The organism is Mesorhizobium sp. B2-3-5 (assembly GCF_006442395.1).
Taxonomy (GTDB): Bacteria; Pseudomonadota; Alphaproteobacteria; order Rhizobiales; family Rhizobiaceae; genus Mesorhizobium.
On record NZ_VFVX01000016.1, the window covers coordinates 1 to 56,268 of the forward strand.

Sequence of the window (56,268 nt, forward strand, 5' to 3'; positions counted from 1 at the left end):
AAGCCGTTTCACCGTATCGGGCGAGGCCGCGACACGCGGCTCGTTCGCATCGAGCTCACGAGGGATGAAAACCGTCTCGATCACGTTATCCCGTGGCTCCACTGATCAGATCATTTCCGGGTCATCAGGTTGACCGGGACGTCGCGCTATCTAGCCGAAAGAGGACCGCTCTTCAAGCAGTAAGTTATCGGTCGATAACTAAACTTTCGACCATCCTAGGGGCATGTCTGGACGGAGTCGGATCCGGTTCTCGGCGATTGACAAGCGGCACAATATAAGTTATCAATCGATAACTACGCTTTGATTGGCTGGGAGGAGCCATGTCTGGAGCGACCTGCCGCCACGATGACGTTGTACGTTGGCCATGAGCCTGCCAGCGAAATCTCAGCGACCAGGGGCCAATGACAGACACTCTCCAGGACGCGGTTCTACGCGACCCGGAAAGACTCTCTTCGGGGCCGCTTCGAACTTCCTCGCCGCCATCAGCGCAAAGAGGGCAGACCCCTCGAATGAGCGCGGGATTCAAAGAAAACCCCGATGGATGTTTCCGGTTGGGATTGGCAGGGACAGCGTAGCCATGAACTACATCAACCTCAGCGAGCATGTGATGAGCAAAGCCAGTCCCGGTTCCTTGGTTGAGATCGCGGGGATCCGCAAGGCCTTTGGTGCCACGGTCGCATTGGAGAATGCAAATGTCACCCTCGAGGCTGGCGAGGTCCATGCCCTGCTTGGTGAGAATGGCGCTGGCAAGTCAACCCTAGTTAAAATGCTGAGCGGTTTGGTGCGTCCAGACGCTGGGCAGATAACCATCGGGGGCACCCAGGTGCAGTTGCGGTCGCCCGTTGAAGCTCACCGTCACGGCATTCAGACGGCATTCCAGGAACTTACATTGGTGCCCGACCTGACTGTCGTGCAAAACATGTTGCTCCCTTATCAGCCAACTGGGCTGCTCGGTCAAATCCGCGAACGGCAAGGTTCTAAACTCGTTGCGGAACACATGAAGCGTGTGCTGCTCGATTCTATCGATATTCACCAAGAGGTTCGTGGGCTGCCCTTGGCGGTGCGTCAAAAGATCGAGATCGCCCGCGCAATCTTCCGCAAGCCACGCATTCTGCTTTTGGACGAACCGACGGCTTCGCTGTCCGGGCCAGACATTGATTGGCTTGGCGATCTGATCGAGAGCCTTCGCCGCGACGGCATCACCACGGTCCTGATCACCCATCGCCTGCCGGAGGTTAGACGCTTTTGCGACCGACTCACGGTCCTGCGCAACGGAAAGGATGTTGGCACTTTCACGCCGGCCGACGTTAGCGACGAACAAGTGATCGAAATGATCATTGGCCGTTCATTGTCGGCGACATTTCCAAAGAAACAGCCGGTCACACAACGTGGCACCCCAATGCTTTCAGCTCACGGTCTCGCCACAAGCAACGGCCTTACCGATGCATCGCTTAGACTGTACGAGGGCGAAATCATTGGCGTTGGTGGCCTGCAGGGTATGGGGCAGCAGGAGCTGTTTCGTGCCTTGTTCGGAGCATCGCCTCTAACCGCTGGTCGTATCGAGGTCAGCGGCAAACGAGTCACGTTGACGTCGCCTCGCGACGCCATCAATCCCAATGTCGGCATCAGCCTGGTGCCAGAGGAACGTAAGACGGAGGGCCTCTTCCTGCGCCTGGATGGCAAACGCAACGTGTCGGCCCCGGTCCTTGATCGGTTTGCCGGGCTCGGCCTCATTCAAGGTGGTGAAGAAGCCGCTGCCGTTAGTGAAATGCTGTCACGGGTCCAAGTGGCTCAACGCGCTCTTTATACGCCGCTAAGCGCATTTAGTGGGGGTAATCAGCAGAAAGTGGCGATCGCCAAGTGGCTTATGACATCTGGCAAAATCCTGCTGATGGTTGATCCCACGCGCGGCGTGGACGTCGGCACTAAGCACGAGATCTACCTGATCATGCAGGGTTTCGCTGCCGCAGGCGGGACAATCCTGTTCTTCTCAACGGAGATCGAAGAACTGGTGAACCTCAGCCACCGCGTTCTTGTGATGTATCGAGGTCGCATAGCCGCGCACCTTGAGGGAACCGATGTTTCCGAGAACTCCATCATGCGAGCCGCGCTCGGCGGCGAGGCCAAGGGCGGGCATGAGATGGGAGATGCCGAGAAAATCGAGGAGGAACGAGCGTGAGTGCTATTGCTGGACATGGGCGAGAGATTGCATACGGCAGCATGGGACGGTGGTTAAACCGTGCCAAGCCGACGCTGATTCCGATCGCTGTTTTTGCCTTCTTCTTTTCGGTGCAGTTGGCGATATCGCCTTACGCATTCGGCTACTTCGACTTCAACTACATGTCGAGCGGCGGCGCTACCCTTGCCCTGGCCGCGATGGGTGAGACGGTTATTGTTTTGGCTGGAGGCTTCGACCTCAGCGCCGGCGCGGTGATCTCTCTGGTCAATGTGATGATGGCAACGACGATGCAGGATTCCATTGCGTCGCAAGTCGGTTGGGGTTTGGCTGGTATCGCACTCGGCGGATTGGTCGGCGCCTTCAACGGCTTCTTCGTCGCCTTCTTCCGCTTGCAGTCGATCGTGGTGACATTGGCCAGCATGTTTATCGTCTCTGGCTGCGCCCTGCTGATCCGGGAAACCCCCGGCGGCCAGATAGCATCTGGGTTTTCCGCCATCATAGCAGGCGATGCCATACCCAATCTTTTGCCCTCCGCCGTTGTCGTTCTTCTGCTCGCCTTTCTGGTCTGGCACCTGATCAAGAAGTCGCGGCTTGGGGTGGCCATCTTCGCGGTCGGCAGCGACGAGGCCGCTGCCGGCTATTCAGGCATCGACGTACGTTGGACAAAGTTCCTCTCATTTGTGATCGGCGGCTCCTTCTACGGGGCCGCTGGTGCTTTCCTCAGTGCGCAGACCGGATCCTCCGATCCGCTGGTCGGACAACCCTTGCTGCTGCCGATCTTCGCAGCGGTTGTGGTCGGCGGAACGCTCTTGGGCGGTGGAAGGGGTGGCTGCTTTGGCTCCATTGTTGGCGCCTATGTGCTGATGATCATCGTCAACGTGCTTCTCGCTTTCAACGTACCATCTTATTACAGTCCGATGGCGCAGGGCATTATTCTGATTATTGCGGCACTGGCTCAGTCCCTCGGCCGGAAATCGCGGCTCAGCCTCTCAGTGGCGTTTCTGACGACCCGATTCCGCGCCTGGCGTGACGGCACGCTCCCAGCCCGGGCGCGTTCGGTACGAGTGCCCACGGCTTCCGTCTCCAGAAGAGACCCCCTCACGATCAAAAGGCCGTCCTGGTTTGCACGGCACAAGGATACGCTGCGCTTCGCGCTTCCCTCATATATCGCCTTCGTTGCTGTCGTTGCAGCAACGGCGATCTGGCTCGGTCCACACAGGCTCGACGCGCACTACTTCAACTCCCTGACGGTGCTGTGCGGCTTTCTGGCGATACTGGCGCTGGGCCAAGGCTCAGTCATCATCACCGGTGGCCTCGACCTGTCGGTGCCTTGGACGATCGGCCTTTGCGCCATCGTTCTGACGACGCTGGCACCCGGCGACAACATAGCCGCGATCTGGGCCATACCGCTGGTGCTCGTTCTTGGCGGCCTAATCGGATTGATCAACGGGCTCGGCGTTAGCTTCTTTGGACTGCCGCCGATCGTATGCACACTTGGCACCAGCGCGATCTTACAGAGTGCGGCCCTTGTCTATTCAAACGGCACCCCCTCCGGATTCTCACCGCCTGCCGTGCGCTGGTTCATGAACAGCAGCCTGCTCGGCGTAACCCCGGTGGTGTGGTTCCTGATCCTGTTCGTCATCGCCGGCACGCTCCTACTTGAGTACTCCACCGTCGGTCGGCGATTCTACGCCACCGGCAATTCCCCCGTCGCCGCCTACCTATCCGGTATCAACGTTCCAGCCGCAACGACCGTCGCCTATATCCTCAGCGGTGTTTGTTCCGCACTCACGGGCGTTCTCCTCACAGGCTTCAATGGCCAGGCAACGCTGGGGATGGGGGACGAATACCTCCTGCCTTCGATCGCTGTCGTGGTAGTGGGTGGAACGTTGATCACCGGCGGACGGGGTCACTATCTTGGCATGGTTGGCGGCGTGCTCGTCCTGGTTACCATGCAGACGCTCTTGGCGGGTACGAATTTGCCATTCGCCGTGCGGAGCATCTTGTTTGGGCTTGTGATCCTGGGTGCCGTTGTGTCGCTGCGTGAGCGTTCGGCCTGAGGCAGGGCAGGTGAGTGGGTTAGCCCGCTAACAGCTCGACTACATGCTCGGCGATAGCAAGGGATGAGGTCAGGCCGGGAGACTCGATGCCGAAGAGGTTGACCAAGCCTTCAACGCCGTGCGTCTCGGATCCCTCGATCCGAAAATCTTGGTTGCCGGCAGAGGCCGGAGCTATCTTAGGACGGATGCCGGCATATCCAGCGTGCAACCGCGCTGGGTCCACATTGGACCAGTAGCGTTGGATCGCCTGAACGAAGTTTGGCAACCGCGCCTCGTCGACAGTGTACTCGATATTCTTCACCCACTCGACATCTGGACCGAAACGGGCTTGGCCGCCCAGGTCGAGTGTCAGATGTGTTCCCAGGCCACCAGCAACCGGGACCGGATAAATCAACCTGCTGAACGGCGCGCGCCCGCTCAAGACGAAATAGATCCCCCGGGCAAAGTACGGCTGAGGAACGAAGGCCGGCGGCAGGCACTCGATCGTGCTGGCAACCGCGCATGCATAAAGCCCAGCGGCGTTGATCAGTACGGCAGCGCGGATCGAAACACTGTCAACCTGTCCAAAGGTCAGTTCGAAAGTACCGGGTCGGCCGCCAACGCGCATGAGGCGCGAGCCCAGCGCGATCATGGCGCCGGCGGCTTCCGCTTCGCCGCGGTAGGACAGCATGAGTGCGTGGCTGTCCACGATCCCCGTTGACGGCGACAAGAGTGCGGCAGCGCAGGTGAGATCTGGTTCGAGGCGTTTGGCCTCGGCGGCGTCAAGCATCCGCAGGTCGTCGACCCCATTGCTTTTTGCCCGAGCCGAGAGTTCCTCGAGTTTGGCAACCTCGTTGTCTTCAACGGCGACGATTAGTTTTCCGCAGCGACGGAACGGAACGTGCCGTGTTTCCGCATATGCATAGAGCTGATTGCGACCTGATAGGCAAACCCGGCTTTGAAGGCTATCGGGAGCATAGTAAATCCCGGCGTGGATGACCTCACTGTTCCGAGAGGACGAATGCGTGCCAATGGCAAGCTCCTGCTCAACGACCAGCACCTCGCGGCCGGCGAGCGCCAGGGCACGAGCGATGGCCAGCCCAATTACCCCGGCACCCACCACGACGCATTCAACTTCATCCATAGTCGTCGCCTGCGGGGCGCGTTAGTCGACCAACAATCCGACGCAACAGTGGCGAGACAAGGAGCACCACGGGCAGCATAGCAAGCCACGCCCACAGCCACGATACAGCCCATTTGACAATTGGAAGGCCTAAGCCATCCGAGACCGAAGAGACCGCCGTGGCGATAGCACAAGTCAACGCGGATTGCAAAACGCCGTAGGCAATATGGCCATATCGTTCGGGTACCAGGGCGAAGGATGTACCCCTCATGCGGCGCTGCGCATGGTGTGCCCGGCCCTGTTCAGGGCCGGGCGCGTGAACTCCGTCTGGGCGCACGTTGCGAGCTCAGGCCAGTTCGCTTTCCTTCTGGTGGAAAGTATAGTCCGTATAGCCACGCGCATCGCCGCCGTAGAACGTATTACGGTCATATTGATTCAATGGGGCGCCGGTCCTGAAACGCTCCGGCAGATCCGGGTTGGCGATGAACCAACGACCAAAGGCAACCAGATCGGCATCGCCCGACTGCACGATGGCCTCGGCGCTGTCGCGCTTGAAGCCGCCGGCGGCGATGAGGGTGCCCTTGAATTTGCGGCGGATGTGCTTCGAGGCGATGGGCTCGGCACCCTCGACAAGGTCGTCGTTGCCCTTGATGCGCGGTTCGACGATATGCAGATACCCGAGCCGGCGCTTCTCGGCCTGTTCCGCGAGATACCCGAACGTGGCCGACGGATTGCTGTCAGCCATGTCGCCGTAGCTGCCGCTCGGCGCGAGACGTAGGCCAACCCGGTCGTGGCCGAAAACAGAGGCGGCGGCATCGATAACCTCGAGCATGAAGCGTGCACGGTTTTCGATCGACCCGCCGTAGGCATCGGTACGACGGTTTGTGTTGTCCTGAAGAAACTGGTCGGGCAGATAGCCATTAGCGCCGTGAATCTCGACACCGTCGAAACCGGCTTCCAGCGCACGCGCCGCAGCCTTGCGCCAATCCTCGACGATGCCAGGGATCTCGTCGATTTCAAGCGCGCGAGGCATCGAGAACTCAACGTCGCCGTATTCCGAATGAGCCATCCCGCCTTCGCAACGGATCGCCGAAGGGGCGACCGGGGCAGCGCCACCAGGCTGCAGGTCGGTGTGTGACTGCCGGCCCACATGCCAGAGTTGGGCGAACATGCGCGCGCCCTTGCCGTGCACGGCATCCGTCACTTTCTTCCATCCCGGAATGTGGGCGTCAGAATAGATGCCGGCGGCGAGATGGTAGCCGTAACCTTGCCGCGACACGGGCGTCCCTTCGCTGATGATCAGGCCACCGTCGGAAGCGCGCTGCGAATAGTACTCAGCCATTAGATCGTTGGGGATATCGCCGGTGTCCGAGCGCATCCGGGTCAACGGTGCGAGGACCACCCGGTGCTTGAGGGTGTACGGGCCGAGTCTCGTGGAGGTAAAGAGCTTCACCGTTCGTTTCCTTTTCAGATTAGTTGGCGAGGACAGGGCCACCAGAGGGCTCTAACCCGACAGCCCGCGTGCGCCGGCCAATTCGTCCGCGATTCCGGCGGCGCCCGGCTCAAGTCGCTACGCGGTAGCCCGCATCAGACAACATGGCAGTACCGTGAACCTCGACGGACCCGAAGACCCCCTGGCGGAATTTCGCTTATTCCGTCGAGGAATGCGGCGGTCGGAGGCAATTCGCAAAAGGCTCTGGCTCGCCCCGCAGGGCGCTGGGGCGAGTCAATCTGCATGAATCCAGTTGACTTTCCTGTCCAAGTAAGTTATCGATCGATAACTAAAACGTACAGGGAGGTTTTAGCCCGATCTGGCTAAGGCGGGCTTCAAGCACAACAGCGCGGCGGGGCCGCCGCAAGCAGCAAGCCTTCGCGATTGCCGCGTTGGCAAATTCGAACACCAATCGAGTTGGGCGAGTTGTGACACTCTCGCCCGCGAGTTGACGAGGTCGAGATCTATGTCGCCTCGACCTCGATGTTTTCACAGGAGGAAACTATGAGACTGCAAGATAAAGTTGCCCTGGTCACCGGTGGTAATCAGGGTATTGGCCGCGCGGTGGTTGATCTGTTCGTCAAGGAAGGCGCGAAGGTTGTCGTCGGCGACATGGCGGACCCGAAAGAGAAATTCGGTCCGAATATCGAGGGTATGCGCCTCGACGTCACCAAGGAAGCTGACTGGCAAAAGCTCGTGGCGGACGTCGAAAAGAAGTACGGCCGCATCGACATCCTGGTCAACAACGCCGGCATTCTGACCTATGAGCCGATCACCGAATGCTCGGTCGAGTCGTGGAACCGCACCATCGCCGTCAACCAGACCGGCCCGTTCCTTGGGATGAAGCACGTCATCCCGGTCATGCAGAAGAATAAGAAAGGCGCGATCGTCAACATCTCGTCGATCTGGGGCACGATCGGCGCGCCGGGTGCGGCAGCCTACCACGCCTCGAAGGGCGCCGTCCGCACCATGACCAAGAACGCCGCGCTCACTTACGTCGATGACGGGATCCGGGTCAACTCGGTTCATCCCGGTATCACGCGCACCCCGATGGTTGACGCCCAGAGCGAGGAACTCAACAATCTGGTCGTTGCGGGAACGCCGATGAAGCGCATGGGCAAGCCGATCGAGCTGGCTTACGCTATCCTGTATCTCTCAAGCGATGAATCCAGCTACACCACAGGCGCCGAGCTCTACGTCGATGGTGGCTTCCTCGCTATCTGAGCGTCGCTTCCTCCCAAGGGTGACGACCGCAAGATGGCGCCCGAGAAATCGGGCGCCGTTTCTCTTTGGAGGCGTACCCGGCTTGTAGGGGCGATCTTCGGCGGCCGGGACCGTCTAGGCTCCTGCTTTCTTACGGAGCGCGCGTTTGGGTCCCACCTTGGGTGCGGTCGTCATGCTGCGGGTACCGTCGACCTGATGGATCTCGCTTTGGCGGTTCTTAACGCCCGCCTGATTTTCGAGAACCTTCCTCGCCACTGCGGGATATCCGGCGAGCAAGCCGTCTACCGCGAGTCTGATGAACTCATCTACATCCGTATGGACCTGAACCCCGTAAACCTCGCGTCGCACGCCATAGTAGAACACACCGCCGTGGAAAACCCAGAAGGCGGCGAGCTCCTGATTGGTGATTGGAACCTCTTCGATCGTCGGGAGGCCGTTGTCCTGCCTGATCTCCTCGCAAATGCGTTTAAGGACGTTTTCTTCCATGAAGGGGACGTATTGCTTATTGATGTCGACGCCCTTGAGGCCCGAGAACAGAAAGATTCGAATCCACTCCGGCTGGAACATGATCTCGGCATATTCTTCATAGAACTCGATCAAGCGCTCACGCAGCGGCAACGAGCGATCCGCGATCAATCTGCTCCAGTCATGACGCCAGCGGCCGATGTAAACTGCGTCATAGACATTCTTCACCAGATCTTCCTTGGAGGGGAAGAAGCGGTAGAGCAGGGGCTGCTTTACACCCATCCTCAAAGCCAAGTCGCGTGTGCCGCCGTCAAATCCGACTTCCGAAAAAAATTTAATCGCCTCCTGAAGGATCATGTTCTTCCGCGCTTCGTGCGTTAGACGCCGCCGTTTTGGTTGTTCGGCAGGCTTGGTCTTGCGAACACTGTTCGTCTTTGCACGTGGCATTGAAATTTTCCTGTATCGGTTAGCCGCTGAGTGACAGATAGATAGCTTGCAAGTGTCCCCGCCGATAGGACCTTTCCGAAATTCGTGTCAGGACAGCCCAAGTATGAGCCTGCATCGCGGCGAGGCTCAAGAGCACACTCTGCCGTTCCCGAAAAAAACAGACAATTGACTTGGAAAACTAAGTTATCGAGCGATAACTATCTTGACTCCGAGGCCTGGCTGCGCTCAAATGCATTCAGAAAGGTCGAGGGAAGGAAGCAGACGTGGGAGCGCCCTTAGAACCACCCAGCACGGTTTTGACGCTCGCCAGCATGAGCGGCAGCACGGACATCCCAGCCGCAATGATGGCTGCCCGTTCGGCTCGGTCACTTGCAGCTCCGTCGATGAGATTGCGTCACTTTCTTGGTGAGGGAGCTGGCATCCGATCGTTCTGGCAAGCCTTACCAATGGCTTTCCCGCGCAGGGCGGGTCCGCTCCTCGTCAGCGCGGGTGCCGGATAAGGCTGCGCCCCGCCAGCGAGCGAGTTTTCAGTATCCGCCGGTCGCCATGGCATGGGGTCAATGGCGGCCTGATGTTGCGGCCGATTCGACCCTTGGAAGCTTCCGGCCACTCTCTCCCAAAAGTGGCCGTTCGATGGAGATTCTTATGGCAGCCGTGAGGAAGAACGGAAAATCGCCGCGCGCCGTCATCATCGGCGGCTCAACTTCGGGTCTTATGACAGCAGCCTTGCTGCGACAGCAGGCCTGGGAGGTGAACATTTATGAGCGCTCGCCGATAGCGCTCGTCGGGCGCGGCGCGGGCATCGTTTGCCACGACGAATTGTTCCGCGCACTCGAACGCAGCAGCGCCGGCACAAAGGACCTCGGTGTCGAGGTCGAGGAACGCGTTGCCTTCGATGATGAAGGCCAAATAATCGGACGTAGGGAATTTCCGCAGACAGTCACGTCTTGGGACCGCCTTTTCCAGCTCGTTCGCAAGACGGTGCCGGACGATTGTTATCACCTCAATCATCACTTGGCGCGCGTCGAGCAAGATGGCGATGTGGTGCGCGCCATTTTTGAAAACGGCAATGTCGTCGAGGGTGACTTGTTGGTCGGCGCGGATGGCTTTCGGTCGGCCGTCCGGCAACATTTTCTGCCGGAAGTACAGCCTGAATACAGCGGCTATCTGATCTGGCGGGGCCTCGCGGACGAATCGGCGCTCGATCCGAAGATCCGGGACCTGGTGTTCGACAAATTCACCTTCCATTTCCCGCATGGCACTGAGATCCTCGGCTATCCGATTGCCGGGATTAATAACGACCTTCGTGCAGGAAAGCGGCGCTACAACTGGGTTTGGTATCGAAAGACGAGCGCCGCGGCGCTCGACGACATGCTGACCGACGGGGATGGTCGCTACAACGCGTTGGGTATCGCGCCGGCGGCGATCAGGCCACAGTTCGTCGCCCAGATGCGAGCGGACGCCGACATGATTGTCTCTCCCCCGCTTCGCCACGTCCTCGCCAAAATCGATAACCCGTTCTTCACACCGATCTTGGATCTGCTATCGCCGCGCTTCAACGAGGGCCGGATTGCGCTGGTTGGCGACGCTGCTGTGGTAGCCCGGCCGCATGTCGGCTACGGCACCACCAAGGCCGCGGCCGACGCGGTGGCCTTGGCCGATGCCATTGGCACTGGGGACGGCGACCTGCCAGCGAGGCTCCGGCACTACTCGGATGACCGGCACGGCGTCGGCGCCCTTTGTTTCCATCGCGGACGTCAGCTGGGCTCGTGGATCTCCGGCGACGAACCGAGGACGCAGAAGGAGAGGGACGAATACGCTGATTTGCACACCATTGAAGGCGTGCTGCGTCACGTCGCCAGCGGCGAATTCCTCCTCATCTAAGTCAGCTTGCGGCCAAGAGTTTGAAAGGACGTCCCATGAGCAGTCAGGATCTGCCAAAGCCGGATTTTGCGCGCAACATGCGACTGATCGGACATTCGGACCAGGGCGGCAGGCCCGATGGCGTCCAGCTGATGGTCGATAAGGGCTTTGCATATATCGGCCACATGTTCTCAAAGGGTTTTAGCGTGGTGGACGTACGCAACGCACGCGACCCCAAGCCGGTGTCCTATGTCGCCGCGCCGGAAAACACGTGGAACATCCATCTCCAGACGGCCGACAATTTGCTCCTCGTCATCAACGCCAAGGACATGTTCGCCGCGAGCGAGTTCCAGGACGAGAAGGAGTACTACAAGGGCGCCCTGGGCAAGAAGGTCGGTACGGCCGATGCGGTCAAGCCGAGGGTGCGCGACTGGACCGCGGGAATGGCAATCTACGACATTTCGCGCGCCGGTGACCCGCGACGGATCGGGTTCTTTTCTGTCGAGGGGGGAGGCGTTCACCGTATCTGGTACACAGGCGGGCGCTGGGCTTACGTCTCAGCATTGCTCGACGGCTTTTCCGACTACATTTTCATGGTCGTTGATATGGCCGACCCAAGCAGTCCGCGTGAAGCTGGGCGCTACTGGTTGCCTGGCATGAATCTGGCAGCCGGCGAAACGCCGAGTTGGGAACCGACCCGTCGCAACGGTCTACACCATGCTATTGTCCATGGCGACACGGCCTACGGGGCATGGCGCGACGCTGGCCTAGTCATCATGGATGTAACCGATCGCACGAAGCCTGGTCTTGTTGCACACAAGAACTGGTCGCCGCCCTTCGGCGGTGGCACGCATAACTGCCTGCCGCTGCCCGACCGTAATCTGCTGATCGTGCTCGATGAGGCGGTGATGGACAATCAGGAGGATGGCCTGAAGCTGATTTGGGTCATGGACATCCGCGATCCCTCTAATCCCGTGACCGTCTCGACATTCCCAACGCCCGACGAAGCCAACTACAAGTACAAAGGTGGCCATTTCGGACCGCATAACCTTTATGAAAACCGCCCCGGCAGCTTCGTCAGCTCTGACTTGATCTTCACGACCTACCAGAACGCCGGCATCCGGGTGTTCGACATTAAGAACCAATATCAGCCCGTCGAAGTCGCGGCGTTTGTGCCGCCGAAACCGAAGTCACTGGTGGACACGCGCCCTGGGCGGCCGCAGGTCATCCAATCGTGTGACATATTCGTTGACGCAAGTGGGCTGGTCTACGCCAACGACTACAATGGCGGGCTTTACATTCTGGAATATACGAAATGAAGGTAAGAATCGCCGAGGTCGCGCGCATCGTCTCGTTCGCCGAAGCTTGTCGCCGTGCGATTGGCGATCAATACGTCCTGGACCAGCCTGACGCAATTGCCCCGTACACCTCCGATTTCTGGCGGCATTACCACGGACGATCGTCATTTGTGGTCAGGCCGGGCTCGACGTCGGAGGTGGCCAAGGTTGTCACGCTCGCCAATAGGTTCAAAGTGCAACTCGTCGTCCAGGGGGGCAACACTGGCCTTGTCAACGGCGGTATTCCTGACGACTCCGGGCGGCAGGTGGTTTTGTCGCTAGGCCGCCTGAATGCGATCCGCGTCCTCGATGCACAAGGGGATTTTGTAATTGCCGAAGCGGGCTGCGTGCTCGCGGACATCCAGCGGGCGGCACTCGAGGCGGGCCGCATGTTCCCGCTGTCGCTAGGGGCCGAGGGCTCCTGCCAAATAGGTGGCAATCTTGCGACCAACGCGGGCGGCAACAATGTGTTGCGCTACGGTTCGACACGCGACTTGGTCCTGGGGCTGGAGGTGGTTCTGCCAGACGGCTCGATCCTAGAAGGTCTTCGAACCCTGAGGAAGGACAATACAGGCTACGACCTCAAGCAGCTGTTCATCGGATCTGAGGGAACGCTGGGCGTTATCACCGCCGCCGCGTTGAGACTTGTTACCGCTCCTAGAGAGCGAGTCACACTGTGGTTGACGGTAGCTTCGGCGAAGGCTGCCGTTGCACTGTTCGCGGATTTCCGCAGCCGCTTCGGAGATCTGATCTCCAGCTTCGAGATGATCCATGCCAAGGGGGTTGACTTGGCGACCACCCGCCTTTCTGGAGTTCGCCGGCCGGTTGAGGACACCGAGAGTCCTTGGCATATCCTGGTGGAGCTGGGCTGGACCTTCGACACTGGGCTGAAAGAACGCGCTGAGGAAGCGCTGGCCGGTCTGTTCGAGGACGGTCTATGCGTGGACGGAACGCTGGCCGAAAGTGAACAACAGCGGCTGAACCTGTGGCGCGTTCGCGAGGGCCAACCCGAGGCCGCCCGCGAGGTTGGCACTGTTGTGCGGACAGACGTCAGCGTTCCCATCTCTCTGATTCCGGAACTGCTCAACGAGGTCGAGCAATACGTCGCAAGCCTTGATGCGGGTGTGCTCTTCGTCCCATTCGGACATGTGGGCGACGGGAATCTGCACGTTAACTTCGTCGTGCCTCCAGCAAAGGCGGCGGAGCTGGGACCCCGGCTGCTCGACCATGTGTTCACCGAAGTCACCCACATGGGAGGCTCGATCAGCGCCGAACATGGAGTCGGCCGGAACAAACGGTTGCGGCTGATCAGGGCAAAGGCCGGCCCACCTCTTCAGGTCATGAAGCGCATCAAGCGGACGCTCGATCCGGCCCGCACGCTTAACGCCGGTATTGGTCTGGTTTAATCCAGCACGTTACCTGCTTTCGTGTAGTGGCGAGAACTCGGCATGTGGCCCTCTTCGATCATGCCGGGGATCAGCTCCAGACGAGAGGGCATCCGATGAGAGCTTGGGCTAAAAGGCGAGCTGCTCGCATCACTCCGACGCCGGCGCCATCGGTTCCGAACTCCCGACAGGCTGGCGATCGTGTCCGGACTTTGGCCAGAACACCAAGACGGCCGCGGTAGCCATGCACGCACCAAAACTCAAAAATGCGAGCCGCGTGCCTATATTCCAGTCGCCGACCCAATGCAGCACGATGCCCATTGCCGCGACGCCTGCCAGAGAGCCGATCTGGCGATTCGCATTCAGCGTCGCCGCGCCAATGTTGGCGTTCTGTTGGCCCGCCTCCTGCATGATGGCGACAATCACGGAAGGGATGGCCAAGCCAAACCCGGCGTTGCAGAGCGCAATCGTCATTGCGGACATCCAGCGCGGACCCTCGACGCCAAGCAAGGCGGTAAGCAGACAGCCGGCGGACGATAATAAAAACCCCGTTGTCAGAACGCGGACAATGCCGAAGCGGGCAGCGACATAGCCCGAGACGATGTTCATGACGGTGATGAGGGCCATCAAGGGCAACATGTACAGCCCGGTCGCTAGCGGGCCTTCGCCCCGAGTCTGTTGAAGGTAGAGGCTGAGAACGAAGATTTGGCCAAACAGCGTGAAATTGACCATGAAACCCATGCCGTTAAACGCCCAGAAACGGGCATTGCGAGCCAGAACTATGGGGACCACCGGAGATCCGGAGCGCAGCTCCCTAAAGACGAGCATCGCCAGAGCAGCGGCCGCGACCAGGCTGGCAAGCTGAATCTGGAGCGACATAAGCCAACCAAGCACCGGACCTTCAATCAGGACGAAGCTCAGTGCACCCAGTGTCACCATGATCAGCGCATGGCTGAGCGCTGAAAATCGACGGCTGCGGGTTGATGAGGGCCTCAACAGCATCGCGCTCAGCACTATCGCGAGGATCCCAATAGGGATGTTCAAATAGAAGATGCTTCGCCAACCGAATAGAGACACCAAAAGCCCGCCAACAAGCGGCCCCGCACCGGCCGCCGCGCCGACGACGGCGCCCCAGATGCTGATTTGTTTCGCACGCTGTACCCTTTCTGGAAAGGACTCGGTAATCAAGCTCATGGAGCTCGGCATAAACAAAGCCGCGCCCAGACCCTGAAGCAGCCGCGCGACGACCAGCAGATCGGTCGAGGGCGCAAGCCCGCAGAATGCGGAAGCCGCGATGAACCAGACGAGACCGATCATGTAGGTTCGTTTGGCGCCTAGCCGGTCCGCCATGGCGCCTCCGAGCAGAAGCAGAGCCGCGAAGCTCAGGGTATAGGCGTCCACGACCCACACAAGTGAAGCTAGCGGCGCCCCAAACTCAGCCTTGATCGTGTTGAGAGCAACATTCACAGCGGTCGCGTCCAGCATGGCCATCACGTAGCCGAGGGCGAGCACGAAGGTGACTGCCAGTACACGGCCCTTTGACTGTGCTAGGCCGGATTGGGGAGGTTGGATCAAAGCGCTCATTAGGAAGCCGATTGTTCTGCCTCCGGGATCTGAAGTGAATCGGTGGCTTTGGAAGGACGCCATCTCTGGCAACAGTAAGTGGTTAGAAAGACCGTTGGCCCGGTAGCCCCCACCGCGGCATAACGGCTATTCCATACGGGAAGGAGCTCAGCTGCAAATGCTGATGCAGCCCCGAGGAATGTCAGCCTGCCGGGAAATGCGGCAGAACGTGTTCAGCGAGCTCGAGGATCACCTCCTTGGCGGGGCGCCGACTTGGCTTCATGTTCAACATGACATGGGACACGCCATCGGCTTCATGGCGCTTGAACAGATCGATCAGCGCATTTCGACCCGCCCGTAGGTGACGACCTGGCTGGAGAGGCGCACCGGGATCGGGCAGGAGATCGAACATGGCACCGTATCCGTAGGGTCTGAACGGGCCGCCAGCTGTGAATTCTCGCCAACGCGGCAAAATTGACGAAAGTTGGGATACTTCCGGCCCGTGCCAAATCCAGGCATCGACGTTTTCGGCGAGCCATTCAAAACTTTGGCCGGCGCGCCCGATAGCGACGACAGGCATTCTTTGGTTGAACGGCTTGGGGATCAGATCGATCGAACCGTTGAGTACACCATAGTGATCCGATCTGTGGCGCGGGAAGGAGGACTCCAACGCGACCCTCACCAGCTCAACGGCGTCCCGGTATCGCTCAGCGCGGTTGCCAAACTCGAGCCCGAAGGCCGGATATTCCTCAGGCCTATCGCCTGACGAGAGACCAAGAAGGAACCGACCGACCAGCAGTTGGTCGACGCTTGCGGCCTGTTTGGCGACGATCAGGGGCTCGCGCAGTGGAAGGACTATCCCTGCGGTTCCGATGCTAATGTTCTCGGTTACAGCTGCAAGGAAGCCAGCATAGGCGAACGGGTCCAAGATTTGGCCGGCGTCGCCGAAGCCAGGATCGAGGAACGGCACGTCGCGAAGCCACAGCCCGGCAAATCCCGCTTCATCTACTTGATGTGCCCGTTCGATATGATCGATCATTGTCGGGAGCGGGCCGTGCGGGTAGGCCTCCAGTGGCATGATGAAGCCCAGCGTCAATCCTTCTGGACGGAAAACGCGGGCGAACCCTCGATGGCGAGCAAAGCGGTTCGCGGTAGAAGGCTGGCGCATATCGGCGGCTTCAGACATGGGACGATCCAGTTCGAGTCACACCGGGTTTGCTCGGAGCCGCAAGGAGCGAGAACATTTTGGACATGCGATCCTATTTCCAGGCACCTGTTGACGACGCTCGAAATGGTGAAACGGGTTCATGTCGTATCTGCCAATGCGGTGGCAACTTGGGTAGGCCCTCATCACGGATAATGCTCATTCCGAATCCGCATAACCGTTAGTCTCCGATTTCAGCTACTCCCCATAAGAGATTCGACCAATGTCCTCTTGGACGTCCTCGCAGGGCGCAATGGGGAGCCTGCGAGAGAGCTAGGAGAATGCCACGGTCAAGCCGACAGCTATTGTGGTCGGCGTGGGGGCAGCCGCCGGCCTCGGTGCCGCGCTCTCTCGCCGCTTCGCCGCAGAGGGGTACCACGTCATTGCTGTAGGTCGAACGCCCGAGCGCATTGGATTGGTCACCAACTCTATCCTCTCCAATGGGGGCAGTGCTGAACCGTTTGAAGCTGACGCGACGATCGAGGAGGATATCCTTCGCCTGTTCGATTACGCCTTCGCACCGGTGCCGGAGCGGCAGCTACCCGATCTCGTCGTTTTCAATACCGGTGCCAATCGGCCAATCGACTTTCTGACGATGGAGTCGAATGACTTCGAGAAGTTTTGGCGTGTTGGCTGCTTCGCTGGCTTTTTGGTAGGCCGCGAAGCAGCCCGACGCATGGTATCTCTTGGAAGAGGCTCCATCTTGTTTACTGGGGCCTCAGCCAGCTTACGTGGCAAACCCCAATACGCCCAGTTCGCCGCGGCGAAAGCAGGATTGAGGGTTGTGGCGCAAAGCATGGCGCGCGAATTCGGCCCCATGGGCCTACACGTAGCCCACATCGTAATCGACGGTGGCATAGATGGCGAAGTCCTACGAACCAAATGGCCTGAGGTGGCCAGGGCCAAAGGCGAAGACGGCCTGCTGAAAGCCGACGCAGTCGCTGACACATATTGGCATGTTCATCGCCAACACCCGTCAGCCTGGTCTCAGGAAGTCGACGTGCGGCCCAACAAAGAATTCTTCTGAACGATCCGACACATAGCGACCGTCGATCTGCGATTATGTCTCGAGATAGTGTTACGAATTTAACACGCCGGTCGCATGAGTATTGCTCTTTCGGGATCGGAGCGCAGCCGGCATTGGAGATGCCGTCAGATCTGATGCGCGGGAAACAGGCTTCTATTTACAGGCAGGTCCGTCGCCGGGGTTTCGACACTTTTGGAGGCGACGTGGCCACGTGACACAAGCCTCCGAGAAGGCTTTGGCGCATTTTCTCGGGCCTTGGCACGTCAAGGTCAAGCAGGAGCAGAGATAAGAGCCCTTAAGTTTCGAGTTAGGAACCGAGCAGGCGGCGTCTAGTTGAAAGCAATCATAGCCGTCTGCACGGCCCGACGGTTGGCGATACGGGTCCGCCAAGCATCAAGCCGACGAAGCCTTTCCCACGGCAGCCTCTCGGCCACCGTTTGTACCACGACAAACGCGGCGATGTCGGCGACCGAGAACGCGTTTCCACCCATAAACCCGTCCCCTGTCAGAAAGCGTTCTGAGGCGAGAAGGTGCTCAGTGTACTCGTCACGGAGGAAAGTCGCGCCGGCGTTGTGACCGGAACGTCCCAGCCTGAAAGAGGCGTTGTTAACGCTGATGACATCGGTCACGAAGTGGAAGAAAGCGTCGAATACGCGTAGCCGTTGTTCTTCGCCTTCTGGCAGGAGCACGCCAGGCACCGCCTGAGCGGCAAAAAACATGATGGCGTTGGACTGGGTCAGAACCTGCTTGTCTGCACCGGCGCGATCAATCAGCAACACCGGTACGGTCCCTCGGCGGTTGACGGCAAGGTGGGCTTGCGAGCGCTGCTCTCCAGCGGCGAGGTCGACCTTTGTGACCTTGTACACAAGACCGGCTTCATTCAAAGCGATGGCGGCGCGCAGGCAGTTGCCCGTATGGGCGCGAGGAGTTCGAGTCGTCCGGTCACCTTGTCCACTTTAGACATTTCCTAAGCCTTTCGAGTTCAAGCGCAAGCTGCTTCACGTCGTCTCTGAACGAGACATCGTGCGTCGGCTGGCGGTGGATGGCAGCAACACCTTACAGCATTCGGTCGATCAAATTATGCAAACCGGGTGCCGGTCGCATCCGCTGACGAAACCGTAGCCTCATTGATGCTCGTGATGACACGGCACCGTGTGCGACATATGCCCTATCCCAAGGCGTTGTCATCGGCATTGTCAGCATCGGGGACGTCGTCAAATTTCGCCTTAGCGAGAAAAACGAGGAGAACACCTACCTTCAGGATCTCGCACGGGCGCACCTCTTAGCCGAGGAGGCAGACCGTATGCGTCGACTTACTGAAGGTGAGGCGAAGGGTGCGGCGAGCGACCATTGAAGCTTAGCCGGTCACCGGGAGAGGATTGGAAGCTGAATGCAGGTTGACGCGGACCGATGGTGTCGAGAACGTCCCGGTGTGTTCCAAAATGCCGATCGCGATTAGACACACGCAAGCTGCCCGCGCCGTCCTTACGGGCTGCGCAGCCGAGCGGTCCCCATCCCGGGACGCTGAACGGCACAATAGACGCGCGTGCTGAAGCACATCGTGCTGCGCGAAGCCTCGACGCGGCCGGTCTGAGCCTCGTCCGCGGGGGCGGCAGTATTATTCGTACACCGGATAGTCAGTATACCCGTCCGCGCCACCGCCATAAAGCCGTTCGGCGTTCAGCGAATTCATCGGCAGGCCGTCCCGCAACCGCCTGGGCAGGTCGGGGTTGGCGATAAACTTGCGGCCGAACGACGCCGCGTCGAGCCGGCCCTCGGCCAGACCATCCAACACGCGGTCGGCATCGTATCCCGAATTGGCGATGTAGGGGCCGCCAAAGGCGCGCCGCAGGATCATCGGGTCCACTAGGCGGTCCATCGGGTCGCCGCGAGGGTCTTTCGGTTCGACCACATGCATGTAGGCCAGTTTGCGGCGGCCAAGTTCGGTTGCGGCATAGGCGAAGGTGGCGGCAGGATTGCTGTCGCTCATTCCGTTGATCGTCAATGACGGCGACAGACGGATACCCACCCGGTCGGCACCCCAGACGGCAACCACGGAATCGGTGACCTCTAATGTCAGGCGAGCGCGGTTCTCGAGCGATCCGCCATAGGCATCTGTGCGATGGTTGGTGCCGTCGCGGAGGAACTGGTCCAGAAGATAGGCGTTTGCGGAATGAATCTCGACCCCGTCGAATCCCGCCACCTTGGCGTTGCGTGCGGCCCGCGCGTAATCGTCGACGATGCCGGGGATCTCGTGCGTTTCAAGCGCACGCGGCACCACAAAATCCTGCGGGCCGTCGTAGGTATGGGCGTAGCCTTCAAAACCGATTGCCGAAGGCGCCACGGGCAATGCACCGGCCGGCTGCAAGGACGGATGCGAAACACGGCCGACATGCCACAGTTGCAGCACCATCCGCCCGCCCGCTGCGTGAACCGCTTGCGTCACGCCTCGCCAGCCGTCAATCTGCGCCTGCGAATGGATGCCCGGCGCTCCGGCATAGCCCTTGCCCTGCGGCGAGATTTGTGTCGCCTCGGACACGATCAGACCTGCGCTGGCTCGCTGGGCATAATATTCGGCCTGAAGCGCGTGAACGGCATCCCCAGCATTCGCCCGGGTCCGGGTGAGGGGCGCCATAACGATGCGGTTCGGGGCGTGGATGGCGCCGAGACGAAGTGGCTCGAACAGGGGAGAGGTGTCGCGGGGCATCGGAAGCTCCTGAGGAAAGCCGCCGGGGTGTTGTCCCGGCGGCGCCGATTGCGGGGTCAGGCGGCGGATGCCAGTTCCGGGGCGGCCGGGAAGTCCACCGGGATCCGTGTGACGCCGTGGAGCAGGTTGGTCACTGTCTTGTCGCCGATCGTCACGATCACATCGACCAGGTTCTCGACCGTCCAGCCAGCAGCCAGGAAGGCCTCGACCAGCTTCTGGTCGCCGTGGCCACGGTTAACGGTGATGTCTTTGGTCATTTTCGCCAGCGCATCCAGCTTCGGGTCGAAAGACGCGCGACCATGGCGGATCTCCATGATCTGTTTCGAGTCGAAGCCGACCATGCCGCCGATGGCAGTATGAGCGGCCAGGCAATAGGCGCAGGAGTTCACTTGGCTGACGACGAGATTCACCACCTCGCGTGCCTTGCCGGTGATGGAGGATTTAGCCGACTGTAGCGCTAGATAAGAGCCAAGTGCGTTTTCGGAATGGGCGAGCGAGGCATAGAGATTCGGCACAAAGCCAAGCTGGCTTTTCAGCGAGTCAAACATCGCCTGATTGGCGGGGCTGACGCTGTCGCGGGTAGGAACGGTGATCGTCATAGAGTCTGTCTCCTTGGTGGGGTTGCGTCTCGATAAGCACCAGCTAGACAACTAGGCGAACTTCGATAATCCTGTGGTTTCGTATAAGATTGATACGCAGGGTGCAGGAATGAGCGCAGGGCTTCTGGAACATATCCGCACCTTCGTGCGCACCGTGGAAACCGGCAGCTTTACCGCTGTAGCGGTGGAACAGGGACAGAGCCAACCTACTGTCAGCCGTCAGATCTCGGCGCTGGAAGACCACCTCGGGGTGCGGCTGTTGCAACGCACGACTCGTGCGCTGACGATAACGGACGAGGGGCGCACCTATTACGACCATGCGCGCGCGCTCCTGGACGCGACCGAAGCAGCGGCCATGGCGATACGGCCGGGCATCACTGCGGTGACAGGGCAACTGCGTATCGCGGCACCGATGGCCTTTGCTCGCCTGCACCTGATGCCCCGTATGCGGCAGTTTCTGACCCAGCACCCGGCGCTAACGACCGACTGGGTGCTGGGCGACCGCTCCGTCGATCTTGTCGAGGAGGGTGTTGACCTGGCCATCCGCATCGGGCGCGTCACTGATCAGTCCCTAATTGCTCGTCATATCGGTGAGATGCGCAGGATCACGGTCGCGACCCCTGACTACTGGTTGCGCAACGGGCGCCCAACCCGCCCCGATGAGTTGAAAACCCATGACTGCATTGTCTATACCGGCCTGGCGACCGTAGACGAATGGCACTTCGCGGGCGTCGACGGATCCACGGCGGTCGTAAGGGTCAAGGGCCGAGTGCGGGTCAACGCGTCGGAAGGGATGCGCTCGGCCGTGCTTGAGGGTCTGGGCGTGGCCGTCGTGCCGACCTGGCTCTTTACGGACGAGATCGACAGCGGCATTCTGCAACGGGTGCTGACTGACTACGAGCCGAATCCACTGCCGATTCAGGTCGTCACGCCGTCCCGGCGTCTCATTCCGTCCCGGGTCCGCGCTTTCTCCGACTTTCTCGCGGCGGAGTTCCGTAGCGATCCGAGGCTTTCGAAGCGTGAGCCGATTATTGAGTGATCGTTCGCTTCATGATCGATCGCGCGGGGCACCACGAACAGGTTTGTGTCAGCAAAGCCTTTGCCTGCAATCTTTGGCTCGCCGGGCACAAACGGGCCGCAGATCGACCAACGCAGTAACGCCGCCGATCGCCGCGGCACGACTCCCGACTGAAAATGAATCGGCGTTAGGTGTATACAGTGGCCCATATCGCGGGTCTATCAGATGGACATGAGCGCCATGGCGTTTGGAAGGACGTACGGCAGGGAGCGGCCCGACATCGCAATCACCCTGCGGGTCGTGTTCAGGGTTACCGCAGTCGAGGGTGTTCGCGAAGCCGTCCCCGCAGGCCTTAATCTTTCGGGTTCCTCAGAATGGATACCCGAATTGCTGTCGGCGAAGTCCGCGCGGTGCTTGACGACTGGAACCTGACACCCATGGACCGTTTCTCCGACAGCCGCGCAGGCAAGTGCCAAGGCCCGCGCATTCGCCACGTACGTATGAAGCTGCATCTCTGGCGACCCGCTTAGTGAGGAGCATTTGGGGCTGAGTAGTTAGCGAAAAGACCCCTTCTGTAACTCCTGAGCGGGGCTACCGGGCAAAGCTCCACGGCAGCGTAAGGCACGAAAGTATAACTGCGAAGCTGGTGCTTACTATAGAGAGCGAGCCTTGTTCGTGGGCCTTTCGCGCGGTCTCCTGCAGGAACGGCCGTCGCAAATGAAACCAAGGTTGTATGGCCATCCTCAACTATCCGTACGGCCCATTCAGTTGCACGATGGTCGACCCGTACCTCGTTCTATGCAACAGCTGCCGTTAGCTGTCCGTCAATTAATTGAACAGCGAGACGCGATTTAGGCGTCGACAACTTACTCTCCGAGCGGCTGATCATAGTACGATCTGGGTCATCCGCCCACCAAATCAGCTTAGACTAGCCTCAGAGAGGGTTTTGACGAGGCAATTGCCAGTACTGCAAGCTGACATGTCTGCGAGTTACTGAATTCTATGCCAGAATTCCTCGGAGAGTTCTGGGCCGAGCCTCCGAGCGCCGGCACTTAAACGACCAAATACGCCAGCGAACACCCTCACCAGTGTTGGCCCGACGGTCCATTCCAAACCTCCGCTCATGTTGGCGGCAGGTGAAGGCGAAGCGGCTCCTGCAGCACCGTCGCCGCAGGAGCCGAGTGGCTTAGACGGCGGCCGCGCCCCCGTCGACAACCAGGTCAATCCCAGCAACGAAGCTGCTCTCATCCGACGCTAAGAACAATGCGGCGGCGGCCAGCTCTTCGGGGCGTCCGAGGCGTTTCATAGGTACTGCGGCCGCCCATCCGACCCTAACTGCGGCCCGCCCCTCCGGCGTATCTGCCTGCAGATCCATGATCGGCGTGTCGAAGGGTCCGGGGCTTATCGTGTTGACGCGGATTCCACGGTCAAGTAGCTCAGCGGTCCACGTCCGCGCGAACCCGCGGACGGCAGCCTTGCTTGCGGTGTAGGTTCCATAACCCGGGACACCTTTGTTGGCTGCGATCGACGACACAAGGATAACCGAGCTGCCCTTACCAAGAAGCGGAAGTGCACGGTTCACGGTAAAATAGAGGCCACGAACATTTATCCCGAAGGTGTTGTCGAAGTTCTCTTCGGTCGCTTCGGCGACCGGCTGCGGATCCACGATGCCAGAGTTAGCCACCAGGATGTCGATCCGGCCCTTCTCTCGTCGAACCTTGTCGACCAAGCGATCGATGTCCTGGATGCGCTGAACGTCGCCCTGCACTCCCGCGGCCTTGCCACCGATCGATGACACTGCCTTCTCGAGCTCAGCCGTCCGCCGACCCATGATGTAAACTGACGCGCCTTCCTTAGCGAAACGCTCGGCCATCGCGAGGCCTAGGCCACTGCTCCCTCCTGTGACGACTGCCACCTTTCCAGCAAGTTTTGACATTCCTTCGCGCCTTTCAATTGGTTGACGATGACTTCGAGGCGAGAGATACGATCGGATATGTCGGTTCGGCAGGCGGGCGCCCTGAATATCGTCTATTCCTAGAGAGAATAATCCGTAGTCCATTCGCGCGTCGCCCACGACGGAATTCAGCGGGTAGCGTATCTCGCGCCCCGCCAAACGGCAGCGGAATAACCATTATTCCAACAAGGACGGTGCCGAACCAAACCCGTAAGCGCTACGATTTTAGCGTATTTTCCTCGCCGTGCTGCGCCCCATGTCGCCTCACAGCCCGTAGCGAAAGGAAACAGTACGTTGGTGAAGCGGCACCCAGCGTTCGATAAGGGAAGAACCTCCCAAGCGACCGCCGCAATGGGGGGATTCATGCATGATCGACGTCAATCGACGAACTTTCATCGAGGGCACGAGTGCAGGAATCGCCTACGCGGCGAGTGTGGCTGCCGTTCCAGCGCTAGCTGAAGCACAAGCTGAAAATCATCTAGAACGCGCGCCCGAGACGCGCATCAGCTTTACCGTAAACGGAAAGAGCCAAAGCGTGATGATCGAGGATCGAACGACGCTGCTCGACGCTCTCCGAGATCATATTGGCCTTACCGGCACGTGCGCGGACTCGCAGAGCGTTGACGGGGAGACCTCCTGTCAGCGCCCATCCCTCTGTCGACGATGAGATCGATGCCGGCAACGAAGCTGCTCTCGTCCGAGCCAAAAACGCGCGGCGTTGTCGATCCCCTTGGCCCGTCCCATGCGTCCGAGCAGAATCACGTTGATGGAGTTCTCGCGGATCTTGTCCGTGCCTTTCTTGACCGGCGATTGCGAGTCGATGATCGGTGTGTCGATCGGGCCGGCTGATCATGTGGGGTGCACGCGGAGGAGTAACCGAATTGGGAGACTTCGGATGACAAAGACGGTGTGAAAAGACGGCACTACCTGTGTGGGTAGCGCCGCCAAGAGTGCTTTTATGAGGGGGCCTTCGACTCTTCGGTTGTTCGGTTCAGGCCGATTGCGGTGCGAGTTCCTGCTTCTCAGTAACGCGCTTGCCAGTTGACGTCCTGATCGAGATCAGGACCAGCGCCGAGACCACGGCGGCTATCGCGCCGGCATACATTGAGTTCGATACGCCGACCCAGTCGACGGCCACCCCACCAAGGAACGAGCCCGACGCGATCGATATCTGGAAGTTGCCAATGAACAGGGCCATGTTGCCCTCCTGAGTGTCTGGCGAGGCCTTTGCCATCCACATCTGCAGGGAGATCGGAACCGCGCCATAAGCAAGGCCCCAGGTGGCCAGGAGTCCGATCGTAGCAGCCTGCTGCGTCCCGAATATCGGAAAGAGTGCAACGGAAACTGCGAGCAGAAGGATGGACGAGAGCAAGCTCCACTTTACATTACGCGTGGCGCCGGCTCCACCCATGAAATTTCCGATCACGCCGACAATGGTGTAGCCAAGAAGCAGAGCCGAAATCGTAGTGCCATCGAAGCCGGAAATCTGATCGAGGAATGCGGCGACGTAAGTGTAAGTGGCAAATTGCGCGGAGACGACGAAGAGCATCGCAACAAGACCAAGGACTCCGGCGCGCTTGCTCAACATTCCCAGGAAGTCACGTAGGATCACCGCGCGATCGACCTTGAGCGAGGGCACGAAGGTGAGTTGTGTCAACAGAGCGGCGACAGAGACCAGCGCGGCAGAGGCGAAGGCTGCGCGCCAACCAAGTATCTCAGAGATAAACGCTCCAGCGGGAACTCCCAGGAGCGCACCGATCGACACACCGGCGAAGATGGTGGCCGTCGCTCGACCGATCGCCTTTTCCTCGACCAACCGACTGCCGAGCCCCGCGCCGATAACCCAGAAGCCGCCGAGGCCAATGCCGAAGAGGGCGCGGGCTGCGAGCAGCACGGCGAAGTCCGAAGCGAAGGCCGAGACGAAATTCGCGAGGATGAGAAGAATGGTCAGCGCAACGAGTACGTGCCGTCGGTCGGCCTTACCCATGGCCACGGGGAACCCTGGGGCCGCAATGGCGACCAACGCGGGCAGGGTGGTCATCAGACCAGCAGCTCCAGCGCTTACACCGAAGTCGGCGGTGACGTGATTAAGCAGGCCGACTGGGAGCATCTCTGTTGCGACGAAAACAGAGGAGCTTAGCGACACCGCGCTCACCGCCATCCATAGATTCGGCGTCTTCGCGCTTCTCTCTTCAGATATTGTATCGCCGAACATTACGGGTCTCCTTTTGCGCGAGCAGCTGCCCGGCAACTTGTAGGGTTGTTCAAAGGACAGAGGGCTTAGGCGGTATCACCAGAGAGCCAGTGCCGATTCGTAAAAGCGGAAGCCCGGCGTTCCCAGGCTCGTCAACTACGAGCCCTCTTCCTCAACAAATACGAATTTCGAACTTGCTCTGTAGCTGGCGCGCACGAATATGTGTAATTCCTGGATAGAATAGGGGTGCAGATTCCGTTGGCCGGCTCTGTTGTGCCACTGCGACCGTTCAGATGTATGGAATTTGCGGCAAGTTGGACTTTGCTCCCGATATGCAACGGAACTCAGCCGCCAGCAGCTTTGGCTTGGTTGAGCGGATTGCCCGGCGTCTCACGCAATCTGCTGAGTGATAACCTTTCATCGGCATCATCTCGGCCTGGGACGATGGGATGCTGGCCGGATTGCACGAGTGATCAAATAGTGGGAGTTCCGGGTGGATCATGTAACATCCGGGCGTGGCTGTCCGGTCGCGTCCCCAGACGTGGTGTAGCTCGGCGGTAGCGAAGCCGCTCGCAAGCGCGCCCTCAACAGCGCCGTAACGAGCGAGCGGCGCAGCGGTGGTCATCGATGTTCTTCCGTTAGGGTCGGGTTGCTGACACCAACCTGATTCGAAGGAACCATCGATGACCGACGACATGATGAACCTGCGCGCGCTTGTGGAGAAGACCCCCGACGCCGATCTGTTGCGCGAGATGATCGGCTTTGCCGCAGGCCGAGCCGATCTGGACCGAGTTCCTGCGCAAGCTCACCCGGCGTGGCCTCAGAGGCGTCAAGCTCGTCGTCTCCGACGCGCACGAGGGCATCAAGGCGGTCGTCACCAAGGTGCTGTGCGCGACTTGGCAACGCTGCCGCGTCCATTTCATGAGGAACGTGCTGGCCCATGCCGGCAAGAGCGGGCGCCGTGTCGTCTCGGCCTTCATCGCCACCGCGTTTGCCCAGGAAACGCCGGAAGCCGCCAGCACCCAATGGCGTGCCGTCGCCGACCAGATCCGGCCGAAGGTGCCGAAGCTCGCCGCCATCATGGACGACGCAGAACCTGACGTGCTGGCCTACATGACCTTCCCGAAGGAGCATCGGGCCAAGCTTCACAGCACGAATCCGATCGAGCGGCTCAACGGCGAGATCAAGCGGCGCACCGAAGTCGTCGGCATCTTTCCCAACGACGATGCCATCGTCCGCCTCGTCGGCGCTTTGCTGCTCGAGCAGAACGATGAATGGGCCGTGCAGCGGGCCCGCTACATGACCCTTGAGACCATCAGCCAGATGAGCGATGATCCGCTCATCAGCCTGCCAGCCGTGGCGCGCTGATCAGCCCGGCTTCCTGCCGGAGAGCGCGGGCGACCAAACCCGCCAGCTACACCACTCCCTGGGACACGATCGCTGTCCTCGGGCCAGCGTTGCACTGACCCGTCGGCCGGGTCATTGACAATGGCTATTCAGCGATCATCGCTATCGAGCTATGTCGCATGGTTTCGGCAGCAGAATACGACGCGCCGGCACGCGTGCCTTAGGTCTTCGTGATCGGACGTCTCCGCAGATTCAAGGTCGGTGCGGGGCGTCGCCGTCTCGTGTCTCTCTTCTGTCAGGCGTCTCCTCTGCTCTACGGTGTGGGGAGACGGCCGGTGCAATTCCACTTAGTTGTGCCAGAACCTTTGACGGACAGCATGGTAGGAGCCGCAGATGCGAGACTCCGCCCGTTAAAGCCGGCTAACGTGCGTCTCCACCCTGCCATTCCTCCGGAGAATATAGCCTAGTCCCGCTAGCCAACTACTACGGAGCTGCTGAAAATCCTAGCTCAAGCCTATGGCACCGAGGCGTCATCGAAGAGCGCCCACTGCCGATAGGATCCAGCCAGGTCGACCTCGGTGTCGCTAAGAACGCCTGAACTAAGGGAGTACTGGTATGTTGGCCTATCGAACATTGCTATCCGGATCTAATCATGCGGTCACCGTCGAAGACAGCCTATCTCGCATTGTCGTGTTCGTCGCGGGTCGCGTTATGGACGACAGCCGACAAACCTTTAGGCTCTACCAGCCTAGCAGGCCGCCAAGACACTACCTTTCGGTCTCTGACGTAAAGATGACATTTCTGACCCGCTCAAGCGGAACGGATCAGGGTAAATTCTCCCCTCGGCGACTACACCTAGTTCAGCGTAAGGGTCGACCGCGAAGCCAGTTCGCCGGCAGTCGCCATGCAACTCCTCCCACGCGGTCGCCCTCCAAATCTGTCGCGACCAGCGGTGCTTGTGGTTCAGTCAAGAGCACGAGGTTGAAGCTGGAGCGCCAATTGTTGCAGATCGCAAAGCATCATCCCTCGGCGGTCCAACTTGGCTCGTCCCATAGACTAAGCGGCGCCATGGTCGAGCACAGGCTGTGTCCGCTCCCTGCAGAGTCGGTGATCGTAAGCCGCTGGCCAGGCCTTGATAGGGATCGTAAAAATGTCTGAGGAAGACAAGCCGGTACAAACGATCGACGCGATCGCCGGAACCTGGCCGGTCCGCCGCAGTACGGTACTTGACTGGCTAATGTTCGAGACGTCTGACGAGCGATTCATCGATAACATTCTTGTCACGATGTGTCTTAAGCTCGCATCTGCCGGCGTTCCGGTCGCACGGTCGTCTGTGCATTTCCGGATTCAACATCCGCAATGGATCGGAACGCGAATAGGTTGGCGCAAAGGATCTGCCAAGGCAGAAATCGAGACCTTTGACTACAACATCGTCGACAGCCCCGACTATATCGACAGTCCGGTGAGCGAAATCCATTCGGGCGCGGGAGAAGTGCGAAAGAACCTGAAAATGCTTCCCGCCGGCACAGCCGCCCATCCCATCTATGCGAAACTGAAGGCGGAAGGGATCACCGACTATGTTGCTTGGCCTCTCTACCACACGCTCGGCAGGCGACACGTCGTGACCTTTGGTACCGACCACCCCGGTGGCTTTTCGAAGGAGGACATTCGCTTGCTGTCAGACTTGGTTCCGGCGTTTGCAATAGTCAGCGAGGTACGTCTGAAAAACCGTCTGGCTCGGACACTTCTTGAGACCTATGTCGGCCCCCATGCTAGCGAACAGATCCTTGCCGGTGCAACGACGCGTGGTAGCAGCGCTACTGTCTCGGCGGCCATTCTGATCTCCGACCTACGCCATTTCGCGAGCCTTTCCAATCACTGGCCCCGTGACGACGTGATTGCAATGCTCAACAGCTATTTCGACGCAATGGCCGAGCCGATCGCGCGCCATGGCGGAGAAATTCTGAAGTTCATGGGTGATGGGCTGCTGGCGATCTTCCCCCTGAACAGCCCGAGCGCCTGTGCTGATCTCATACTGGCCATCGGCGAAGCCGAAGATGCAATGGACGTTCTCAACGAAAGGCATCGCACAGAGGGCCGCCCCAAATTGCATTACGGGATCGGTGTGCATGTGGGGGACGTGATGTACGGCAATATCGGCTCAAGTAATAGGCTGGATTTCACAGTTATCGGGCCTGCTGTCAATGTTGCTGCGCGCCTCGAGACGCTCTCGAAGGAGCTCGGGCGGCCAGTGCTGCTGTCGCGCGCGTTCATCGACATAGCGCCAGATCCACATCGTTTCGACTATCTCGGTGCCTACCCGCTGAGGGGGCTTGGAGAGCCCGTTGAGGTATTCACGCTACCACGCCACACAACGGTCTAGCTGTGTGCTTTCAGGAGGTAGTCGATTTGGCCGGTGCCGGGAAAGCTGAGGTTATCAAAAGCTGCAGTGATTCTCAGAGGGCCGAATGAACATCCCAAGAATGCCCGCTTGACGCCATTTTCTTCGAGAGGAGATGGCTCGCGATGAAGCCCGTTGTTCCAAAGCGAATACTGGCGGACATTACGGGGCAACCCCGAAGGTGGTTGCCCGTTGGGTTTGCTAGCGGCGTCGGCGGCATCGCGGATCGGTCGGTCGGAGCAATGAGAGCTTCCGTGCGAAAAATATATTCCGCGCCGGAATAAGCCTTATCGCCGAAATGCGGGTTCTGCGAGCGTTCCGAACGCGCAAAAATCCAACTTGGCCAGTTAGCGAGCCGCAAGCAGGAGTCCAGATGTCCAACAATTCGACACTGTCGGAGGGAGTTCTCTCGCGTGAGTTGCTTAGTAGCGGAATCCTGCAGCAGAACGCTGCGCTCCCTGGTGGCGGAGGCGTGCTTTGGGGTAACGAGCAGATTGATCGCTCCCTCACCGAAACGATGGAAGGCATCGCGCACGATAACATCTGGGTCTTCGGATACGGCTCATTGATCTGGAACCCCATCTTTCCGGTCGCCCAATCTCGAACCGTCAAGGTTTATGGGTTCCATCGGGCCTTTTGCCTCAGTTCTGTTGTCGGGCGCGGGAGCCACGATTGCCCAGGGCTCATGCTGGCTCTCGATGCTGGGGGCTCGTGTCGAGGCGTCGCTTTGAAGATGGGAGGCGACGAGATTGAAGGCGAGCTGCGACTGCTTTGGCGGCGGGAGATGTTTGCGGGCTCGTACATACCGAAGTGGGTCACCGCTCATTCCTCGGACGGAAACCTGCGGGCGCTGGCGTTCGTTGCGAACAGGCAGCGTCCCAACTACATAGGGCGCCTCCCAGACGAAGAGGCGGTGTGCCGCCTATCAACAGCGTCAGGTGCGTTCGGCTCTAATCTCGATTATCTCAGGCAGACCCACGCCGGCTTGGCAGTGCACGGCATCCACGATCCGCACGTCGCAGGCCTTTTGCGCATTTGTGAATCCTTGAAACAGGACGCGGGCTGACGCATCGCGACGAAATGGTGCCCTTGCCTCGCCTTGACAGTTATCTGGGTCGGAGTCTAGTTAGTGATCGCTCGATAACTTAGTGGCTCGATAGTCCCAGCCGACGGGCGTTGCGGAGGAAAGCAATGGGAAAACTTACGAACAAGATTGCCGTCGTTACTGGCGGCGCTGGTGGCATTGGCCTTGCTACCGGGAAGGTACTCGCGGAGGATGGGGCTACGGTCATCCTGACAGATCGCGTGGCCCAGGAGGTGCTCGACAAGTGCGCCAAAGAGGTCGGCAATGGAGCCATCGGCATTCAAGTCGACGTTACCAAAAAGGACGATCTCGCTCGGCTTAGCGATGAGATCAGAAGGAGGTTCGGCCGCATCGACGTCTACTACGCGAATGCGGGTGTTATCAAACTCGCGCCGCTCGACCAGGTGACAGAAGACATTTTCGACATGCACATTGCCGTCAACATGAAGGCGGTGTTGTTTGGCGTGCAGGCTGCATTGCCCTTGATGAAGCCAGGTTCCTCAATCGTCATGACTTGCTCGTGCATGGCCCATATGGGTGCGCCAGCACACGGCGTCTATTCGGCAACCAAGGCAGCGGTTCGGTCTTTCGCACGCACCTGGGCGCTTGACCTCAAGGATCGGCAAATCCGTGTCAACGTGGTCAGCCCCGGAGGTACAGATACTCCGATGCTGAAAGAGTCCGGCATCTCGCCCGAAACACACCCAGACGCCTTGGCGGCCTTTCTGCCGATGGTGCCGAGCGGCCGGCTCGCCCGCCCTTCGGAAATCGGCAGGGCCGTGGCATTTCTGGCCAGTGACGACAGTGCTTACATGAACGGCGCGGAAATCGCGGTGGATGGTGGTGTCGCGCAGATCTAGTCGTCACCGCTAAAATCACACGCTCCACTTAGCCGGAAATACCGGGAAGCCTGCGGCTCAACCGCAGGCTTTTTTGGCTGACATAAAGGCTTTAGCGATGGTCCCATCGCCGGCCATGCCCCGCGGGAATAATCTTTAGTCGCAGCGCGGAGCTACGCAGCACCAGCTTCATTTCTCATCTGAGGAGGGCCAACCCTATGGCTCAACAGAAGGAAAAAGATGAAATGCGTATCGATCAGATCCTGCGTGCGAAGCGCCCGGACGTTGTGGTTATTTCACCGGATGCATCCCTTCAGGATGCAGTTACCTCCATGACAAAAGAGCAGGTTGGCGCGCTCGTCGTTGTCGATCAGAAAAGCCGGCTTCTAGGTATCGTCTCCGAGCGGGATATCGTGCATCGCCTAGCGACGCAGGGGAGTGAAGCCCTGCGACAGTCAGTCAATCAGATTATGCAGACCGATCTGCCCGTTGCTGCCACTGATGACACCGTGGCTTCATTGATGCGAGTGATGACCAAGAGTCGCGTGCGACATGTGCCTGTTCTTTCGGCAGGAATTGTGGTCGGCGTCGTCAGCACCGGCGACGTTGTCAAGTCCCGCCTTACCGAGAAGACGGAGGAAAACACGCTGCTTCAGGATCTCGCGCGGGCGCATCTCCTTGCGGAAGAAGCGAGACCTTACTCGCTTTCGGATTAAACGGCCGCCGAATAGGCGAGTGCGTTTCGCGGCGAGGGCAGCGCAGGGAACCGGCCTTGTGGGGGTTGGAATAAGAGCAGTTCGAAATCGCCTTAACGATCAAAGTTCCGGCCTCAAGACGAACACCTTCGAGCTTCCCGGATCGCGCTCCGAGCGCGGGCGTGCCGGGCAAGCCCCGGCCCCGGCGTCGCACAGGCTGCCCGATCCGCATCGCAACGTGCGTGGATCGAGTGCGCGGCGGAGAAACTCATCCGGCGTGATTGCGCCACATTGCGGAGATGTTGCCAAGATCAGGCGTCATACCTTTCCGGTAGATCACGAAGGCAAGATCCGCCGAGAAGATGTGTTCGCCGATGCCATCGCGGTCGACCCCCGACGAATCCGCCAGCGAATGCGTCATCTGATGCGACAGGGCGTGGAGAAGGAGGTAAACGCACGCCGGCACCGTGCGCGGATAACTAGGCAATTCCCGCGCCGGCCTATTCTGGAGTCAGGACCTGACGGATGGTCTCGATGGCCTCGAAGAAGGCTACACCTATCCAAAACCCGAAGGCGTTCTCCCAGGCGGTCGCGGAATTCGCCACCTATATCGAGCACAACGCCCATGCGATTCCGAATTAAGGCGAACGCCATCGCAATGACGAGCATATCGCCACGTCGTCCTAGAATCCGCCGTCAACGTCGTCATCGCCAGGCGCTTTAGCAACAAACAGCAGATGCAATGGTCACGGCGTGACGCCCACATGCTTATGCAGATCCGCACGCGAACCCTTGACGGCACGCTCCGCGGCCAATTCGAAACATGGTACCCGGGCTCGCGGCAAATGATGACCAGGCGTTAACTCAAGCTGCGGCCGCATAAAGTCATCCCACAGGTTTCCTGCCCCCTTGGGAGAAACTTCAGCGTCTCGACGAGTGGCGGCACACAATCGCCGAACGTCCGGCAACGAGCGCTTGCATGGCGGCTTTCGCCTGAAGTCTCATCGGCCCGTTCCAGGAACAGCCTGGTCTGAAGCCGGCCCGACGATGGCCGGACGGTGGAATTCAATCGCGGATAAGTGTGAGCGAACATGCGAGACCGCCATGTCAAGGGCGATCTCCAGGGGCTTCGATGATCGTTCGACTTGTGCCAGAAGAAGGCCGCCTTGGACTGCTACAAGCATCTCCATAGCCAATCCGTCGAGATCCAGCTCCAACGGTAACCGGCCTGCGGCACGCATACGCGCGAAACCGTTGGCGAAATACGCCTTCCATGTCGCAAATCCCGATGCGATAGCTTCACGATATTCCTGCGTCTCGCCAAGTTCACCGACCAGCCAACCAAGTGGACAGCCCCGGGCACCATCGATCTTTGCGACGTGTCCGACCAGCGCGCGCGCCAATGCTGCAGCGCCTCGACAGAGTCAAATCGATAGCCGGCTAAATCAAATCCCGTAACCTCATCGAGCTGGCAGACTCGGCCACTACGCTGGCAGTTTATCCGCCAGTACATGTGCCTTGCGAATTTCAGGGGTGGTGGCGAGAAGTTCGTCTGCATGCGTCATCGGGGCAGCGGCTACTTCTCCCGCAAGATGTGCGTCGCGGCCCGCTTCATTGTCGAATGTATCGAAGATTGCAAACGTGGCCAGGTATCGCGAACCAGGGCGGGTGCCAGTCTCTGCGGCAACGAGGCTCTGCGCGCCAGCCAGAAATGCGGCGAGTTCTTCTTCCTTTCAGGGCTTTGCCTTCAGTTCTAGATAGAGTGAAACGGAGGTCATGGTGTGATCTCCTGTGTTCAAGATAAGACGGACCCCGGCGCTGGAGCGGCCCGTTGCCCGCTCAGAGCGCCGAATGGTCCTTCACCGCTTGCTCCAGCGCTGGCTTCAGCCCGACGAAGCGCTCGTCGACCGCAGCCGGATTTTCGCGGTTGAGCGCGATCATCTGGGCCCGCACTTCTCCGCCACGGATTACCTCGAAGGCATTCGTCTCCATCGCCTCGACAACAGCGTCGGCAACGGCGGCGGGCGGCTCGAGCGAGAAGCCAAGCTCTGGTCCTGCGCGATTGGATTTCATCATCGGTGTGTCCGTGCCGCCGGGATAGACGGTCAGCACGTGCACACCCTCACCCTTCAATTCGCGCCGAAGCGCCTCGCCGAAGTGCGCGAGCCCGGCCTTGACCGCGGCATAGGTCGCGTAGAACGGCGCACCGACCAACGCGATGCCGGAGGAGACGTTCACCACCATTGCATCGCCGCCATCGCGCAGCGCCGGCAAGGCGGCGCGCGTCAGCAGGATCGGAGCCGTCAGATCGACGTCGATCATGGCCTGCAGGTCGGCTTCGGCCGTGTTCTCCAGACGTCCGGCCCGCACACCTCCGGCGTTGTTGACGAGGACATCGAGACCGCCGAGAGCGGCGACAGCCTGATCGAGCGTCGTCGCACGTCCCTCCGGCGTTGCCACATCGGCAGCAATCCCTGAGACGGTCAGGCCATCGCCCTGAAGCGCTCGCACCGCTTCTTCGAGGACATCGGGCCGGCGGCCGGTGATGACGACTCTCGCGCCCTTGTCGAGGAAGGCATGCGCAAGCGCCAGGCCGATGCCGCTCGAGCCGCCAGTGATGAGTACGCGCTTTCCGTCGAGGTTCATGCGTTTTCTCCCGGGACCTTGTCTGCTGTCTTCGTTTCGAAATCGCTGGCGTCATGGCGCTCGTGCAACTGCTCCGATGGCTCGCCGCGCATGCGGTTGACCATGCGCCCGCGCTTCACGGCCGGTCGGGCGAGGATGGTGTCGGCCCATCGCTGTACGTTCTTGTAATCCTGAACCGACAGGAACTCGCCCGCATCATACTGCCATCCCTTGGCGAGCCCGCCGTACCAGGGGAACACCGCGACGTCGGCGATCGTGTAGGCGTCGCCACCCAGATAGTCGCTTTCGGCCAGGCGGCGGTCGAGCACGTCGAGCTGGCGCTTGACCTCCATGGCAAAGCGGTCGATGGCATATTCGATGTTGGTCGGCGCATAGGCGTAGAAGTGGCCGAAGCCGCCGCCGAGATAGGGCGCGCTGCCCATCTGCCAGAATAGCCAGGACAGGCATTCGGCGCGCGCGGGCTGCTCGTTGGGCAGGAATGCGCCGAACTTCTCGGCGAGATAGACGAGGATCGAGCCGGACTCGAAGACCCGGATCGGTTCCGGGCCGGAGCGGTCCATCAGCGCCGGGATCTTGGAGTTCGGGTTCACCGCGACGAAGCCGCTGCCGAACTGCTCCCCCTCGCCGATGTTGATCAGCCAAGCGTCGTACTCCGCCCCGCTGTGGCCGAGCGCAAGCAGCTCTTCCAGCATGATCGTGACCTTCTGGCCGTTCGGCGTGCCGAGCGAGTAGAGCTGCAGCGGATGCTTGCCCACCGGCAGTTCCTTCTCATGGGCCGGGCCGGCGATCGGTCGGTTGGTATTTGCGAAGGCACCGCCGTTCGGTGCGTCCCACGTCCAGACTTTCGGCGGCTTATAATTGCTGGTGTCCGTCACTTTCAGCGCTCCGTGCAATTCAGGTTGGAAATGATCACGCCCCAAGCGATGCGGCGAGTGCCGGCAAGTCGGCGAGGGACTTGATGGTGTGCCGTCTCCCCGACCGCGTCGTAGAGAACCGTCCGCCTGGGTGGAGCGGTCCGCGCGAATTCGGATTTGAAGACACCAAGCCGTTCCTGCGATCCCATCGGATTGTTCCTCTCGCGTCCGTCGCAGGGACCTGAGCCGACGTGAGCGGCCGGACCGGATGGGGCAACGCAAACTTGAATTTTAGTATGTTCGTTCTAAAATGCAAGTTTGCGTTGATGACAAGATTGCTAGGTGACATAGGCGAGGTAACGCGATGGCGAGACCAAGAGAGTTCGATGAGGAGACGGTTCTGGACGCCGCTGTCCGCTGCTTCTGGAGCCACGGCTACCAGGCAACATCGGTCAAGGACCTGATCGACAGCACCGGAATTACGGCGGCGAGCCTGTACAATGCGTTCGGCGACAAGCGCGCGCTGTTTCGAACGGCGCTTGACCATTACGTTGAGGGCAGTGTCGTGGAGCGGATACGACGCTGTGAAGCGCTGCCGCCATGCGAGGCGATCGAAACCTTCTTCGACGAGATTCTGGTCCGGTCGTTGGACGACCCGGAGCACAAGGGTTGTCTGCTAGTGAACTCGGCCCTGGAAATCGCGCCTCACGACCCTGAATTCGAAGAGGTGATCGCACGCGTGCTTGGTCGTATCGAAAACTTCTTCCGCGGCTGCCTCGATGCTGGCCAAGTGGCCGGCACGATGACGCGGTCGGTGTCGGCCGAAGACCTTGCCCGGCATCTCCTCGGCGTCCTGATGGGCGTCAGAGTGCTCGCCCGCGTACGACCGGAGCGGGCGCTGCTGGAAGGCATCGTAGCCGCGGCCTTGGCACTGCTCGACAGTGCACCTGACCGGCAGGAGGTACGGCAATGAAGCCTTTCGCCGAAATCCTCGCGTTGGTGTACGAAAGCGGCTTCGGGCACAATTTGATGCCGCTGCTATGTCGGCCTTGCCCGGCAGCGGACGCTACCCGAACCTGCGGCGCAGGCGTCACGCGAAGGCCGGCGAGCGCTACAATACCTTCGTTGCTGCGCTTGATCGGCGGCTCGCGAAAGGGCCGAAACCTCTCCGGGAAATTGCGGAGGATGTCGCGCCAGAGCAAGACGCAGAGTAAAGGCGTCGGCCCGCACGTCTGGGCAGGCCGACGCCACTTCACTCAGCTCGCCTGGTCAGTTTGTCCGGTCTCGGCATCGTTACCTTGCCGTTGACGCGACGCGACTTTCGCCACGAAGCGCCCTTGGGTGCGTGCCAGGCCCAGCTCTCGCGCACTGGGCTGACGCTTGTTGTCGGGTCCCGAAAGCGTGCTTGCGCCATACGGCGTACCGCCGCTGACTTCGTCGAGCAGCATGAGATCCGTGGCACTATACGGCAGCCCGACGATGATCATTCCGTGGTGAAGAAGGGTTGGGATGCTCGTAAGGATCGTGGCCTCCTGTCCGCCATGCTGCGTGGCAGATGAGGTGAAGATCGACGCGACTTTGCCGATGAGCTTTCCACTGTGCCAAAGACCGCCGGTCTGATCGAGGAAGTTGCGCATCTGCGCAGCCATTCCACCAAATCGCGTCGGGATGCCCAAAACGATGCCGTCGTAGTCGGCCAGCTCATCAGGCATAGCAATCGGAGCAGCCTGATCGAGCTTGAATCCGTAAGCTTCCGCGACATCGGGCGGCACGATTTCCGGCACCCGCTTGATCGTCGCAGCGGCCCCGCTCTCGCGCGCACCGTCGGCGACGGCCTGGGCCATCTGTTCGATGTGGCCGTAGCTCGAATAATACAGCACAAGAATCTTGGTCATTGGAGCCTCATAATTTCTGAGTGGGTGGGTGGAAATCGACGCGCACGCGTCGGATCAGGCTGCGTGTTCGGTCAGCGCCGTCGCAAAAGGCGGCAATGGCGATGCGCGTCCAAGGAGATGTCCACTACCAAGCAACGTTCCGCCAAGACCGTTTGCGATAGTTGCTCATTCGAATTTCGTTGGGTAGCCTCATCGGACAACTAGAACAAATTCGGAATTCGAATGACGGACAAGCTGCGCGCGCTTTACGTTTTGGGCCGGGTGGCACGCACCGGAAGCTTCGGCGCGGCCGCTCGCGAGATGGGACTTTCGCAGCCTTCGGTGTCGCGAGTTATCGCCGACCTGGAACGAGAGATTGGCGCGGCGCTCCTTTCGCGTTCCACGCGTGCCGTCACGCTTACCGAGGCCGGGGTCCAGTACCTTGCGCGGATTGAACCCGTCCTGGCAGTGATCGAGGGGGCCGATCACGAGGCGCGAGGCACGGGTGAACTGAGAGGCGTGCTGCGCGTCGGAGCAACAACGAGCTTCGCTGTGCGTGAGCTGATCCCGCGCTTGCCGATATTCATGCAGCGCCACCCCTCGCTTCGCATCGACCTTGTCATCGCAGACAACCGTCAGGACCTCATCAATGAAGCCGTCGATGTCGCGCTGCGTTTCGGCGTGCTTGACGACTCCAGCATGATGGCTCGTAAGCTGGGTACATCGGCAAGAATGCTTGTGGCATCACCCGCCTATCTCGAACGTGCCGGCATCCCAAAGAAACCGGCCGACCTGTCCTCCCACGCATTGATCCTCGGCCCATCGGGCATGCGCCCCGACGGCTGGATATTTCGGTCGCAGGGCAAGTCTGTGTCTGTCCGTCTCGAAGGCCGCCTCAATATCTCGGTCAACGAAGCAGCGATCAGTGCAGCCATCGCCGGCTTGGGCATTGCTTCAACGTCAATCTGGGGGTGTCGCCAAGAGATGCAGCGTGGCGAGCTGGCGCGCGTCTTGGCCGATTGGGAAATGGGCACTGTCGATGTTCATGCAGTCCTTCCCGCGGGGGGCTCGTCAAAGCCGGCGTCACGAGCCTTCGTCGAGTATCTTTCCGAGACGATGACTACTATTAGCGGCTCTGCACAGGGATTATAACTCTTTGGTGATTGGCTTTGGATAGGCCTTGGCCATTTTGAGGCGCGCCTGTTCGGTCGAGAACATCCAATTGATGCCAGCAGCACCGCTGGCGTTTCGTCGGTCCTCGCAGGCGGTGACCTCGATGATCGTGTAGTCGCGGCTCTCGATGCCGCTGTCGAGGCACTGGCTGCGCAGCCCAGCCGCCGGAGGATGCGCCGCGCCTCCGAGGCCAGCAGGGGCTGGCGGAGCGCGGCGGGTGTGTGGGCCGACAGATTGTCGAGCACCACGCGGATGCGCCCGGCCTCTGGATAATGGATGTCGACCAGATCGCGCATGCATGAGGCAAAGTCGCCGGCGGCGCGCCGCGCGGTGACGTTCACCTCGGTGCGCGAGGCGATTCCGTCGAATTCGAGCTTGTTCTCCAAGGGCGTCCCGGTCAGTAGGATCGCGTAGGGGCTGTCGATGCGCTTCAAGGCCCGCGCCGCGAAGACCGCGATGCCGGTTATACCTGCATAGGCCTCGCGACCGCCCACCATTTGATACTTACAAGCATGTAAATGAGCCACCTAGGCATTAAACGGCTCATTTCGAAGCTATATGTTCACTCCCGTCAGCAACAACCAACACAGGAACGATATGATGTCTGCTCGTATTTCCATCCCCGCTGTCGAATCGGCCACTGGTGCGACCGCCGAAGTATTTGCGCAGATCAGGAAGGCTGCCGGCGACGCTCCCAACGCCTTCGCTGCGACCGGCGCTCTCGACGCCGGCGCCTGAAGTGTGATGTTCACCGCCCCGCTGCGCGTCCGCGTAGGCCTCTCGGAGGGCGAAGCGCAGCGTAAGGGTGTTTCGGTTCGCATCGCCAAGTTGCCGACGAGCAATGTCTTGCGCACGGAGGCGGCCGACGTAACCCAAGGCTTCATGAAGGTACTGGTCGGCGCGAATAATGATCGTATCCTTGGCTTCACCATGATCGCTTCCGAAGCCGGCGAGGTTATGGCCGCGATCCAGACCGCGATGCTCGCCGAACTTCCCTGTACGAAGCTGCGTGACGCTGCCATCTCGCACCTCACCATCGCCGAAGGCCTCGGCCCCTTTTCGGTAACGTTCCGCCACGGGCTGAGTCACCGCACCTCAAGGCATAAGGAGACTGGTTGCTGTCCGACATACGGTCCTGAGCATCCGAAATGGAGAACATGACCGCGAACCGTGACGGAGAACCTTCGAGTGCTAATCGCGCAAGCCGCAGCGTGCGTCGCCGTGATGCTGGCTATCGAGTGTGCCCAGCTTCGATATCCGACGACTAGGCGTATGTGGCGGCCACAGTCAAGCCAATGTTCGATATCCCACGAGGACAACGCCGATGACGGGCCTTACTGAGATGATCCTGCAATACGGGTTGCTGATCGTCTTCCTGAACGTGCTGTTGGAGCAGATTGGTCTACCGCTGCCAACCTATCCCACATTGATCGTTGCGGGTGCGCTGAGCATCAAAGGTGGCGCCGGCATGCCGGCAATTGTCGCTACCGCCGTCCTGGCGACGATGGCGGCCGATCTCCTTTGGCATTTCGCGGGCGCTCGTTTCGGACGGCGCATGCTGGGACTCCTATGCAAGCTGTCGTTGTCGCCAGACTCATGCGTTCATCGCACGGAGGCTACCTTTGAACGGATCGGGCCGAGAGCATTGCTCGTTGCCAAGTATATTCCCAGCGCCGGTCCGATTGCTGTTTGCATGTCCGGTGTTGTCGGGATGGGTCTGCCGCTTTTCCTGTTACTCGATTTCCTTGGAGCTGTGGCCTATATCGTGCTTCCCGTGGTCCTCGGGAGTATCTTCCACGACGCGATCGATCCGATCCTCGGTGCGTTTGCCAACTTCGGCATATATAGCGGCGTGGCATTAGCCGCTGCTTCCGCCATTTTCTTTTTTGTTCGGTGGAAACGACGGAAGCCTTTCCTTCAAGGTTGACAGCGCCGAGCGTCGGCTTGGCGGCTTCCGGGGCGGTTTTAGCAATGTAGGTGGTGAACGTGGGCAATCTGTAGGTTCCACAAGCGCGGCAGAATCGACAAACATCACGTCGACGGCATCCTTGCGGGGCTTCGGCGCCATGCCGAGGGCAACCTATGCGGCGGACCTGTGTCGGGCCATGGAAGCGCTCATTGTTGCCGCAAGGGAGCGGCTCGGATCCCGGCTTCCCGTTCTTGCGGTGGGCATGACGAGAGCTGCCGGCGAGGTGGTGTTGAGTGAGATCGGCCACGAGATACGACTCGAACATACCGTCGTCGGCAAAGCGGTGAACCTGGCCGACAAGCTCGAGAAGCCCACCAGGCAGGAAGATGTGAAAGCGCTTGTGAGGCAACGGACCTGTGAGCTCGCGATCGCGCAGGGCTACAGACCGCAGGGCAAGGTGGAGAAATTGCCCGGCCGATCGATTGAAGGCATCGCCGCTCCGGTCGACCCCGTCGTGCTGAGGATGTCGGGTGAGGAGCCGGCTCATGTTCCCCGCCAGGCAGGTGACTGCCCCGCGGATGCTGTTCGGACGACGTTGCTACTGCCGCCACTTTACAAAGGCGACAACCGATTCATAGAGGATTGCACACATGATGACCCGTCGTAAATCACTGTCTCGACCAGCATCTTTCGACCAGAAAGTTGCCCTCGTCCTGCAGGGAGGTGGTGCGCTTGGCAGCTATCAGGCCGGCGTCTACGAAGCGCTGGCCTCCTTCGACTATCTTCCCGATTGGGTGGCGGGGATCTCGATTGGCGCAATCAACGCCGCGATCATCGCCGGCAATGCGCCGGAGAACCGCGTTGCGCGTCTGCGCAGGTTTTGGGAGGAAATCACCGCACCGACAGCGTGGTGGCCCGCCGGCCTGACCGGGCCGTTGGCCACGTGGCAACAAAATACGAGCGCGTTTTCCGCTCTGCTATTCGGTCAGCCCGGCTTTTTTGCTCCGCACGCCCTCCTGGATTGGTTTTCACCGGAGAAGCCCATCAGCTACTACAGCACCCGTGCACTCAAATGCACGCTGGAGCGACTGGTTGATTTCGATCGCATCAATCATCCTGAAGAGACGCGCCTGAGCGTCGGGGCGGTGAATGTACGTACGGGTCGTTTTGCCTATTTCGACAGTGCGGAAATCTCCATCCGACCCGAGCATGTGATGGCGAGTGGCGCATTGCCGCCCGGCTTTCCTCCAATCGAGATCGACGGCGAGCATTACTGGGACGGCGGGCTGGTCTCGAATACGCCGCTCCAATACGTGCTGGACTACTATCCGCGCCGCAGCCGCCTGACCTTTCAGGTCGACCTGTTTCGGGGCTCCGGCCCGCTTCCGGGGAATCTCGAGGAAGTCAACGAGCGGGAGAAGGATATTCGCTATTCCAGTCGGACGCGGGTCAACACGGATGTCTTCCAGCAAAAACATGAAGTCCGCCACGCAATCAACGAGTTGCACAAAATCCTGCCGCCGGAAATCGCCAGAACGGAACAGGCTCAGCGGCTTCTTGCGTTCGGCTGCGTTACCGTGATGGACATCGTCCAGCTCATCTATCGTCCGCCGGAGCCGCAAGGCGCGTCGAAAGACTACGAATTCAGCCGAAGCGCCATGAACGACCGCTGGCAACGGGGGATGTCCGACTCCTCCACCACGCTGTGTGCCGCACCTTGGCTCACGCCGAAGCCGAGAGAGGTTGGTGTGCGTGTGTTCGACGTGATGCACGGCGTCCTGTTCGGAGGGACCCAGGCAAAGTCGACGGATGGCGATCGTGCAGGCACGCGGCCAACGCAAGGAGACCCATCGGAAAGGCGGCTGGTCAAGAACAAATCCGCGTGACAGGAGCCAAAATCGATGGACACCTCTGACGTGATCCAAAAGGCCTTCGCGATGCCGTTCACCAGCCTGTCCCTTCCAAGCGGGCTTGTCGGTGTGCGAGGCGGCAGCACCTGGTTGCCTCTTACCGGGCCGGTCGCGCGACGTCGGAGCCGCTTGAGTTCGGCGAACCGTTAGTGCGGTGCGAATTCATTTCATTGCCGCTTGCCCTCAGTGAACTGCGACTTCTATCCGTGCGGTCCTGTCAGGTTCATGCAGGACATGTCGACGGGCTACGGTGCCTTGGTGTGCCAAATCAACAGATTTTTGCGGAAGCCTTTGGACCGGCCCTTCGTCGATCGATGCCGGGTTCGTCCGCCACTTCATTTAGGCGTAAGGTGCGCTTCGAGAAGTCGCAAATCGAGGCCGTTCGGGAGCCCGGGTCGGGCACACTCTTGGATCTCGCAGAGCGCGTTGGCCTTGCGCCGGATTTCAACTGTCGCTCTGGCTCGTGTGGCGAATGCCGAATGCCCGTGGCGGCCGGCGAGGTCACTTACGATATCCAACCGACTTATCCCCCTGCGGGAGAAGCGTTGTTGTGTTGCGCGGTTCCTGCCCGGAGCGAATTGGGTGAGGGCGGCCCGGAGGTTGTTGACGCGTGGCGCTATCATCCAAACAGGTCGTCAGGCACGCGCGATGTGAGCTGGCGTCTGATTATCAGCGCGAGATACAATTAGGCGGCCCGACGTGTATCGGACCGCCTTCGGCAAGAGGACAACCGGCAGCCTTAGCTCGGGAACAAATGCGTCGCGTGCGTGATGGCGCCACCCGCTCGTATTGCAGCGGCCACAGTCGCTGCTTCAGCCAACTGTGGGTCCGTAGCCCCGGCCTTCCGCGCGGCCGCAGTGTGCAACTCCATACAATAGGGGCACTGAGTCGTGAGCGCGACCGCCACCGCAATCAACTGCTTGTTGAGTTCAGAGATCGCGCCATCTTGAAAAACGGCCTTGTCGAACGCCCAAAAGGCCTTCATCGACGCGGGAGCTCCCTCGTCGAGCTTCCACAGTTTCTTCAGCTTGTTCATATCGTGCATGCGCCCTGCGCAGCCATGAGGGGAACCGGGGATCATTGTGACGGCTCGACCGCCAGCTGGCCTCGGCAAATTGGGTGCCGCTTGCACAGGTCGGGTTCGGCCGAGAGGTGCAGGAGGCGATGGATCGGCGCCGACAAAGCCCCGTCGACATGGGCTACGCCACCCGGCTGTCCGATGGCGCGGTCGCGAGCCCCGCGCGACCTGTTTTAGCGCCTTGAGCAGGCCGAGGTCGCCCGCGTCGGCCGTAGGACGGCGGCCGAGCAAGGGCTCAGCTTCATTCAAGCCAAGCCGGGCGAATATATCAGCGGCCGGCATGCCGGTGCCGTCAACCTCGCCTCTGGCCGCTTCGCCATGGTCGACGACGGAGCCGGCTTCCAGCTCGTGCACTCGCACCACTCGAAAAGCCTAATCGGACAGCACATCACGGGGCTCGCTCGTGACAACGGCGGCATCGAATGGAGCTTCGGCAGAAAGCGGGGGGCTGGGCTTGTGAGAGCGGCTGGCTATTCGGGCATGCTGAAGGTCAGAAACGCGCCAAAGAACAAAGCGGACATAGGGCTTTTGGCCCATAAGCCCCCACAGCGGAACGCTGGTGTTGAGTGGTTGAACATGCCAGTGGCGGTCCGGGGCCTGGCGGGCAACGCGATCAGGAGGCCGACAAAAGTTTCTCGCGCAGGGCGCCAGGCAAGGTTTCGAGCCATTTTTCTTCGCCACCGGGTTGCGGCAGGATTGCACCCAACTCCGCAATATTTTCAGCCGGGATATCCGAAATATAGACCCATACGCTCTCTCGGGAGATTTGCAGGATATCGCTCGTTTCCCGCATGATCCGATGAAGGATGTTGGCCTTTTGCTCTTTGGTACGTCCGGATCGAATGTCGGCCCGTACCCAGATATCATCGACTGACGCCGCTTCACCGCCTCTGAAAAGTGATCCGGTCTCGACTTTGTAAAATATCACCTGAACGAGAAACCGAGGGGCCTTTGCTTCGGCGTGATGGATGGACGTGACGCTTTCGACAAGCTTCGCCCGTTGCTCGGCCGTCAAATCCTTGGCGGTGGAAAAAACGTAAGTCGGCATTGTCGTTCTCCTACTTTGCGGATGTAAGGTCGCGAAAAGACTCACGGACCGAGCGGCCTCAATAGCTGGCATTGCTCGCGGTATTCGAAGGCTTCTGGCTCATCGAATCGTCCTGCTGGGGAAGCGAGCGCAGCGTGGCAGCGATGATCTTCAGAGCGTCATCGACATCGCCCAGGGCGATGTCGAGATAGAAGACCGCCCGCACGGCATCGGCACCCGAGGGTAGCATCCATAGGCCGCGACGGTGGGCTTCATCGACGAAACGGCCGGCGCCGACCTTGGTCAGCCGGTAGCGGACAATGTTGGTCTCCACCGTCCTCGGATCGATGTCGACGCCGTCGATCTGTGCCAGGCCCTGGGCAAAGCGGCTCGCCAGCGCGTGGGTGTCGCCCAGCCGCGAGCGATGGTTCCGCAGCGCGTGGAGCGCGCCGGCCGGGATAATTCCGGCCTGACGGAAGCCGCCACCGAACTGCTGCTTGAAACGACGAGCCCGGGTGATGAAGTCCTTCGTTCCCGCCAGGCAGGAACCGACAGGCGCGCCAAGCGCCTTTGATAAGCAGACGCTGATCGTATCGAACGGTTCGGAGTAATCGGCCTCGGAAATGCCGGTCGCCGCAGTGGCATGCCACAGGCGCGCGCCGTCGAGGTGCAGCATCAACTGATGCCGGCGGCCGGCCGCCGCGACCGCCTGGATTGCTTCCAGGGGCCAGATGGAGCCGCCGCCGATGTTATGGGTGTTCTCCAGGCACAGCAGGCGCACCGGAGCCAGGACGTACGCGGGAAAGAATGGATGGGAAACGCCGATGGCCGCATCGAGGTCGGCAGCCGTGAAGATGCCTCGCACGCCGGGAAGAAGGCGTGGCAGGACACCGGAGAATGCAGCCGGGGCGCCGCCTTCCAGGACGTAAACATGGGCGTTTTTGGTCGAATAGCACCGCGTCGCCTGGCTGCGTGTGGGCCCGTATGGCGACCTGGTTGGTCATGGTGCCGGTTGGCATATAAACCGCATCCTCCTTGCCGAGGAGATCGGCCACGGCGCGTTCCAGCGCCTTGACGGTAGGGTCGTCGCCGTAGACATCATCGCCAACCTCCGCATTGGCCATGGCTTGCCGCATCTCCGGGGTCGGGCGGCTACAGGTGTCGCTGCGAAGGTCGATCATGGGCGTGCTCCAATTTCTGGCCCAAAGATACCGGAACCTTTGCGGCCGGTCTTGAACGCTATTGCAAGGGCGCGGTTTTTTCAGGCGCGGGAGAGGGTGCCCGGTGTGTAGCCGACGATCTGCCGAAAGATGCGGGTCATGTGGGCCTGGTCGGCAAATCCAACGGTCGCCGCCGCCGCCGCCAGCCCTTCGCCGCCTAAAATCAGCTGTTGAGCGCGTCGAACTCGGACCTGGCGCAAGTAGGCATGGGGCGGCAGTCCATAGACGGCCTTGAAGTGCCGCAGAGCTTGAAACCGGGACAGGCCGACGACATTGGCAAGGGCGGCCAGAGCAACCGGGCCTTGGAACTCAGTCTCCAACAGGTCCCGCATCGGGGCAACCGACTGTCGATCGCAGCGCATCTCTGGGCCGCTGCGCCGGCCGGCGTGATGCTCAAACGCGTGGCGGACAACCTGAAGAAAAAGGCTTTCCAGATGCAAGGGATCGGTATCGGATCGAGCGCTGAGCTCGTGCAGCCGCGAGAGGGCATGGGCCAAAGCAGCGTCGACGACACCCGGCCGGTGAAAGCTTGGCGTTTCGCCGGCCCCGAAGATGTCGGTGGCGGCGGTCCTCACAAGGCCAGCGGACGGATAGAGCATCCGGTAGCGCCAGCCTTCTTCCACCCCTGGCCAACCGGTATGGACGATGCCTGGGGAGATCAAGGCGACCGAGCCCATCGGAAAGTCGAGGCGGCGGCCATTGTCATAGGCGAACGCCTGACAGCCGCCGTCGATGACGCCGATGGCGAACTCATCGTGAAAGTGCGGGTCGAAGCGCAGCTCGTGATACTCCGCCTTGAGGAACAGAGTGTCACCCAGAGCGCTGCTCCGCCAGATTTTCGCGCGATCCTTCGGCATTGGTCCATCAGTGCGCCCAATCGCCCGGTTTGCCAATACATCTGTGGAACTTCGAACCGGCAGGACGAGGAAGAGGAGATGGCGCGTTATGGGGCCGTGACTACGAGAGTTGATCATAGCAGATGAACCAACTGCCCGTCTGGATTTGTCATTCGGGGCGAACTTCTGAACCTTATGCTTGATCTGAAGAAGGAATATGGGCTGACTTATGTGATCGTCAGCGTGACCGATCCGCCGAGTTACGGAACGCACCGGCGGTGATGTATCTTGGACAGATCGTTGAAAATCCGGCACGACCGACCTCTTCCGGCGCCCCCCGACATCGCTATACCGCTGCCCTTCTCTCGGTCCGAGCAGTCATCGACCCGGCTCGCCGGCAAAGCAGGATCGTTCTGCGCGGCGAAATCCGCAGCCCGATCAATTCACCCTCTGGTTGCCGCTTTCATACTCGGTGCCCGGTAGTGCGCAAGCGGTGCCGTACCGACGTTCCGCCCCTGGTGCATGACGACAGAGGTTTACTCCGTTGTCACTTTCCGCTCGTAGTGCCCGTCCATGAACGCCCGTTTTTCCAAACCTTACGGGCCTCCTTTGCCTGCTCAACCCTGTTCCTTTGCGGCGCGTGTTGGCGCGAAGCCTGCGCATCGCCGCAGAGAGGGCTGGTTTGCGGTTATGCGGGCGTGGGCCATCGGCCGGCCACTCGCCGGCGCGCCGCCGGAGCGTGGCCTGATAACCGGTTGATCTGAGGCGGGCAAAGAGGGCGAGGTTGTAACCCACCACCGAGGACTAAACACAGGTCTTGAAGTGGTCGATCTCTGGCTTTCGCAAAGAACACAGAAAGGTGGAAATGCGGCGCTGAAGGATAGGCAGTGAGCGGTGAGTGCCTGGCGTCATTTGCCCTCTCGTTCCAATCGCTCCCATTCGCCAGGATTGCGGCCGAACGGAAATGCCACATGCTTCTGAAACGCCGGCCGCTCAAGCAGACGTGAATGCCATGCTTCGATGTGCGGGAACGATGGGCGATCAATCTCAAGATTGAGGTAGCGAAAAGCCAGTGTGCCGAATGGAATATCCGCCATCGTGAGCGCGTCACCAACGACATAGCCGGCCTTGCTTAGTTGGTGATCAAGGATTGCCAGACCTTCTTCCGTAGCTTTCCGAAAGTTAGCAATACCCGGGGAGCGGCGGCTTGGTTCCGTCCTGACAATTTCCCAAAACAGATCAATGTAGGGAAGATAAAGCGTCGTCTTGTACCAATCCATCCATTGATCGGCGAGCGAGTAGCCGCGTTCAGTAGCAGGAAGCAGCAGACCGGCTCGGTCATAACATCTGCATAGGTACCGGACGATGGCGTTAGATTCCCAAAGGACGAAATCACCATCTTTTATTGTAGGAATTTGCCCATTTGGGTTCATCGCCAAATAGCCCGGTTCTTTCGTTCCACCGAAGGAGCCGCCCAAATCATGCCGAATGTGAGGGATTTCAAGCTCACCGAGAGTCCACATCACCGGCATGGCGTTACTCGCGTTGCGTCGGGCGAAAACCTCAATCATCTCGTCGGCATCCTTGGCTGCAGTATGTGATTCTATATCAGCCTATCGTCTTCGGCTGGCGGAGTAACCGACTTTTTCGATTTCCTAACCGGCGGCTCGGGTCGCGGGCCGCCAAGCGGGATTGTGCGTGGAGAAGTCACGGCCCCCCGCGCCTGCGGCGCTCTTCATTCCGACCCCGGATCATTATCTGCCTTTGCTTTACGTGCTGGGTGCCGGTCAAAGCCGTGACCCTGTGAACTTCCCGGTTGAGTGTGTCGATGGCGGATCGATCTCGATGGAGGCGGTATCTTGCCGAACCAAAACGATGCGCCCCTCAAGAGGAACGCGTCGCGGGTCCTGACGACCTTCAGCTCTCGTTAGGCTGCGGCCCATCATAGCCTTCGACGAGCACGAGGTCCGTTAGAGAAACATTTTGCCGCAACGCTTTCGCCTTAGCGTATTCGGGCGAGTTCCAACAATCGAGCGCGGTCAGATAGTCGCGGAATTCTATGACTATCGCTCGAGATCGTACCTTGCCTTCGGGAATATCCGGCCGGCTTAAGGCTGCCTTAAGCCTGCGAAGAAATCTCTCGCCGAAACCGCATGCGTGCGGGAGTATCTGGAGGAATTCTCGATGATTGCCGCGTCAACGCTTGACGCTCCGATGGAGATCCATGCCGCGGTTTACCGTGTGTGTCTTTGGTCCAGACGGCTTCCAAGGAGCGGCAACGAGCGCCGTTCGGGGGTCGCGTTGTGACGATTGAAGTCCGGAACAGGAGAACGGCCGCGCGATGAAGCAATTGGTGATCTTCATGGCATTGTTCATGGGCCTTGTGGGCCCAACATTCGCGGCCAACCCCGGCGAGAGGCTCACCGACCCGAAGCTCGAGGAACGTGCGCGAATGCTCTCAGCTGGATTGCGTTGTTTGGTTTGCCAAAGCCAATCGATCGACGATTCCGACGCCGACATCGCGCGGGACCTGCGTCTGCTGGTCCGCGACCGACTGAGCCAAGGTGATAGCGACGAGCAGGTGCTGCAGTACCTTGTCTCGAGGTATGGCCAGTTTGTTCTGCTAAAGCCTCGTCTTAGCGGCGAGACACTGCTGCTGTGGGGCACGCCCTTTCTGCTCCCTTTCGCAGCTGGCCTCTGGCTCTGGGGCGCTTCACGGCGCGCCGCCTTCGGACGGGTGGAATCCCTCACAGCTCACGAAGAGTCGCGCCTTCGGGAAATAATGACTGAGGCATCGGCCGACGCTGCGCCGGATGATGCCCGACGGCCTTCCGACCGCCGGCCCTCCACTGCCTTTGGCGTGGGTGACCTGCATGATGCATGACAAACGGCGGATGTCGGGTTGGCGAGCGAGGTTCCCGAGCGTGATTGCCACCGTCGCTGGCATCATCATCGCAGCCAGTTTTTTCGGCCTCGCATCGCAGGCATCAGCAGAAACACGTGCGCTCAAGCTCTATCATCTTCATACCGGCGAGAAGATGGAGATCATCTTCAAGCGGGACGGAAAATACGACCGTGCCGGCTTGCGCAAGATCAACCGCTTCTTACGAGACTGGCGGCGCAACCAGACCACCACTATCAGCCCCCGGCTTCTCGACCTCCTGTGGGAGGTTTACCGCGCGACCAATGCAAAGGAGTACATCAACGTTCTTGGCGGGTTCCGGGCACCCGAGACGAACTCTATGTTGCGCAGTCGATCGGCCTCATCCGGTGTTGCGGAACACAGCCAGCACATGCTTGGCAAGGCGATCGACTTCTACATTCCAGGGGTCCCGCTCGAGAAGTTGCGTGAGGCAGGTCTGAAGATGCAAATGGGCGGCGTCGGTTATTATCCGCGGTCCGGGTCTCCTTTCGTGCACCTCGACGTCGGTGATGCTCGCATGTGGCCCAGAATGAGCCGCCGGGAATTGGCGTCGGCCTTCAGAGACGGAAAAACGGTCTATATTCCGAGCGACGGCAAACCACTTCCCGGCTATGAAGAGGCGCTTGCATCATACCAACAGCGGTTGAAGTCGGGAGAACCAGCTGTCGGCGCGACCCGCGGACGGCCCGCGGCAAATCTGTTTGCGTCACTGTTTGGCGGTGGCAAGAGCGACCCCGACACGGTTGCAAAACGGCCTGCCAAGACAATTGCCGCCGCAACCGTCGTTCCTTCGGAAGGGGCGACAGCCGAGCCGAACACCAATGTCGCCTCGCGCTCCACCCCAGCTCCATCGTCGGACGGTTTCGAGGCAGCCGGAGATATCGCGAGGGTCCCGCAGCCGACGCCATCGCCTCGATCGGTCTCGACGCTTGAGACCGCCTCCGTTGAGCCTGGGCCGGTCTCGGCACGGCGGGAGATATCGGCCTCGCAAGCGGCGACAAAAAGTCCAAACTTCTTGGCTTACAACGGGCAAGTTCCGGCCACCGTCGCTGCAGAACCGTCGATTCAAATCGCAACAGTCCCTCTTCCGACCGAGCGTCCCGAACTGTCGGCGGGTTTCAATGATGCAACCGCGCGGAATATGCCTCCGGCTGTGGGCGGGAGCGATCCATTGGCCGCCCAGCCCCAACAGCCCACGCCACCGATTCCGCTGCCGCGACCGATGGCCGAAGAGAACGTCGTTGTTGCGGCCGTTCCGACGCCGCGGCCGAATTTCGCGAAGATGCCTGCTGAAATCGCGCTGGAACCCGGCAGCGGTCAACTGACGGGCCTTCGCAAATCGGCTCGTTATGCGGCTCAGGAAACCCGATCCTCGCGTCGCCGTGCAACTGGCGTCGAGGCGCTTCACGATCCGGGCGCGGCATTCGCCTGGCCCCGGCAAATCGACATCTCGCGGGAGCCAGCCGAACGGTTCGCATTCGCACCCGCCAATGATCGGCTCAGTGCCAAGCCCGCTCTGGTCCTCGCGCAGGGCTTCCATTTGAACGACACGGGACCTGCAGCCGACCACTTCACTGGTTCTGCCGTGCAGTTTCTCCCGGTTCGGCGCTTTGCCGTCAATTGATTGTCGAAATCAACGCATCCGCTACCGCCGAAATCTTCGGGACGCGTCATGGTCAGCCTTGCCGCTTAAGCCTGCCTTAAGGTGGATCCAGCACCTGAGTTTCAAAATCGCCGATCCGCGCACTCGCCGGGAGCCGTCGAGGCTGCGCCGCCCCGTCGCTCTCCTTTCCCTCCAACAGAACAGGAGACCAATATGACATCGAGCAGCGTGATGACCCTCGCAGCAAGCGTACTCTGGGCTGCTGCATGGGGAGTTGCTCATGCAGGTCCGGCAACCATGACGGCCACGGGAATTACAAGCACGCCGATCGGCGCCTATGAATTCTGCAAGACAAACCCGGCAGACTGCACCAACCCTGCTGGCGACGCCGGGCCGCTCATCCTTACGAAGGACCGCTGGAACGAGTTGCTCACGATCAATCATCAGGTGAACTCGACGATTACCCCGGAAACGGACGAACAGTTATATGGCGTCGAGGAACATTGGACGTATCCCCAGTCCGCGGGCGACTGCGAGGATTATGCATTGCTGAAGCGGAAGCTTCTGATCGAGTCTGGATTCTCACCATCCGACCTGCTGATGACTGTTGTGTTGCTGCCGAGCGGCGAGGGCCACGCTGTGCTCGCCGTTAGGACGGACCGGGGCGATTTCATTCTCGACGAACTGCGTGACAGCGTCCTCCTCTGGTCTGAGACGGAGTACACCTATCTGAAGCGGCAGTCGGCGGGAGATCCCACACGTTGGGTGAAGCTCCAGGACGGGCGTGCGTCAGCGGTGGGCAGTGTGAAACAATGACATAGCGTTCCGCAGCGAACGCTCGGGCGCGGCATTCACGGTGCGCCTGAGGGGGCTGATGGAGCTTCCCCGACGAATAGTCTCCTCGCAACGGCAGACGTTGAGCGGGGCCACGCGTGCCGGATCAAAGATTGCGTTCACACAGGTCATGTTCCGGAACGAGCGACACCCGGTATTTGGTCGCAATTTTTGCCAACATCCTCCTCCCGCGGCCGACCGCCCTGTAATCCCTCGTTCTTCGAGAAGTTCGGCGCCTCTACCATTGTGCGCCTGTGTGCCCGCACCGACCTGAAGGATCGCTGCCGCTCCGACACCCAATACTTCATCTCTTCGGCTGCTATGAGTGCTCAGCAGGCTGCAATGGACGTGCCCGGCCACTGGATGGTCGAGAAAGCTCTCCGCTGGACGCTCGACGTGACCTTCGCCCTCGACCTCGTCCCACTGTCAACGACAAGCCTCCATCAAGCTCAGGCGCAAAAAGGGCCAGTTGGGAGCACCGACTACCTCGACACCATCCTTGGCAGATTACCGCGTTAACCTAGATTCGATGCCTGGGCTGGCAGGCTTTTGATCGGTGACATTTTCACCTCACGATTTCCAGGGCGAGCTTCTGAACCAGCGGACGCAATAGGCGGTCGCGACGAGGATGCCGAAACCGAAAAGGTTTGCGGCGGCCTCAGTGGCGAGCGTGCGTCCTGTCCGGTCGAGAACGATGCCGATCGCCTGTGCGACAACCATGCCGGTGATGAAGGCAGCCAGCGACTGCTGACCCACGACTGTCAGGACCCTGACAAACGGACCGCGCAACAGCGATCCCTTTTCCCCGACAAGGTGGACCGCGACATAGCAGAGCGCCATGAAGTGAATGAAGCGCAATGCTCCGAATTTGGTCTTGTCGGTGAGGAAGAGAATGCTCTCGGCGGCATGCTTGAAGAACGGATACACCTCCTGGAACTGCACCCATGCAAACGGCACCGTGACGATGACGATCGCCACCGCAAGTGCCATGACGCGGCGGTCGTAAACGGGCGCCGGCAGGCTGCCGCGCATCAAGAAGAAACCAGTATAGAAGATGAGCTGCCAACCGAAGGGGTCGAAGAACCAGGGACGGTCCGACCATGGTTCCGCCGAAAGCATAGGATAGCCGATCTGCGCACCGATCCATAGAAGTGCCATCAGCAAAAGCGGGACCACGATGTGAAGGCGGCTCGCGAAGATCATGATCGGCATCAGGGCGAGCATGACCATGTACATCGGCAGGATGTCGAAATAATTCGGCACGTAGCGTAGCGTCAGCAAGCCGACGAGCAAATTGCCCGGATCCCGCATGAACGGAACCAGGTTGAGACTGTCGACATAGCTATTGCCGTAGGGTGTGTTGCCGGCCACCACCATAAGGGACGCGATCACCACGAAGACGGCGATATGAGCCCAGTAGATCTGCCAGATGCGTTGCACAACGCACGCCAGTAGCGCAATCGGGCCAGCACGATCGAAGGTCGAGCCGAAGGCGATGGCCGACGCCATTCCCGACTGGAAGACGAAAGTCTCGGTGGCGTCCGAAAAGCCGAACCGTGCAGGAATCCAAAGCGCCCACGCATCGTCGGGGATATGCGCGATCAGGATGATCAGCATGCCGACGCCGCGGAAGAAATCGAGCCGCGGATCGCGCTCGCGCTTTACCCGTGGTGCCGCATTCTCGATGACGACCAGATCAGAAGGCGTTTTCGTAAGCACGGGCATCAAACCTGCAGCAGACGAGGGTGAACCCTGGCCGCTCTCGCGCAGCCTCGAGCTCGTTGCGGAAATCATCGATCCTCTCCACGTTGACGCCGTGTCCACCGAAACCTTTGGCAACAGCGGCAAAATCAGTCTGACCGAGCGCGACCCCGGCCGCCGCAAGACCGGCCGAAGCCTGCTTTAGTGCGATAAGAGCCAGGCTTTGGTCCTGAAACACGACGATCGTCAGCGGCAGGTCGAGATCGCGTAGCGCCGCGAGCTCCCCGATCCCCATTTCAAGACCGCCGTCGCCCATGATTGCGAAGACGCGACGGCGGGGATCGGCAACCTTGGCGCCGATCGCAAGCGGCAGGGCGGCCGCCATCGTGCAAAATCCAGCAGACTGGAGGAGCGTTGACGGACGTTTCGCGACCCATTTCTGCGACAGCAAAATGCGGTGGGCGCCGCTGTCGACAGTGACCACCGCATCGTCTGCTGCATGCGATCCGAGCGCGTCAATGATGGCATGGGGACCCCAGGGTGCCCGCGTGGCGAACAGTTTTCGCAGCCTCCGTTTTGCGTCCGCCGGCTCTTCGTCCTTCCAGGTTCTCCGCGCCGCAAGGGCGCCGGAGAGAGCCTTGAGGAAAGGGCCAAGCTCGGCGATCATTCGAAGGCCAGCATGATGCATGGCGTGATCGGGGGCGGCCGCTGTGATCTCGATCAGCTTTTTTCCGCCGCTGCAGAAGTCCAGCCAGCCGAGACGCATCTCGATCGGATCATAGCCGACTGCAAGCACCAGGTCAGAGCGCTCGACGAGTTGCAGAAGGACGCCGTCGGCCAGTGGGGAGAGGCCGGCGCCTCCTAGCGACAGTGCATGGTCTTCCGGCACGGCCCCCTTTGCCTTGTAAGTCGTGATTACCGGTGCGCCGATCGTCTCGGCAAGCTGTCGCAAACCGTTGGCGGCATCGTCACGGGTCGCTTCCAGACCGGCGATGATCAATGGCCGCTCGGCGCGGTTGATCCGCCTTTTAAGAGTGGCGATGGCCGGATCGGCGATCGAGGTTTTGACCTTGATGAGCATGGGGGGCGAGACGATGCGGGGGCTGGGACATGCCGTCGCCGCGACCGTCGGTGACAGATCGAGGTGCACCGGTCCCATCGGCTCGGCGGTCGCAAGCGCGATGGCACGGGCAACAGTAGAGGCCGCGCTCTCAGGTTCGACCTCGAACGAAGCTTTGACGAGCGGCCGCAGGAGCTCGGCATGATCGATGACCTGGTGGGTGTAGCGTGCACGCGTGGCCCGATCGACAATGCCGGATATGACGATCAGAGGGACGTGCTCCTGCGCCGCATCGGCGATACCGTTGACGGCATTGGCAAGCCCTGGCCCCACGGTCGTCACCAGCACTTCCGGGTTCCTCGAAATCGCGTTTGCGCCGGCCGCCATGATGGCGGCAGCCGTTTCGTGGCGGGCGAGATGGAAGGAAATTCCGGCTGTCAGCAGCCCATCGATCAGGGTGACCACTTCACCGCCTGGCATGCCGAAGGCATAACGGACGCCATGGGCATGAAGGGTCGCCGAGACAGTGTCTGCGACTCTCGTCACGCGGTTTTTTTCCGGGCCTTCGATCATGCTGCTTCTCTCGTCAATTTGAATGGGAGGGAAATTGCCGGTATGCGGGAAAGCCTTTGGGCCTTCGACAGCACACCGGTTCGGAGGGATATCGAAACATGCTGCTGCGCCGGATCATGGCTTCGCTATGCCTGGGCGTTGCGCCCTGTAGCTTCGCCCCCGCGAGCCGCGGCGGCAGCACGGCCTGCATGGTCGACGGCGGCGACTACAGGATCGAGCTGCCGAACGACGGCGATGTGAGGGGCGTCTTCGTCTATTTTCACGGTTTCAAGAGCTCCGCAGAACTCCAGATGGGACAGTGCTATGCCATGTTATTTAATCCTCTCTATCTTCTTGACGACAACTTCTTCTAGACTATCAAAGAGCCAATCATCAGGATTCCTCTGTTCTCCCCAACATTCAAGAGCCTCTTTGATAAACCAAGATAGTTCACGACGTAGACCGATCAAGTTTGGTTCAATCTTCTTGAAAGTTAGAGTAACTTCATACTGTGGATAGCCTTTACAGGCATATTTTGAATCCTTAGGCATATCTTCCTCCATTCCAATTTCCAATGTCTTCGACGACCTGAAAACCCGCTAAGGCTCCATGCCGGACAAGACGGTTATCGGTGGATTTTCGATAGGCGCCTCGATGGCGTGGCGGCGAACCGACAAGCCCCGTCCACGGCATGGTCAGGGTTTGAAGGCGCGCACGGTAAACGCGACGATGGTGCCGAACAGCATATGCCCGACCAGCGACGCCCAGGTCAGCGGGATGAAGCCGAGAAAGGCCGGAAGCCCGGCGAAGATATGGGCCATCACATAGAGCGCGAACACCCACAGGCCTATTCCGAATCCGATGCCGGTCAGCAGCAATGGC

49 protein-coding genes and 7 pseudogenes (1 of these 56 only partly in view) are annotated in these 56,268 nt (G+C 60.2%); 29 read left to right on the plus strand and 27 right to left on the minus strand.

Annotated features, from left to right (window positions below):
- Positions 1-577: 577 nt before the first annotated feature.
- Together FJ958_RS18605 and FJ958_RS18610 are read left to right on the plus strand one after the other, a co-directional pair.
- Positions 578-2,179 carry a sugar ABC transporter ATP-binding protein gene (locus tag FJ958_RS18605; protein WP_246679634.1) on the plus strand — a complete coding sequence of 534 codons (1,602 nt, stop codon included), beginning with the start codon at positions 578-580 and terminating at the stop codon, positions 2,177-2,179.
- Positions 2,176-4,239 carry an ABC transporter permease gene (locus FJ958_RS18610; protein WP_246679637.1) on the plus strand — a complete coding sequence of 688 codons (2,064 nt, stop codon included), beginning with the start codon at positions 2,176-2,178 and terminating at the stop codon, positions 4,237-4,239. Before FJ958_RS18605 ends, FJ958_RS18610 begins: the two co-directional genes overlap by 4 nt.
- Before the next feature lie 19 nt (positions 4,240-4,258).
- On the opposite strand, the gene FJ958_RS18615 is transcribed toward FJ958_RS18610, so the two are convergent.
- The 3 genes from FJ958_RS18615 to FJ958_RS18625 form a co-directional block, all read right to left on the minus strand.
- Complete coding sequence (locus FJ958_RS18615) at positions 4,259-5,362, minus strand: NAD(P)/FAD-dependent oxidoreductase (RefSeq protein ID WP_140744657.1); 1,104 nt, start codon at positions 5,360-5,362, stop codon at positions 4,259-4,261.
- Entirely contained in the window at positions 5,355-5,612 is a 258-nt protein-coding gene (locus tag FJ958_RS18620) for a DUF2798 domain-containing protein (protein WP_140744658.1), read from the minus strand. The genes FJ958_RS18615 and FJ958_RS18620 overlap by 8 nt, the downstream gene beginning before the upstream one ends.
- Positions 5,613-5,687: 75 nt before the next feature.
- Positions 5,688-6,794 carry an alkene reductase gene (locus FJ958_RS18625; RefSeq protein WP_246679638.1) on the minus strand — a complete coding sequence of 369 codons (1,107 nt, stop codon included), beginning with the start codon at positions 6,792-6,794 and terminating at the stop codon, positions 5,688-5,690.
- A gap of 543 nt (positions 6,795-7,337) precedes the next feature.
- Here FJ958_RS18625 and FJ958_RS18630 point away from each other — a divergent pair.
- Complete coding sequence (locus FJ958_RS18630) at positions 7,338-8,057, plus strand: glucose 1-dehydrogenase (RefSeq protein ID WP_140744659.1); 720 nt, start codon at positions 7,338-7,340, stop codon at positions 8,055-8,057.
- 114 nt (positions 8,058-8,171) lie between these two features.
- Here FJ958_RS18630 and FJ958_RS18635 read toward each other — a convergent pair whose 3' ends face one another.
- A complete protein-coding gene (locus FJ958_RS18635) occupies positions 8,172-8,969 on the minus strand; it encodes a TetR/AcrR family transcriptional regulator (RefSeq protein WP_140744660.1) in 798 nt (265 codons plus the stop codon).
- A 645-nt stretch (positions 8,970-9,614) separates the two neighbouring features.
- Between FJ958_RS18635 and FJ958_RS18640 the strand changes: the two genes are divergently transcribed.
- From FJ958_RS18640 to FJ958_RS18650, 3 genes are read left to right on the plus strand one after another with little or no spacing between them, the layout of a single operon-like run.
- Positions 9,615-10,853: an FAD-dependent oxidoreductase gene (locus FJ958_RS18640; RefSeq protein WP_181176426.1), complete on the plus strand. Its 1,239-nt coding sequence runs from the start codon at positions 9,615-9,617 to the stop codon at positions 10,851-10,853.
- Positions 10,854-10,888: 35 nt separating this feature from the next.
- On the plus strand, positions 10,889-12,151 hold the full coding sequence (locus FJ958_RS18645) for a hypothetical protein (protein ID WP_140744662.1): 1,263 nt from the start codon (positions 10,889-10,891) through the stop codon (positions 12,149-12,151).
- On the plus strand, positions 12,148-13,575 hold the full coding sequence (locus FJ958_RS18650; RefSeq protein WP_140744663.1) for an FAD-binding oxidoreductase: 1,428 nt from the start codon (positions 12,148-12,150) through the stop codon (positions 13,573-13,575). The genes FJ958_RS18645 and FJ958_RS18650 overlap by 4 nt, the downstream gene beginning before the upstream one ends.
- Positions 13,576-13,704: 129 nt before the next feature.
- Here FJ958_RS18650 and FJ958_RS18655 read toward each other — a convergent pair whose 3' ends face one another.
- Both FJ958_RS18655 and FJ958_RS18660 read right to left on the minus strand, forming a co-directional pair.
- Positions 13,705-15,138 (minus strand): MFS transporter, encoded by a 1,434-nt coding sequence (locus FJ958_RS18655; RefSeq protein WP_181176427.1) that lies wholly within the window; start codon positions 15,136-15,138, stop codon positions 13,705-13,707.
- A 181-nt stretch (positions 15,139-15,319) separates the two neighbouring features.
- Entirely contained in the window at positions 15,320-16,303 is a 984-nt protein-coding gene (locus FJ958_RS18660) for an LLM class oxidoreductase (protein ID WP_246679640.1), read from the minus strand.
- 334 nt (positions 16,304-16,637) lie between these two features.
- Between FJ958_RS18660 and FJ958_RS18665 the strand changes: the two genes are divergently transcribed.
- Positions 16,638-17,348, plus strand: coding sequence for an SDR family NAD(P)-dependent oxidoreductase (locus tag FJ958_RS18665; RefSeq protein ID WP_246679645.1), 711 nt, complete (start codon positions 16,638-16,640; stop codon positions 17,346-17,348).
- A 329-nt stretch (positions 17,349-17,677) separates the two neighbouring features.
- On the opposite strand, the gene FJ958_RS18670 is transcribed toward FJ958_RS18665, so the two are convergent.
- The 3 genes from FJ958_RS18670 to FJ958_RS18680 all read right to left on the minus strand — a co-directional run bounded on the left by FJ958_RS18670 (position 17,678) and on the right by FJ958_RS18680 (position 20,654).
- Positions 17,678-18,250: a glutathione S-transferase family protein gene (locus FJ958_RS18670; protein ID WP_281406666.1), complete on the minus strand. Its 573-nt coding sequence runs from the start codon at positions 18,248-18,250 to the stop codon at positions 17,678-17,680.
- A 716-nt stretch (positions 18,251-18,966) separates the two neighbouring features.
- A complete protein-coding gene (locus FJ958_RS18675; protein ID WP_140744667.1) occupies positions 18,967-20,055 on the minus strand; it encodes an alkene reductase in 1,089 nt (362 codons plus the stop codon).
- Positions 20,056-20,111: 56 nt separating this feature from the next.
- Positions 20,112-20,654: a carboxymuconolactone decarboxylase family protein gene (locus FJ958_RS18680; RefSeq protein ID WP_140744668.1), complete on the minus strand. Its 543-nt coding sequence runs from the start codon at positions 20,652-20,654 to the stop codon at positions 20,112-20,114.
- Between the two features lie 109 nt (positions 20,655-20,763).
- Here FJ958_RS18680 and FJ958_RS18685 point away from each other — a divergent pair, with 109 nt between their 5' ends.
- Positions 20,764-21,693, plus strand: coding sequence for a LysR family transcriptional regulator (locus FJ958_RS18685; RefSeq protein WP_140744669.1), 930 nt, complete (start codon positions 20,764-20,766; stop codon positions 21,691-21,693).
- A gap of 1,165 nt (positions 21,694-22,858) precedes the next feature.
- On the opposite strand, the gene FJ958_RS18690 is transcribed toward FJ958_RS18685, so the two are convergent.
- Complete coding sequence (locus FJ958_RS18690) at positions 22,859-23,608, minus strand: glucose 1-dehydrogenase (protein WP_140744670.1); 750 nt, start codon at positions 23,606-23,608, stop codon at positions 22,859-22,861.
- Between the two features lie 385 nt (positions 23,609-23,993).
- Between FJ958_RS18690 and FJ958_RS18695 the strand changes: the two genes are divergently transcribed.
- Positions 23,994-24,293 carry a hypothetical protein gene (locus FJ958_RS18695; protein ID WP_140744671.1) on the plus strand — a complete coding sequence of 100 codons (300 nt, stop codon included), beginning with the start codon at positions 23,994-23,996 and terminating at the stop codon, positions 24,291-24,293.
- 324 nt (positions 24,294-24,617) lie between these two features.
- On the opposite strand, the gene FJ958_RS18700 is transcribed toward FJ958_RS18695, so the two are convergent.
- Both FJ958_RS18700 and FJ958_RS18705 read right to left on the minus strand, forming a co-directional pair.
- Positions 24,618-25,841: an MFS transporter gene (locus FJ958_RS18700; RefSeq protein WP_140744672.1), complete on the minus strand. Its 1,224-nt coding sequence runs from the start codon at positions 25,839-25,841 to the stop codon at positions 24,618-24,620.
- Between the two features lie 268 nt (positions 25,842-26,109).
- Positions 26,110-26,445: a hypothetical protein gene (locus FJ958_RS18705; protein WP_140744673.1), complete on the minus strand. Its 336-nt coding sequence runs from the start codon at positions 26,443-26,445 to the stop codon at positions 26,110-26,112.
- A gap of 143 nt (positions 26,446-26,588) precedes the next feature.
- Between FJ958_RS18705 and FJ958_RS18710 the strand changes: the two are divergent.
- The 6 genes and pseudogenes from FJ958_RS18710 to FJ958_RS18745 form a co-directional block, all read left to right on the plus strand.
- Positions 26,589-27,188: pseudogene (locus FJ958_RS18710) on the plus strand (transposase); the annotation flags it as partial.
- A gap of 1,129 nt (positions 27,189-28,317) precedes the next feature.
- Positions 28,318-29,550, plus strand: coding sequence for an adenylate/guanylate cyclase domain-containing protein (locus tag FJ958_RS18720; protein WP_140744675.1), 1,233 nt, complete (start codon positions 28,318-28,320; stop codon positions 29,548-29,550).
- 391 nt (positions 29,551-29,941) lie between these two features.
- Complete coding sequence (locus FJ958_RS18725; protein WP_181176429.1) at positions 29,942-30,634, plus strand: gamma-glutamylcyclotransferase; 693 nt, start codon at positions 29,942-29,944, stop codon at positions 30,632-30,634.
- Positions 30,635-30,759: 125 nt separating this feature from the next.
- Positions 30,760-31,512: an SDR family oxidoreductase gene (locus FJ958_RS18730; RefSeq protein WP_140744677.1), complete on the plus strand. Its 753-nt coding sequence runs from the start codon at positions 30,760-30,762 to the stop codon at positions 31,510-31,512.
- Between the two features lie 197 nt (positions 31,513-31,709).
- Positions 31,710-32,207, plus strand: coding sequence for a CBS domain-containing protein (locus FJ958_RS18735; protein WP_140744678.1), 498 nt, complete (start codon positions 31,710-31,712; stop codon positions 32,205-32,207).
- A 461-nt stretch (positions 32,208-32,668) separates the two neighbouring features.
- Positions 32,669-33,069, plus strand: a pseudogene (locus FJ958_RS18745) (ISKra4 family transposase); the annotation flags it as partial.
- Between the two features lie 118 nt (positions 33,070-33,187).
- Here FJ958_RS18745 and FJ958_RS18750 read toward each other — a convergent pair.
- The 4 genes from FJ958_RS18750 to yghU form a co-directional block, all read right to left on the minus strand.
- Positions 33,188-33,589, minus strand: a complete 402-nt coding sequence (locus FJ958_RS18750) for a TetR family transcriptional regulator C-terminal domain-containing protein (RefSeq protein WP_140744679.1) — start codon at positions 33,587-33,589, stop codon at positions 33,188-33,190.
- An 81-nt stretch (positions 33,590-33,670) separates the two neighbouring features.
- Positions 33,671-33,895 carry an antibiotic biosynthesis monooxygenase gene (locus tag FJ958_RS32020; protein WP_246679652.1) on the minus strand — a complete coding sequence of 75 codons (225 nt, stop codon included), beginning with the start codon at positions 33,893-33,895 and terminating at the stop codon, positions 33,671-33,673.
- A gap of 130 nt (positions 33,896-34,025) precedes the next feature.
- Entirely contained in the window at positions 34,026-34,832 is an 807-nt protein-coding gene (locus tag FJ958_RS18760; RefSeq protein ID WP_140744680.1) for an SDR family oxidoreductase, read from the minus strand.
- Positions 34,829-35,707, minus strand: a complete 879-nt coding sequence (yghU, locus tag FJ958_RS18765) for a glutathione-dependent disulfide-bond oxidoreductase (protein WP_140744681.1) — start codon at positions 35,705-35,707, stop codon at positions 34,829-34,831. Before yghU ends, FJ958_RS18760 begins: the two co-directional genes overlap by 4 nt.
- 343 nt (positions 35,708-36,050) lie before the next feature.
- Between yghU and FJ958_RS18770 the strand changes: the two genes are divergently transcribed.
- Both FJ958_RS18770 and FJ958_RS32025 read left to right on the plus strand, forming a co-directional pair.
- Positions 36,051-36,659 carry a TetR/AcrR family transcriptional regulator gene (locus tag FJ958_RS18770; RefSeq protein ID WP_140744682.1) on the plus strand — a complete coding sequence of 203 codons (609 nt, stop codon included), beginning with the start codon at positions 36,051-36,053 and terminating at the stop codon, positions 36,657-36,659.
- Between the two features lie 121 nt (positions 36,660-36,780).
- Positions 36,781-36,900 (plus strand): annotated as a pseudogene (locus tag FJ958_RS32025) (CopG family transcriptional regulator); the annotation flags it as partial.
- A 42-nt stretch (positions 36,901-36,942) separates the two neighbouring features.
- On the opposite strand, the gene wrbA reads toward FJ958_RS32025, so the two are convergent.
- Positions 36,943-37,581, minus strand: coding sequence for an NAD(P)H:quinone oxidoreductase (gene wrbA / locus FJ958_RS18780; protein ID WP_140744683.1), 639 nt, complete (start codon positions 37,579-37,581; stop codon positions 36,943-36,945).
- Positions 37,582-37,803: 222 nt separating this feature from the next.
- On the opposite strand from wrbA, the gene FJ958_RS18785 reads away from it, so the two are divergent.
- Positions 37,804-38,712: a LysR family transcriptional regulator gene (locus FJ958_RS18785; RefSeq protein ID WP_140744684.1), complete on the plus strand. Its 909-nt coding sequence runs from the start codon at positions 37,804-37,806 to the stop codon at positions 38,710-38,712.
- Here FJ958_RS18785 and FJ958_RS32030 read toward each other — a convergent pair.
- Positions 38,707-39,074 (minus strand): annotated as a pseudogene (locus tag FJ958_RS32030) (IS630 family transposase); the annotation flags it as partial. The gene FJ958_RS18785 and the pseudogene FJ958_RS32030 overlap by 6 nt on opposite strands.
- On the opposite strand from FJ958_RS32030, the gene FJ958_RS31615 reads away from it, so the two are divergent.
- From FJ958_RS31615 to FJ958_RS18810, 6 genes are all read left to right on the plus strand, one after another.
- Positions 39,010-39,147, plus strand: a complete 138-nt coding sequence (locus FJ958_RS31615; protein WP_181176430.1) for a hypothetical protein — start codon at positions 39,010-39,012, stop codon at positions 39,145-39,147. The pseudogene FJ958_RS32030 and the gene FJ958_RS31615 overlap by 65 nt on opposite strands.
- Positions 39,148-39,333: 186 nt before the next feature.
- Complete coding sequence (locus tag FJ958_RS31620; RefSeq protein ID WP_181176431.1) at positions 39,334-39,471, plus strand: hypothetical protein; 138 nt, start codon at positions 39,334-39,336, stop codon at positions 39,469-39,471.
- Between the two features lie 6 nt (positions 39,472-39,477).
- Positions 39,478-39,894, plus strand: coding sequence for a hypothetical protein (locus FJ958_RS18795; RefSeq protein WP_140744685.1), 417 nt, complete (start codon positions 39,478-39,480; stop codon positions 39,892-39,894).
- Between the two features lie 163 nt (positions 39,895-40,057).
- Positions 40,058-40,660 carry a VTT domain-containing protein gene (locus tag FJ958_RS18800; protein ID WP_140744686.1) on the plus strand — a complete coding sequence of 201 codons (603 nt, stop codon included), beginning with the start codon at positions 40,058-40,060 and terminating at the stop codon, positions 40,658-40,660.
- 178 nt (positions 40,661-40,838) lie between these two features.
- Positions 40,839-41,309: a hypothetical protein gene (locus FJ958_RS18805; protein ID WP_140744687.1), complete on the plus strand. Its 471-nt coding sequence runs from the start codon at positions 40,839-40,841 to the stop codon at positions 41,307-41,309.
- Positions 41,293-42,528 (plus strand): patatin-like phospholipase family protein, encoded by a 1,236-nt coding sequence (locus FJ958_RS18810; RefSeq protein ID WP_140744688.1) that lies wholly within the window; start codon positions 41,293-41,295, stop codon positions 42,526-42,528. Before FJ958_RS18805 ends, FJ958_RS18810 begins: the two co-directional genes overlap by 17 nt.
- A gap of 763 nt (positions 42,529-43,291) precedes the next feature.
- Here the strand turns inward: FJ958_RS18810 and FJ958_RS18820 are convergent.
- Positions 43,292-43,588 (minus strand): carboxymuconolactone decarboxylase family protein, encoded by a 297-nt coding sequence (locus tag FJ958_RS18820; RefSeq protein ID WP_348642208.1) that lies wholly within the window; start codon positions 43,586-43,588, stop codon positions 43,292-43,294.
- Between the two features lie 279 nt (positions 43,589-43,867).
- Here FJ958_RS18820 and FJ958_RS32035 point away from each other — a divergent pair.
- Positions 43,868-44,020 (plus strand): annotated as a pseudogene (locus FJ958_RS32035) (DUF3363 domain-containing protein); the annotation flags it as partial.
- Positions 44,021-44,243: 223 nt separating this feature from the next.
- Here the strand turns inward: FJ958_RS32035 and FJ958_RS18830 are convergent.
- The 5 genes and pseudogenes from FJ958_RS18830 to FJ958_RS32430 form a co-directional block, all read right to left on the minus strand.
- On the minus strand, positions 44,244-44,678 hold the full coding sequence (locus tag FJ958_RS18830) for a tautomerase family protein (protein WP_181176432.1): 435 nt from the start codon (positions 44,676-44,678) through the stop codon (positions 44,244-44,246).
- A 58-nt stretch (positions 44,679-44,736) separates the two neighbouring features.
- Positions 44,737-45,594: pseudogene (locus tag FJ958_RS18835) on the minus strand (beta-eliminating lyase-related protein); the annotation flags it as partial.
- Positions 45,595-45,918: 324 nt separating this feature from the next.
- A complete protein-coding gene (locus FJ958_RS18840) occupies positions 45,919-46,734 on the minus strand; it encodes an AraC family transcriptional regulator (protein WP_181176433.1) in 816 nt (271 codons plus the stop codon).
- Positions 46,735-47,621: 887 nt separating this feature from the next.
- Positions 47,622-48,284, minus strand: coding sequence for a glutathione S-transferase family protein (locus FJ958_RS18850; protein ID WP_140744694.1), 663 nt, complete (start codon positions 48,282-48,284; stop codon positions 47,622-47,624).
- A gap of 346 nt (positions 48,285-48,630) precedes the next feature.
- Entirely contained in the window at positions 48,631-48,882 is a 252-nt protein-coding gene (locus FJ958_RS32430; RefSeq protein ID WP_140744753.1) for a DUF1330 domain-containing protein, read from the minus strand.
- 172 nt (positions 48,883-49,054) lie between these two features.
- Here FJ958_RS32430 and FJ958_RS18865 point away from each other — a divergent pair.
- The 3 genes and pseudogenes from FJ958_RS18865 to FJ958_RS18875 form a co-directional block, all read left to right on the plus strand.
- A pseudogene (locus tag FJ958_RS18865) lies at positions 49,055-49,504 on the plus strand (cytochrome c-type biogenesis protein); the annotation flags it as partial.
- 82 nt (positions 49,505-49,586) lie between these two features.
- Positions 49,587-51,260 (plus strand): DUF882 domain-containing protein, encoded by a 1,674-nt coding sequence (locus FJ958_RS18870; protein WP_181176434.1) that lies wholly within the window; start codon positions 49,587-49,589, stop codon positions 51,258-51,260.
- Positions 51,261-51,452: 192 nt separating this feature from the next.
- Entirely contained in the window at positions 51,453-52,055 is a 603-nt protein-coding gene (locus FJ958_RS18875; RefSeq protein WP_140744697.1) for a transglutaminase-like cysteine peptidase, read from the plus strand.
- 588 nt (positions 52,056-52,643) lie between these two features.
- Here the strand turns inward: FJ958_RS18875 and FJ958_RS18880 are convergent.
- Both FJ958_RS18880 and FJ958_RS18885 read right to left on the minus strand, forming a co-directional pair.
- Positions 52,644-53,798: an OpgC domain-containing protein gene (locus tag FJ958_RS18880; protein ID WP_140744698.1), complete on the minus strand. Its 1,155-nt coding sequence runs from the start codon at positions 53,796-53,798 to the stop codon at positions 52,644-52,646.
- Complete coding sequence (locus tag FJ958_RS18885) at positions 53,770-55,407, minus strand: thiamine pyrophosphate-binding protein (protein WP_140744699.1); 1,638 nt, start codon at positions 55,405-55,407, stop codon at positions 53,770-53,772. Before FJ958_RS18885 ends, FJ958_RS18880 begins: the two co-directional genes overlap by 29 nt.
- A gap of 98 nt (positions 55,408-55,505) precedes the next feature.
- On the opposite strand from FJ958_RS18885, the gene FJ958_RS32045 reads away from it, so the two are divergent.
- Positions 55,506-55,760, plus strand: coding sequence for a hypothetical protein (locus tag FJ958_RS32045; RefSeq protein WP_246679646.1), 255 nt, complete (start codon positions 55,506-55,508; stop codon positions 55,758-55,760).
- Positions 55,761-56,081: 321 nt separating this feature from the next.
- Here the strand turns inward: FJ958_RS32045 and FJ958_RS18900 are convergent, their stop codons facing one another.
- Positions 56,082-56,268, minus strand: the 3' end of a protein-coding gene (locus tag FJ958_RS18900) for a hypothetical protein (protein WP_140744700.1). The gene runs 296 nt beyond the window's last position; the window shows 187 of its 483 coding nt (coding positions 297-483); the start codon falls outside the window, past its right edge; it ends in the stop codon at positions 56,082-56,084.

What these genes read in the sequence shown, in the direction of transcription:
- FJ958_RS18605 (WP_246679634.1), top strand. Translation starts at nt 578, where the DNA reads ATGAACTACATCAACCTCAGCGAGCATGTGATGAGCAAAGCCAGTCCC.
- FJ958_RS18615 (WP_140744657.1), bottom strand. Translation starts at nt 5,362, where the DNA reads ATGGATGAAGTTGAATGCGTCGTGGTGGGTGCCGGGGTAATTGGGCTG.
- FJ958_RS18620 (WP_140744658.1), bottom strand. Translation starts at nt 5,612, where the DNA reads ATGAGGGGTACATCCTTCGCCCTGGTACCCGAACGATATGGCCATATT.
- FJ958_RS18630 (WP_140744659.1), top strand. Translation starts at nt 7,338, where the DNA reads ATGAGACTGCAAGATAAAGTTGCCCTGGTCACCGGTGGTAATCAGGGT.
- FJ958_RS18635 (WP_140744660.1), bottom strand. Translation starts at nt 8,969, where the DNA reads ATGCCACGTGCAAAGACGAACAGTGTTCGCAAGACCAAGCCTGCCGAA.
- FJ958_RS18640 (WP_181176426.1), top strand. Translation starts at nt 9,615, where the DNA reads ATGGCAGCCGTGAGGAAGAACGGAAAATCGCCGCGCGCCGTCATCATC.
- FJ958_RS18645 (WP_140744662.1), top strand. Translation starts at nt 10,889, where the DNA reads ATGAGCAGTCAGGATCTGCCAAAGCCGGATTTTGCGCGCAACATGCGA.
- FJ958_RS18650 (WP_140744663.1), top strand. Translation starts at nt 12,148, where the DNA reads ATGAAGGTAAGAATCGCCGAGGTCGCGCGCATCGTCTCGTTCGCCGAA.
- FJ958_RS18655 (WP_181176427.1), bottom strand. Translation starts at nt 15,138, where the DNA reads ATGAGCGCTTTGATCCAACCTCCCCAATCCGGCCTAGCACAGTCAAAG.
- FJ958_RS18660 (WP_246679640.1), bottom strand. Translation starts at nt 16,303, where the DNA reads ATGTCTGAAGCCGCCGATATGCGCCAGCCTTCTACCGCGAACCGCTTT.
- FJ958_RS18675 (WP_140744667.1), bottom strand. Translation starts at nt 20,055, where the DNA reads ATGCCCCGCGACACCTCTCCCCTGTTCGAGCCACTTCGTCTCGGCGCC.
- FJ958_RS18680 (WP_140744668.1), bottom strand. Translation starts at nt 20,654, where the DNA reads ATGACGATCACCGTTCCTACCCGCGACAGCGTCAGCCCCGCCAATCAG.
- FJ958_RS18685 (WP_140744669.1), top strand. Translation starts at nt 20,764, where the DNA reads ATGAGCGCAGGGCTTCTGGAACATATCCGCACCTTCGTGCGCACCGTG.
- FJ958_RS18690 (WP_140744670.1), bottom strand. Translation starts at nt 23,608, where the DNA reads ATGTCAAAACTTGCTGGAAAGGTGGCAGTCGTCACAGGAGGGAGCAGT.
- FJ958_RS18695 (WP_140744671.1), top strand. Translation starts at nt 23,994, where the DNA reads ATGATCGACGTCAATCGACGAACTTTCATCGAGGGCACGAGTGCAGGA.
- FJ958_RS18700 (WP_140744672.1), bottom strand. Translation starts at nt 25,841, where the DNA reads ATGTTCGGCGATACAATATCTGAAGAGAGAAGCGCGAAGACGCCGAAT.
- FJ958_RS18705 (WP_140744673.1), bottom strand. Translation starts at nt 26,445, where the DNA reads ATGACCACCGCTGCGCCGCTCGCTCGTTACGGCGCTGTTGAGGGCGCG.
- FJ958_RS18720 (WP_140744675.1), top strand. Translation starts at nt 28,318, where the DNA reads ATGTCTGAGGAAGACAAGCCGGTACAAACGATCGACGCGATCGCCGGA.
- FJ958_RS18725 (WP_181176429.1), top strand. Translation starts at nt 29,942, where the DNA reads ATGTCCAACAATTCGACACTGTCGGAGGGAGTTCTCTCGCGTGAGTTG.
- FJ958_RS18730 (WP_140744677.1), top strand. Translation starts at nt 30,760, where the DNA reads ATGGGAAAACTTACGAACAAGATTGCCGTCGTTACTGGCGGCGCTGGT.
- FJ958_RS18735 (WP_140744678.1), top strand. Translation starts at nt 31,710, where the DNA reads ATGGCTCAACAGAAGGAAAAAGATGAAATGCGTATCGATCAGATCCTG.
- FJ958_RS18760 (WP_140744680.1), bottom strand. Translation starts at nt 34,832, where the DNA reads ATGAACCTCGACGGAAAGCGCGTACTCATCACTGGCGGCTCGAGCGGC.
- FJ958_RS18770 (WP_140744682.1), top strand. Translation starts at nt 36,051, where the DNA reads ATGGCGAGACCAAGAGAGTTCGATGAGGAGACGGTTCTGGACGCCGCT.
- wrbA (WP_140744683.1), bottom strand. Translation starts at nt 37,581, where the DNA reads ATGACCAAGATTCTTGTGCTGTATTATTCGAGCTACGGCCACATCGAA.
- FJ958_RS18785 (WP_140744684.1), top strand. Translation starts at nt 37,804, where the DNA reads ATGACGGACAAGCTGCGCGCGCTTTACGTTTTGGGCCGGGTGGCACGC.
- FJ958_RS31615 (WP_181176430.1), top strand. Translation starts at nt 39,010, where the DNA reads ATGTCGACCAGATCGCGCATGCATGAGGCAAAGTCGCCGGCGGCGCGC.
- FJ958_RS31620 (WP_181176431.1), top strand. Translation starts at nt 39,334, where the DNA reads ATGTCTGCTCGTATTTCCATCCCCGCTGTCGAATCGGCCACTGGTGCG.
- FJ958_RS18795 (WP_140744685.1), top strand. Translation starts at nt 39,478, where the DNA reads ATGTTCACCGCCCCGCTGCGCGTCCGCGTAGGCCTCTCGGAGGGCGAA.
- FJ958_RS18800 (WP_140744686.1), top strand. Translation starts at nt 40,058, where the DNA reads ATGACGGGCCTTACTGAGATGATCCTGCAATACGGGTTGCTGATCGTC.
- FJ958_RS18805 (WP_140744687.1), top strand. Translation starts at nt 40,839, where the DNA reads ATGGAAGCGCTCATTGTTGCCGCAAGGGAGCGGCTCGGATCCCGGCTT.
- FJ958_RS18810 (WP_140744688.1), top strand. Translation starts at nt 41,293, where the DNA reads ATGATGACCCGTCGTAAATCACTGTCTCGACCAGCATCTTTCGACCAG.
- FJ958_RS18820 (WP_348642208.1), bottom strand. Translation starts at nt 43,588, where the DNA reads ATGAACAAGCTGAAGAAACTGTGGAAGCTCGACGAGGGAGCTCCCGCG.
- FJ958_RS18830 (WP_181176432.1), bottom strand. Translation starts at nt 44,678, where the DNA reads ATGCCGACTTACGTTTTTTCCACCGCCAAGGATTTGACGGCCGAGCAA.
- FJ958_RS18840 (WP_181176433.1), bottom strand. Translation starts at nt 46,734, where the DNA reads ATGCCGAAGGATCGCGCGAAAATCTGGCGGAGCAGCGCTCTGGGTGAC.
- FJ958_RS18850 (WP_140744694.1), bottom strand. Translation starts at nt 48,284, where the DNA reads ATGATTGAGGTTTTCGCCCGACGCAACGCGAGTAACGCCATGCCGGTG.
- FJ958_RS18870 (WP_181176434.1), top strand. Translation starts at nt 49,587, where the DNA reads ATGATGCATGACAAACGGCGGATGTCGGGTTGGCGAGCGAGGTTCCCG.
- FJ958_RS18875 (WP_140744697.1), top strand. Translation starts at nt 51,453, where the DNA reads ATGACATCGAGCAGCGTGATGACCCTCGCAGCAAGCGTACTCTGGGCT.
- FJ958_RS18880 (WP_140744698.1), bottom strand. Translation starts at nt 53,798, where the DNA reads ATGCCCGTGCTTACGAAAACGCCTTCTGATCTGGTCGTCATCGAGAAT.
- FJ958_RS18885 (WP_140744699.1), bottom strand. Translation starts at nt 55,407, where the DNA reads ATGATCGAAGGCCCGGAAAAAAACCGCGTGACGAGAGTCGCAGACACT.
- FJ958_RS32045 (WP_246679646.1), top strand. Translation starts at nt 55,506, where the DNA reads ATGCTGCTGCGCCGGATCATGGCTTCGCTATGCCTGGGCGTTGCGCCC.